This window comes from Nonomuraea sp. NPDC049750, assembly GCF_040659625.1.
In the GTDB taxonomy this organism is placed as follows: Bacteria; Actinomycetota; Actinomycetes; order Streptosporangiales; family Streptosporangiaceae; genus Nonomuraea.
On record NZ_JBFANB010000001.1, the window covers coordinates 226,055 to 279,672 of the forward strand.

Consider the following 53,618-nt stretch of genomic DNA (forward strand, 5'->3'; position numbering starts at 1 on the left):
GAACCGGCACGGATCTCCCTCGAAGAAGATCTCGCCCTCATAGGAACCGTGCGGGTACACGCCCGACAGCACCTTCATGAGCGTGGACTTGCCCGCGCCGTTCTCGCCGCAGATCGCGTGGATCTCGCCCTGTCGTACGGACAGGTTGACGTCTTGCAGCGCCTTTACTCCGGGGAAGGTCTTGGTGATCCCGCGCATCCGCAGGATGTCATCAGTCATGACGTCAGCCCAGCTGCGACTTGGTGTAGTAGCCGGTGGAGACGAGTTCCTTCTCGTAGTTGGTCTTGTCGACGATCAGCGGCTGGAGCAGGTACGACGGCACGACCTTGTTGCCGTTGTCGTAGTCCTTGGTGTTGTTGACCTCGGGCTTGCCGCCCTTGAGCACGGCGTCGGCCATCTTCACGGTCACGTCGGCCAGCTGCCGGGTGTCCTTGTAGATGGTGGAGTACTGCTCACCCGCGATGATCGACTTCACCGACGCGAGCTCGGCGTCCTGACCGGTCACGATCGGGTACGGCTGGCCGGAGGTGCCGTAGCCGTTGCTCTTGAGCGCCGACAGGATGCCGATCGACAGGCCGTCGTAGGGCGACAGGACGCCGTCGACCTTGGTGCCGCCGCTGTAGGTCTTGGTCAGCAGGTCTTCCATGCGCTTCTGCGCGGTGGCCGGGTCCCAGCGCAGGATGGCGACCGTCTTGAAGTCGGTCTGGCCGCTCTTGACGTTGATCGTCTTCTTGTCGATGAACGGCTTGAGCACCGACATGGCGCCGTTGAAGAAGAATGTCGCGTTGTTGTCGTCGGGCGAACCGGCGAACAGCTCGACGTTGAACGGGCCCTTGGCGCTGCCCGCGGAGCCGTCGGCGTTGAGCAGCTTCAGCCCGACCAGCAGTGACGTGGCCTGCTGCACACCGACCTTGAAGTTGTCGAAGGTCGCGTAGTAGTCGACGTTCGGGCTGTTACGGATCAGCCGGTCGTAGGCGACGACCGGGATCTTCTTGTCGGCCGCCTCCTGGAGCTGCGTGGTGATGGCCGTGCCGTCGATCGAGGCGATGATCAGGAGCTTGGCGCCCTTGGTGATCTGGTTCTCGATCTGGTTGACCTGGGTCGGGATGTCATTCTCGGCGTACTGCAGGTCGACCTTGTAGCCGAGCTTCTCCAGGCTGGTCTTGACGTTGTCGCCGTCGTGGATCCAACGCTCGGACGACTTGGTCGGCATCGTCACGCCGACCAGGGCGCCGGCCGAACCGGCCGAGGCGCTGGCGGCGGCTTCCTTGTCGACCGTCTTCTCGGCCGAGCCGCACGCGGTCGCGACCGTGGCTAGCGCCAGGACGGAGACCACGGTCGCGAATCGTGGAAATCTCATGTTTCTCCTTGCGGAAATGGGGAGGTGCCCGTGCGTCACGGGAGACAGCCGATCCCGCGAGTGTTATCGCTAACATTTCCGGTGTCAAGCGCAGCCGATAACGTAGACGTAACACAACCTTCACGGTTGAAGTGGCCCTGGGCCTGCGGCGCGGGCCAATCACGGGCAGATGCCCGGTGGGTTCGGCGGGCTCATGGACCTCGAAGCCACAGGCCAGCAGTGTCAGCCGGAAGGCCGACCACTCCAGCGTGCCCGCGCGGCAGCGCGGCCGACGGGGCCGCTCGTCGATCGGGGTGACAGCGGGACGGTTGATCAAGCATGCCCGCATGTGGGACAGAAACTGACCTATATGCCCTCTAGCGTCGGGCTACCCGCTTCGAAGGAGAGATCATGGCCGTCCCCGAGGGCTACACCACCGTGACGCCGTTCGTCGCCTGCCGCGACAGCGCCCGGTTCATCGACTACGTCAAGGAGGCGTTCGGCGCCGAGGAACTCGGCCGAGTCACCGATGAGAAGGGCCGCATCGGTCACGCGGAGGTCCGGATCGGTGACGCGGTGGTGATGATGTTCGACGCGGTGCCGGACTGGCCGCCGACGCCCGCGTTCCTGCGCCTGTACGTGGACGACGCCGACGCCGTGCACCGGCGGGCCGTCGCGGCCGGTGGCACCTCGGTGACCGAGGTCACCCACCTGTACTGGGGCGACAAGGTGGGGCGGGTGCGCGACCCGCTCGGCAACCTGTGGTGGATCCAGACCCGCGTCGAAGAGGTCGGGCCGGAGGAGCTCGAGGCGCGCCTCAGCGACCCGGTGTTCATCAAGGCGATGGAGTATGTCCAGAGCGCGGATTTCTTCGCACGCTGACGGCTATGGCCGGGATCGAGGTAGTACACACTGTGGGGATGGAGTTCTTCTGCTACCACCGCGATCGGCCCGGCTCGGTGGCGCTGCGCGACGAGCTGCTGGAGGAGCACTGGTCCTACATGGACGGGTATGCGAAGGAGATGATCGCCCGCGGCCCGACCTTCGCCGCCGACGACGAGACGCCCACCGGCAGCGTGCACATCCTCGACCTGCCCGATTCCGCCGCCGCCCGCGCGTTCGCCTTCGACGAGCCCAACTACCAGGCCGGCGTCTACCGTGACGTGCTGGTGCGCCGGTGGCGCAACCTGCTGGGGCGCACCATGTGGGACTTCCCCGGTGGCCGGACCGATGGCAACAAATACCTGGTACTCGGCCTCGGCTCGGGGCAGGCCGCCGATCTCACCGTGCCGCCCGGCCGGGACGAGCTGATCGCGTACGGGCCGCTGCTGGCCGACGACGGCACCACCTGGCTGGGCACGGCGGCGCTGCTCCGGGCGCCGGACCAGGACGCGGCACGCGCCATCCTGACGCCGGACCGGTACGCCGACATCGAGGTCCACGACTACGACTTCGGCGGGCGGCCGGACAGCTGGCCGACGGCTCCTCAACCGTCCGCCCCTCCGACGGCTCCTCGACCGACCGCCCCGCGGTCATGACCGCGCAGTCCCCCGCCACACCACTGCCGACCCTCGGGCCAAGGCTGATCAAGGCCGAGATCCTGGTGGTGTTCTCCGTCTCGCTGGGGGCCAGCGGCCTCCTGGCGCTCGTCCGGCTGATCGGCGCGCTCACGGCGCCCGAGCAGCTGAAGGGCCAGCAGGCCGTGCTCGTCCGGTCGCTGGCTCCGGGGCGGCCCTGGCTGGACCTGACGTTGCAGCTCGTCGACATCGCGATCAGCGTGGCGCCGGTCGCGCTCGTCGCCTACCTGCTGGTCCGCTCCGGCGAGTCGATGCGGACCATCGGTGTCGACCTCCGCGAGCCGCGCCGCGACCTGGTGCGCGGCGCCCTGCTCGCGGCCGCGATCGGCGGATCCGGGCTGGCCTTCTACCTGGTCGTGTACGCCATCGGGATCAACCTCTCGGTGGTGGCCGGGCAGCTGCCCGACGAGTGGTGGCGGATCCCGGTCCTGCTGCTGGCCGCCGCGCAGAACGGCGTGCTCGAAGAGGTGCTCGTCAGCGGCTACCTGCTGCACCGGCTGGAGCAGGCGGGATGGGCGCCCTGGCGCTCCGTCGTGGTGGCGGCGCTGCTGCGCGGCTCGTACCACCTCTATCAGGGGTTCGGGGGTTTCGTCGGGAACGTGGTGATGGGGCTGGTGTTCGGCCGCCTGTACCAGCGCTGGGGCCGGGCCATGCCGCTCGTCGTCGCGCACACGCTCATCGACGCCGTCGCCTTCGCCGGCTACGCCGCCCTGCACGGCAAGGTGAGCTGGCTCCCTTGAGCGGGCAGTCCGCTCCAGCCCGCTCACCCGAGCGAGGGCGAGCCGACTCCCCTGAGCCCGCTCACCTTGCCGTGCGGGCGTCACTCCGGCGCTCCTCTCGTGCGGGCTCGGCGGTACTCCGCCACGACCAGATCCGTGAGCTCCTGGAGCGAGGTCCGCGCCGTGGGCTTGTCGAAGGTGATCGTGCCGTGCTGGAGGAGGTTGACCCGGTCGCAGACCTCCAGGATCTGGGCGTAGTTGTGCGCGATGATCACGATGGACACCTCGCCGCGCGCCTTGAGGTCGCTGACCAGGTCGAGGATCAGCGCGCCCTCCTTGGCGCCCATGGCCGCCAGCGGCTCGTCGAGCAGCAGGATCCGCGACCGCGAGTACACCGAGCGGGCCACGGCGATCGCCTGCCGCTGCCCGCCGGAGAGCTTGGCCACCTCGACGTCGACCGAGGGGATGCGGACCCCCATGGCCTCCAGGTGCTCGGCGGCCAGCCGGCGCATGCGCCGGTTGCTCAGCAGCCGCCCGAAGCCGACGTGCTCCCGCCCCAGGAACATGTTGTGGTAGACGCTGAGCTCGTTGATCAGGGCGAGGTCCTGGTAGACGATGTCGATGCCCAGCGCTCGCGCCTGCCGTACGGACTTCAGCGCGATCTCCTCGCCGTCGAGCAGGATGCGCCCCGAGTCGGGCTGGTGAAACCCGCACAGGAGCTTGACCAGCGTGGACTTGCCCGCGCCATTGTCGCCGATGAGCCCCAGCACCTCCCCCCGCTCCAGGGTCAGGCTGACGTCCTGGAGCGCGGTGACCGCCCCGAACCGCTTGGACAGGGACTCGGTACGGAGGATCGCGGTCATGTCCGTCCCGCCCTTCGCAGCCGGGTCAATGAGACGTTCGCGATCATGGACAGCAGGATCGCGGCGCCCAGGATGAGGAAGTACGGGTTGGCGGAGATGCCGATGAGGTTCATCCCGTTCTGGAGCTCGGCCAGCACCAGCGCCCCGAGCGCGCAGCCGATGATGGTCCCGGACCCGCCCGCGAGCGCCGTGCCGCCGATCACCGCCGCTGAGACCGCGGTGAACATCAGTCCGGTGCCGCCGCCGATGTTCGGGTCGATGGTGTGGATGCGGAACGCCTCGATCAGCCCGGCGAACGCTCCCAACGTCCCGCCAATCATGAAATTTCCTATCTTGATGCGGCCGGTGCGTACGCCCGCCTCCGAGGCGCCCAGCGGGTTGCCGCCGACCGCGATCGTGTGCAGCCCCCACCGGGTCCTGGTCAGCAGGATGTGCAGCACGATCACGATGACCAGGGCCCAGCCGAGGTGCGCCCAGTTCGCCGCGCCGAGCCACTGCCCGATCGTCCCGTCCACGGCGGCGGGGATCTCGGCCGGATAGGCGTGCGAGGTGGTGAGCACCACACCGGTCACCGCGTAGAAGGTGCCCAGCGTGGTCACGAACGACGGCACCCGCAGCACGACGGTGATGAACCCGTTCCCGAACCCGATCGCGGTCCCTGTCGCCAGCGCCAGCAGGATCGCCGGGATCGCCGGCACCCCCCAGAAGTCGATGGCGTAGTGCATCATGAACGGCGCCAGCGCCGCCACCACCCCCACCGACAGGTCGATCTCGCCGCTGACCAGCAGCAGGACCGTGCCGCACGCGACGATCGCCGCGGGAGCGGTGGCCTGGGAGATGTTGACCAGGTTGTCGTAGGAGACGAAGACGTCCGTCACCGACACGAAGTACAGTCCCAGGCCGATCGCGACCACCAGAACACTGGCTTCCCGGTGCCGCAGGAACTCCTCGCGGATCCTGCGCATTCGGCGCTTAAGCATGGGGGATGGCACCGGAGCGTGGCACGAGCTTCTGCGCGGTGTCGGAGCCCTCGAAGCGGGTCTTGCTGGTCTGGTAGGGGCCGACGTTGTCCTTCGTCACGAAGAGCAGGCCGGTGTTGGTCTCGGAGGGGAAGAGCAGTCCGCCGGACAGCTTGTAGAGGTACAGGTAGAGCACGGGCAGGAAGCCCTGGAGGTAGGGCTGCTGGTCGATGGTGTAGTCGAGGTCACCGTTCTTGATCGCCGTCAGGGTCTCGGGTACGAGGTCGAAGCCGCCGGCGACCTTGAGCCCCTTGCTCCGCATGCCGTACTTCTTGACCGTCTGCCCGATCGACTGGGTGGATCCGGCGTCGACGGCGAGCATCCCGGCCAGGTTCGCGTGGCCCTGGGCGTACGCGTCGATGATCGACAGACCCTTGGTGATGTCGGCGTTCGTGCCGACCGGGGTGAACTTGACGGGTTTCCCGGAGTCCTTGATCGCCTGCTGGGCGCCGTCGATCCGCGGCTGGATGTTGAGCGCGCCGGGGGTGGCGATGAATCCGACGATCTCGCCGGAGTCCACCTGCTGGAGGGCCCGCTGGCCGAGGGCGTACCCGGACTCGTAGAGTCCCTGGCCGATGTAGGCCAGCCGCGCGCTGCCCTTGTCGTCGCGAGCGCCGTCGGCGTTGTACGACACCACGGGAATCCCCGCGTCCAGTGCCTTGGCGACCGGCTCGCGGAAGGCGGCCTTGTCCACCACCGCCACCGCCAGCCCGTCGGCCTTGGCCGAGATGGCGGTGTTGCAGGCGTTGACCATCTCGGCCACGATCGAGTCCTTCGAGCCGGTCCACTGGAAGTCGGTGCCGAGCAGCGCGCACGCGTCCTGCGCCCCGTACTGGGTGGGGGTGAAGAACGGGTTCGTGGTGACGTGGCAGACGAGCACGAACTTCCACTTCGGCGTGGCGGGGAAGTCTCCGGGAGCGCCCGAACCACCGGAGGCGGCGGGTTTGCCCTGGCTGGAGGTGCACGCCGCCAGCAGCGCGGACGCCGCCGCCGAGGCGCTGACCAGCCCGGCGCCGGAGAGCAGGCGCCGCCGGGCGACCGGGGTGAGGCTGAGGGTTTCGACTGCCTCTTCGACCTTGGGATGGATCTTTTCCATGTGCTCGACCTCTAGTTCCTGACGGATGGGTCCAGGGGTGGTCGCTTCCCCCCGTCAGCACGCCCAATGAAAAAGGTAAAAGGTTTTAAGGAGCTGTCAATGGGCCATCTTGGAGTGACCTGCCGAGAGTGTTAGCAAATCCCATATTTCCGACCGCTAAACTACCTTTTGCAGGGGTTACGATCTACGTGACACGCGGGGCGAGTGTGTAAGACGAGCCTCGTGGGGACGTACTCATGTCATGCCTTGCCGACGCGCACCGACCTCTGGGAGACCCGATGACATCGCCCGCAGACGCGCTCAGGGGAAGCGGAGATCCGGAGATCGAGCGGCTGCTGGCGCAGTTCAACGCCGACGTCGCGCAGGTTGAGCAGCTCAGGGACCGGATCACCGAGGTGCGCGGCCGAGGCGAGGCGGCGGACGGGCGGGTGGTCGCTGAGACCGGGCCGACCGGAGCACTCGTGAGCCTCACGATCGATCCGCGCGCCATGCGGCTGGGCTCCGACGAGTTGTCCGCCGCGATCGTCGAAGCGGCCGAGGCGGCGGCGCGCAACGCGGAGGAGGAGATGGCCGACCTGGTCGATCCGTTCATCGCGGACACCGTGCTGGGGTCGACCCGTCGCCCCCGGGACAGCCGGTAGCCGGCTGATCTCCCATGGCCATCAGCCCCGCACGCGGTGCGATCTATGGTGTCGGCTCGGTCGGCATCGCCGCCTTCGTGTTCAAGATGCTCGCGGTCGACTACCCGGACGGCGATCCGGCGAAGGCCCGGCAGGCCGCCGCCGTCTGGGCGCGGCTCGCGGACCGGCTGGAGCAGAGCGAGAACCGGACCTACCCATTCGCCGAGGCGGTGTGGAAACGCAACGGTGGCGAAGGGATCGAGGCCTACAAGAAGGCCGTGACCGCCGGGCTCTATCCGAACCCGCCCGCGCTGGGCTATGCCGACAAGCTCGCCCAGCGCTGCCGGCAGAACAGCGAGGCGTGCCTGGAGTACGCGGAGGTCATCGAGAAGGCTCAGCACGCATACTGGTCCCTCGCCCTGGCCAACCTCGCCAGTTTCATGTTCATCACCACCTTCCCCTGGCAGGCCGGGGCCGCCTACAAGATCACCGAAATCCTCATGAACCGCGCCAAGGCGAGCCTGCTGGCGAAACTGGTCGAACACAACATCGCCCGGATCGTGCTGAGCAAGCTCACCGAGTACAGCCTCGGCAGCGCCTTCTTCGCTGTCGGAGACGTGGGCGTGGTGGCCGGGGTCAACGCGCTGCGCGGCGAGGACACGGGCTCGTGGGGCGACAACGGGAAGCAGATGCTGAAGGAGTTCACCGCGTCGGTCGCGTTCTACGGCGCGTTCGACGCCGCCATGCCGTTGGCCAGAGCGATGAGCAAGAACGCCGACGTGCAGTACTTCATCAGCCGGATGGCAGGCGGATCCACCTACGGCGCCACGTACGACGCCCTGAACGGGGAGAGCGGCGGGGACCTCGTCCCCACCTGGAAACAGACGCTCGGCAGGGTGCTGCTCTATTTCACGATGGCCCACAAACCAGCGGGATGACGCATGGCACCTGAACCTGACCCCAAGCCGCCGGAGCGGCCGGATACCATCACCGTCACGCCTCCCGGCGGGGACTACGACTCACTTTGGGAAATCGCCCAGCGGCTCTTCGAGGACCCCACACGCTGGGAGAGCATCTACCAGGCGAACCGCGACGTCCTTGACAACCCCAACGACGTGCGGCCGGGCATGCGGCTCCGCCTGCCGATGGAGATCTACCCGGGTCACATCAGGGCCGCCGCCGGGGGCTTCGACACCGAGAAACACGATCTCGGCGAATTCGTCAACGCCGCGGCGGCGGAGCTGAACGCCATCGGCAACTTCTGGGGCGACGACAAACTGGGGACCACCTTCTTCAAGGGCGAAGGCGGCCGCATGGGCTACGAGGCCGTGTCAGGTCAGATCATCGAGGGCATCGACGTCCTCCAGGACGCCCATCACGAGATCCCGAAGCGCCTGCGGCTCGTGGCCGACCGGACCGAGGTCACCGACTGGGAGAACGTGACCACCGTACTCGCGGCGTTGCCCACGCCTGACCCCGATCGGCCGATCTGGGGTGAGCCGCACCGTTAACGGCGGCCAGGGCGAGCGTTGGCGGCGGTCAGGACGAGTAGCTGTGGTCAGGACGAGCGCGACAGCACCGAGCGGACGGCCTCCGGGGTGCGGCCGACGACGGCCGCCCCGTCCCCGGCGGTGATGATCGGGCGCTGGATGAGCATCGGATGGCTGGCCAGCGCCTTAATCCAGCGGTTGCGGTTGGCCGCGTCGCGGGGCCAGCCGGCGATGCCGAGATCGGTGGCCGTGGCCTCACCGAAGCGGGTGATGTCCCACGGTTCGAGGCGCAGCCTGGTGAGCACCTCGCGCAGTTCGAGCTCGTTGGGCGGGTCGTCGAGGTAGCGGCGGATGGTGTAGTCGGCGTTCTCGGTGTCCAGGAGTTCGAGCGCGGAGGTGCACTTGGAGCAGTCGGGGTTGATCCAGATCTCCATGCTGACTTCCTTTGGGGATGCGAGGAGCGCGGAGCCATCCGGCAAGGCGTCCCATGGAGAAACAGGGGGCGCACTGGACGTGGCCAACCCCCTATTTCACTAGCAAGTGTTAGCCATTCGGATTACCACGTCAATCTGCGACACCGCTTGTACGGCTTCCGCCACCCGGCCAAGCGCCGCGTCGAGCCGCTCCACCCACCACGACCTAGAGCAACACGGTCACAGAGCGTGACATAACGGGCGTCGCTTAAGTAAAATCCCAAACCACCTCTTACGGCCGCAAACCCCCGGCCAAGCAGGGATTCCCGACGCCTCAGAACCCCCTCTGGTTTACCCCCGTCACACCTGGATGTCCGAAATTTCATGACAAAGGGTGCCTGGCACCGACAGAATGCGGAACGCCCACCCGCCGTCCATCCATACGGAGGACACCCATATGCGTAGACCCCTAGGGGTACTCGCGTGTGTTGTGAGCCTGGCCACCCTCGGTGCGCCGGTCGCCACGGCCCACGCCGCGACGGTGCCGCAACCCGCATGCCGCGTGACCGTCGCCAAGCCGCAGGTCACCGCCGCCGGAAAGATCCAGACATCCGCCACCAGGCGCGGCTGCGAAGGCAGCGCCCTCGTCCGCGTCCGCATCAAGCGCGCGGTGGCCGGCCCCGACCGGATCGTCAAGAGCGCGTCGGGCAGGGGCATCAGCCCTCGGGTCACGGTCTCAATGCTGTGCGCCCCCGGTGTCTACTACGCGGTCGCCACCGACTACGCCGGCAACTCCGGCAAGTCGCGGCCGGTCCGGCTGTCGTCCTGCACGCCGACCACGCCGACTCCGACTCCCAACGACACGACCACGCCGACGCCATCACCGTCGCCGACGGCCACCACTCCCACTCCCGTTCCCACCGACACGACCAATCCGCCGACTGACGTGGTGGGAACGGTCGACGAGAACGAGGTCCTGCGGCTGACCAACGCCGAGCGGGCGAAGGGCGGCTGCAAGCCGCTCAAGCATGACGTCCAGCTGCACAAGGCCGCCTTCGGCCACTCCTCCGACATGGCGACCAAGAACTACTTCAGCCACACCTCGCAGGACGGCCGCAGCTTCATGGACCGCATCCGCGGGGCGGGCTTCACCGGCGGAACGGGCTGGGCCGAGAACATCGCCATGGGCCAGCCGACCCCGGCCTCGGTGGTCACCGGCTGGATGAACAGCGCGGGCCACAAGGCCAACATCATGAACTGCAAGTACAACCTCATAGGTGTCGGCGCGGCCAAGAACTCCAAGGGCCAGATCTACTGGACCCAGGACTTCGCCGCCAAGTAGCGGCCGCCCGAGCAGAACGATGCCCCGCGGCCGGCCGCCCGGCCGCGGGGCATCACCCTATTCAGGGCCTGGCGCTCGCCAGGCCACCCAGCCGGGCGCTCGTCCGTTACCGGTCGGCCCGCCCGATGAGGCTCGTCAGGCTTGGCGCCACTCCGCCACGCTGCCGGGATCGTGCAAGTGCAGGTCGGGGGCTCCTTCCAGGGCCTTCTCCTCGCCACCGGGCGTGTACGTGACGATCAGCCGCAACGGCCGCCAGGTCGAGTTGAACGTCGAGTGGTAGGCCCCCGCCGGAATGTGCACGGTGTCACCCTCCTTGATCGCGAACGGCTCACCGTCGTCGACCATCTGCGACGCCTCACCCGAGATGACGTAGATGATCTCCTCGGCCGCCGGGTGGTTGTGCCGGGCGTGTCCCTGCCCGGGATTGATGATGACCTCGCCCAGCGTGCTACTCGCCCCCTCGATGGCCGACGGGGTGACGAACCACTTGATGGACCCCCAGTCGAAGGCCATCGTGGGCACGGAGTCCGGACTTACGTGCATGGCAGCTCCTCAGAAGTTCAGTGACTTGAAGGCTCGTACCTGCTCGGTGATGGCCCGCTCCGTGGGCAGCCGCTCGACGGACGAGGCGCCGAAGAAGCCCACCACGCCCTCGGTGCGCGACAGGACATGGGCCGCGTCGGCGGGCTCGGCGATCGGGCCCCCGTGGCAGAGCACGAGGATGTCGGGCCGCACGGCCGCCGCCGCGTCGCGCATGGCCTGCACCCGGGTCACGGCCTCGTCCAGGGTCAGGGCGGTGCCCGCGCCGATGCTGCCCTTGGTGGTCAGCCCGACGTGCGGGACCAGCACGTCGGCGCCGGCCTCGGCCATGGCGCGGGCCTGGTCCTCGTCGAAGACGTACGGGGCCGTCACCAGGTCGCGTTCGTGGGCCAGCCGGACCATCTCCACCTCCAGCTCGTAGCCCATGCCGGTCTCCTCCAGGTTCTGCCGGAAGACGCCGTCGTACAGGCCCACGGTGGGGAAGTTCTGGACACCCGCGAAGCCCATCGCGGCCAGCTGGTCGAGGAAGCGCGGCATGACCCGGAACGGGTCGGTGCCGCAGACGCCCGCGAGCACCGGGGTGTCGGCGACGACGGGCAGCACCTCGGCGGCCATCTCGACGACGATCTGGTTCGCGTCGCCGTAGGGCAGCAGCCCGGCCAGCGAGCCGCGCCCGGCCATCCGATAGCGGCCGGAGTTGTAGATGATGATCAGATCGACGCCGCCGGCCTCGGCGCACTTGGCCGACAGGCCCGTGCCCGCGCCCGCGCCGATCACCGGCCGCCCCTCCGCGACGGTGCGGCGCAGCCTGGCCAGCACCTCCTGCCTGGTCACGAGGCATCCCCTCCGAGCTGCCTGGATCCCATTCCGAGCTGCCTGGTCATGCGGAATCCTCTCCCGAGATCAGGCGATGCAGCCGCTCGGCCATCGCCCGGCCGAATTCCGGATCGTTGATGTGCAGGTCGAACCGCTTGGTCGCGGGAAAGGCGGCCAGCGCCTCGAAGCAGGCCGCGTCGGCCTTGGGATCGTGGAAGCCCATGCCCGGCGCGTCCAGCGCGGACACGCCGCCCAGCGGGACGAACAGCTCCGTCGGGCCGCTGGCCGCGCCGAGTTTGGCGGCCACCCGGGCGCCCAGCTCGGCCATCTCCTCCGGCGTGGTGCGCATGAGGGTCACGGTCGGGTTGTGCACGTACAGCAGCCGGCCCGCGAACCGCTCGGGCACGGTGTCGCGCGGGCCGAAGTTGACCATGTCCAGCGCTCCGGGGGCGACCACCTGCGGCACGCCGTGCGCGCCCGCCGCCGTCAGCCGCTCGGGCCCGGCCGACAGCACCCCGCCGACCAGGTCGTCCGCCAGTTCGGTGGTGGTCAGATCCAGCACCCCGGCCAGCAGCCCGCTCGCCGCCAGCCCCTCCAGCGCCCGGCCGCCCGACCCGGTCGCGTGGAAGACCAGCACCTCATAGCCGAGCTCGGCCAGCCGCTCGCGCGCCGCGTCCACGGCGGGCGTGGTCACGCCGAACATCGACGCGCCGATCAGCGGCCGCTCGTCGTTCTGCGTCGTACGCACCGCTCTGGCCAGCTGGTGTGCCTTGGCCATGCCCGCCGCCGCGGCGGCCGCGTTGCCGAGAATCGCCCGGGAGACCCGGTTGACGCCGGCGATGTCGACCACGCTGTACATCAGCGTGACGTCCCTTGCTCCGACATAAGGCGACACGTCGCCCGACGCCATCGTGGACACGATCAGCTTGGGCAAGCCGATCGGCAGGTCGCGGACGGCCCGCGCGGCGATCGACGATCCGCCGCTGCCGCCCACGGCCAGCACCGCGTCGACCCGGCCCTCGGCGTACAGCCCGGCCAGGATCGCCGCCGCGCCCTCCCCCATGGCGGTGACGGCGGCCCCGCGGTCGCCCCCCTCCTGGAGCGCCCGCAGGTCACCTCCGGCCGCCTCGGCCACCTGCGCGTTGGAGACGTCGGCGAGCAGCGGCACGCCGGGCTCCTTCACTCCCGCGTCGACCACGAGCACGTCGCTGCCCAGCTCCACCAGCCGGTTGCGCAGCCAGGCGTACTCCTCGCCCTTGGTGTCGAGCGTCCCGATCAGTACGACGGTCGGCATCTCACGCCACACCCCTCTGTTCGAAGACCTTCTTCGCCACATTGATCGCGTTGATCGCCCTTGGGAAGCCCGCGTACTGGACGCAATCAACTACCACCCGCTGAATCCGGTGGTTTGCTCTCACGGTCCCGTCTGGCTGAAGGGAGGCCGGTAGCGTGTGGCTGGTTGATGGCAGCCCAGCCCGCGACGGCGCGTGTGGCGATGTTGCGGGCTGCGATGTGGTCGGCGTGCCCAGCGAGGCCACACCTGGTGCAGACGAACCGGCCCCGCGCCGGCCGATTCGCCCTGGACACACACCCGCACTCCGGACACGCCTGCGAGGTGTAGGCGGGGTCGACCAACACGAAGGCAACCCCCGCCCGCGCGGCCTTGTAGCGGGTGAAGGCGATCTGCTGGGCGAACGCCCAGCCGTGCAGGGTGCGCCGCTGGAACCGATGAGCCCTTACCCAGCCGCGGATACCCTGCAGATCCTCCAGGGCGACGCCACGACCGGTGCGTTCGGCTTCACGCACCACAAACTTCGACATTTGATGGTTGAGGTCGGTCATCATCCGATGCTCACGCCCCGACAGACGACGCAGCACCCGCCGCGCCGCAGACGTGCCCTTCTTCTGCAACCGACGACGTTGGCGATGGCGCCACTCCCGCAGGGTACGGACGTGGCCGTTACCGCCGACCGGCCCCGGCAGGGCCGGGCCGGGCAGCACCGCACCATCGGAGGTGACCGCCAGGTTCGCCACCCCTTGATCAACCCCCACAAAGCCGTGAACCGGCTCACCCACCACCGGCTTCGGCAGGGTGACCGCGACCTGCAGCAACCACACACCGCGCCGGCAGACCAGGTCCGCCTCGCCGAGAGGCAGTGCCTCGATGGCTTTGAGGCCTTCCGGCCGGCCGGTGTAGGGGACGGTGACGCGGCCGGTGGGGGTCCACAGCGACACGGTGCGGGCGTCCCGGTTGAAGCTCATCAACCGGGCGTCGTAGGGGACGGCGCCCTGCGGGCGGAAGATGTGAGCCCGTTTCTTGGAAGCGCGCCGGTTGGCATAGGCGCCGGCGACCCGGGCGATCGCCCGCACAGCCGCTTGCGCGCCCAACCCGGCCACCTGCCCGCGCACCTCGTAGTAGGCCAGCCGATGCAACTCCACCACCGCGAAGACGCGGTGCCGCCAGGCCAGCCGGGAGACCACGGTGGCCGCCTGATTGCACAACAGCACCGCCGCGGCCAGCGCGTCGGCCTGGGCCGGTGCGGGTGTGAGCCGCAGTTGCACGATCGAGGGCAGGCCGTGACGTTTGGAGGCGGAGCGGCGGATCGCCATCGCGCACCTCCTGTCACAGCAGCATCACCCACCGCACATATTACCGAACGTGACCGAGACTTTCCATACTGTTTTCGAAAGGAAGGGTGGCGCTCCCCTCCTGACCCTGAAGGATCGGGTCTCCGCGCCACTATTCAGATGAATGATCACCTGGACGATCCCCCTGGGCGTGCGGCCCACGTTGAGCCCCGCATCGATGTGCCCGGTGAGCTGAGCTTCGACGTCACCGATGCGAACCCTGCAGGACGACGAACCCCCGGCATCCGGCGAAGAGCGGATGACCTCGGCCGTGCGGGGCGACAGATCGGGTAGCCATGCGGTACCTTGATCGACGTCGGTTGAAACGACGGCCGAGGCGCCGGTTGAGCAGGAAGGGAGCGAGGAGCGTATGACCGCCCGTTGGGTGGCCGCTGTTGTGCGCGGCATCTCCTCCTCTGTCCTTCCGGGCTGCCCGGGAGCCGGTCACTGCCGCTGAGCTCGGCCGTTCTCCGCGGGAGCCCTCTCTTCCGATGAAGGGTTCCGTTGAACACCACACCGCTCGACATCACGCCGTTCAACATCACTACGCGGGCGGAAACGCCCGAAGACGCCGCTGCCATCCGCGCGGTGAACCTGTCGGCCTTCCCCACCCCGCTGGAAGCCGACCTCGTCGAGGCGCTGCGCCTCGACCCGGCCTGGATTCCGGGCCTGTCCTGGGTGGGGGTCGCCCCTGACGGGGAGATCGTCGCCTTCGCCCTCCTCACCCGCTGCCACATCGGGCAGGCGCCCGCGCTGGCCCTCGGGCCGGTGGCCGTGTCGCAGGCCGTACAGAAGCAGGGGGCGGGCGCGGCGGTGACCCGCGCGGCGCTCCAGGCGGCCCGCGAACTGGGCGAGAGTGCCGTGGTCGTGCTCGGGCATCCCGAGTACTACCCGCGCTTCGGGTTCACGATCGCCTCCGGGCACGGCATCGGCGTGTCCTTCGACGTGCCCGATGAGGCGTTGATGGCCATGTCGCTGGACGGGAGCCCGCTGCCGGCGGGCACGATCCGGTACGCGCCGCCGTTCGGCGTGTGATCCCGCGCTGAGCCAGCGCTGAAAAGGCCCGCGCCGCCGTACCAGCTGAGCTGGTACGGCGGCGCGGGCGCCCGCGTTGGCGGGACCGGCCACGGGGAGGGCCGGACCCGGAGCGCGGGCGGGTTCCGCGGCGAGGGCCTCCCGATATTCGCCCTCGTGGCGGAGGTCGGCTATTTGCCCTCGTGGCGGTGGTCGTCGCGGTGGTCGCCGCCGCGGACGACGGTGAACTGGGCGGTGGCGGTCCGGTTGCCGACCTTGACCGTCACCGTCTTGGCGCCGAGCTTGGCCTTGGCCGGTACGGTCAGCGTCTTGGTGACCGTCCGCTGGTCGAGCGACACGCGGTAGCTCTTGCCCTCGGGGCTCGTGATCGTGGCCGCCTTACCCGCCGACGCGCCCTTGACCACGATGGTCACCCCGTAGGAGGCGCCCTGCTTGACGCGGGTCGGGTTGACCGAGACCTCGAGAGAGGCCGGGCTCCGGCGCTCCTTCAAGTAGAGGGTGGAGGCCGTGGTCTCCCGCTCGTGGGCGGTGGAGGTCGGCCGCTTGGGCCGTGCGTTGTCGTCCGTCGCGGTGGGGTGACCCGTCTTGACCGGTGCGGTGGGCTTGGTGGTCGGGGTGGTCTTCACGCCCGGGGTGACCGTCGGGGTGGTCTTCACGCCCGGCGTGACCGTGGTGACGGGCTGCGGCTGGCCGCTGTCGGCGAAGGCGCCGCCCGCGAACGGCAGGGCGACGAGGGCGGCACTGGCCAGGGTCACGGTGAGGGGCTTCAGGAAACGCACTGAGATCAACGTCCAATCCTGGATGACCCGGCCGCATCCCGATGAATTCGGCCCCCGAGAGTCATCCGCACGCCCTGAACTCTGCCGACGCCACATGAGAGATGTCTGATATGCCGCTTTGTTTTATCTATGTCGGGTTGACATAAATTTTGCGGTCGCGCCGGCGGCGAGAGTACGTCGACCATGTCGGGTCGTGGTCGATGGCCACGACCGTCCAAGTGCCCCGTGCTCTCGGGGCCGTCTGGCAGGGGTAGGCGGCGCTCCTCGACCTGTCGGGAGCCGGTGTCCAGGCGGCGATTTTCCCTTCCAGCAGGCAGGCCGCAAGATCTCCCATTTTTCGGGAGGGAGTATGAGAGGCCACGTGCTAGCGTGGCAGCTGTTGCAGTTTTGGTACCCACGAACTTTGCGCGCCTGACGGGTTCCGCCCCGAAGGCGTGTTGTTTCACCCGGTCATTTCCGGATGGGTCATTGCGGCGACATGGGATTCGTGACCTGCGAGTCCCGGCTCTGCGCCTATCAAAGGAGATCGACATGGCGACTGGCACCGTGAAGTGGTTCAACTCTGAAAAGGGCTTCGGCTTCATCCAGCAGGACGGCGGCGGCGCCGACGTCTTCGCCCACTACTCGAACATCGCCACCCAGGGCTTCCGCGAGCTGCAGGAAGGCCAGAAGGTGAGCTTCGACATCACGCAGGGCCAGAAGGGCCCGCAGGCCGAGAACATCGTTCCGGTCTGATCAACGACGTAACACCACGACGAGCCGGGGTCCGCGCATGCGGGCCCCGGCTCGCGTGTGTTCAGGCGAAGATCCCGCGGGGTCAGAAGCGCGGCGGCTCAGGCAAAGATCCCGCGCGGTCCAGAAGCGCGGGGGTTCAGAAGCGACGGTAGGTGATCGGGCCGTGTTGGACCGCCACCTCTCCCACCCGGACGTTCGCCCCCGGGTGCGGCGCGTGGATCATCTTGCCGTCGCCGATGTAGATCCCCACGTGGTCGGGCGGGGCGCCGAAGAAGACGATGTCACCGGCCTGCGGCGGCCCTGAGATCGGGTGCCCGCTCGCCTGGTAGCCGGCCGCCGTGGTGTCGCCGATCTTGATGCCTGCCTGGTTCAGCGAGTAGTAGACGAGCCCGCTGCAGTCGAAGGCGTTCGGGCCGTTGGCGCCCCAGACGTACGGCTTGCCGAGGTGCTGCCGGGCCGCGTTGACGATGTCGGCGCCGGTGCCGCCGCCCGGCACGTACGGCACGGCCTGGGCGACCGCACCCCCAGAGCCCCCAGAGCCCCCAGAGCCCCCGGAGCCCGAAGATCCACCGGCCCCGGAAGACACGGCCACCGGGGCGGACGCGGAGGCGGGGCTGTAGGCGTTGCCGTTGCCGTTCGCACTCGCCAGTGTCGTCTTCTGCCAGTCGGGAAGTGGCGTCGGGTCCCAGTGGACCGTGTGGCCCGGCGCCGGTACGAACGTCTGGTCGCCGGGCGCCTTGATGGCGGCGAACGTCGCCTCCCGCCCGTTCCAGTGCTCGCCGATCGTCTTGACGGCCTGGTTCACGACCTTGTTGACCGAGGTGAGGTGCGTTTTCGCGTCCTCGACCGCGTCGGCTACGGGAGAGGCGAGCGCCTTGTCGAACTCCGCCTGCGTGGCGTCCGGATTGTTGGTCTTGTAGGCGCGGGCCTTGTCGAGGACGTCGCCGCAGATCCCGCGTACCTTCGAGGCGGCCGTCTCCAGCGCCTGGGCGACGTCGTCGAGAACCGTCGCGCTGTCCGTCAGTGCGTCGTGGAGCGCGCCGCCGGCCGTGGAGTAGCGGCGCATGTACTTGTCGAAGGCGTCGGCGGAGTCGCCCTGCCAGGCCGTGTTGACGCCCTTGACCGACGTGCCGAGGCGGCCGACGTACTCGCCGGTCTTGCCGCCGGCGCCGCGCCAGCGCTTGGCCACGCCGCGGACCGAGCCGGGATCGCCGCTGACGGACTTGAGGATGTTCGCGAGGCCGTCACCGCCGGGCAGGTCACCGAGCTCCACACTTCACTCCTTGATCACGCGCCCGAGGCCTGGTTCGCCGTGTGGACGTTGTCGCGTACCTTCTCCAGCGCCCGCTCGACGCCCTGGAGCTTGTTCTGGACATGTCCCAGCTCGCCGGAGACCCCGGTCTCGATCTTGTCGAGGAGGGCGGCCAGCGAGGAGGAGCCGGTCAGGTCACCGAAGATCGAGGAGTCGGCGGTCTTGGCCGGATACCCGCCCGCGAGGTCGGCGAACTCCTTGGACAACCGGTTCGCCGCCGACTGGCAGTCTTCGAGCGCCTGGCGGTGCAGGTCGACCTTCGCCATCAGCGATCCTCCAGGGGTACGGGACCGACGGTGACGCGCCCATCAAACTACGCATCACCCCACAAGTAGCTGATCGTATCGGTAAGCCCCTAATTCACCGTTAAATGCCCATCATCTTCCCGGCATCGGGCGCCCAGCAGGCTGGTGGCCACGGCCTCCAGGTACGGGGCCACGGGCATGGAGCAGTGCGCGAACCCGGTCATCGTCAACATCTGCGGCGTCGGCATGGCCGAGGGCCAGATCCACTGGGACGACCTGTCGCCGAAGCAGGGATTCGGCGGCATCACGGCCATGCTCCAGGGCGGCCGCGCGATGAGCCGTTTCGCCGCTCCCCCACGTCTTGATGAGCCGTTTCGCTGCCCCGTACGTCGTAGGAGTATGAGAATCTTGCGGATCGCGCTCATCGTGATCTTGGGTACCGCTCTGAGCGCCACCATGGCACCCGCCGCCTCGGCCACGCCCGTCGCCAAGAAGGTGCTGGTCGAGCTGCGCGAGCAGGGCGGCTTCGCGGGCTTCGACAACCGGGTGATCGTCTACACCAACGGTTGCGTACGCCTGAGCCGTCGTACGGGCCCGACCGTGAACAAGTGCCTCACCCGCGGCGAACAGCGCAAACTCCACCACGACCTGAAGCTCCTGCGCCTCGGCCACTCCCAGGCCAAGCCCCAGGGAGCCGACTTCCTCAAGTACACCCTCACCTACCGAGGCCACCGCGTCAGCCGCTACACCCTGACCGCCACCTGGACCCCGGTGGTACAGCGGATGGAGCGGTTTCTCGTGAAGTACTGGGCGCCGGACTGACAGATCGCCACAGATCACCTGATTCCTCGTAAGATGCGGGCATAGGCGAGGAAGGTGTAGGCGTGACCGAGCACGAGCTGCCCGCGGGGAAGGTCGACCCGACCGTTCCCAGTGTCGCCCGGATGTACGACTACTTCCTGGGTGGGAAGGACAACTTCTCCGCCGATCGCGAGGCGGCCGAGCACATCATCCGGATCAGTCTGGAGACCGGCTCCGACATCCGCGAGATCGCCCGAGCGAATCGCGGGTTCCTCATCCGGGCGGTGGAGGAGGCGGCCAAGGCGGGTGTGCGGCAGTTCCTCGACATCGGCACCGGTCTGCCTACCCAGAACAACGTGCACCAGGTCGCGCAGCGCGTCATCCCGGACGCCAAGGTCGTCTACACCGACAACGACCCGATCGTCCTGGTCCATGCCCGTGCCCTGCTCGCCGACAACCCCGACACGGTGATCGTCGAGGGCGACACGCGCGACCCGAAGGCGATCCTGGACGCCGCCGCCGCGCACCTCGACTTCAGCCAGCCGGTCGCCCTCCTCGTCGTCGCCGTGTTCCACTTCCTGGCCGACGACGAGGAGGTGGCCCGCATCGTCCAGACCCTGCGCGAGCCGCTGGCATCGGGCAGCTACCTGATCATCTCGCACGGGTACATCGAGGAGAACGAGGGCATCCCGGCCAGGCTCGCCGAGGCGCAGGACGTCTACCGGCAGACCAGCTCGGGGGCGATGACCTGGCGCGACCGCGACACCGTACGCGGCTACTTCGACGGGCTCGAACTGCTCGAACCGGGCGTCGTACCCGCGCAGGACTGGCGCAACGACGAGCAGTACATCCCGGCCAGCCTGGCGAAGGGCGGCGTCCTGGGCGGCGTCGCGCGCGTCCCGTAGCCACACATCAGCCCGCGTCCCGTAAGCGCACGTCAGCCCGCTTCCGGTAGCCGTACGTGGTCGGCGCGCGTCCCGTAACCGCACGTCCGTCAGTACGGCGGGGCTACTCCCGAGCCGGGCTCCTCGACCTCGGCCAGCGCTCGGAACAGCAGCGCCACCCCCACCGCCCCGGGATCGGCGACACCCCTGGCCCGCTCGCCCACGTAACTGGCCCGCCCGAGCCGAGCTCGCAGCCCGGCCGTGCTCCGGGCGCCATCGGCGGCGGCCGTGGCGGCGCGGGCGAAGGCTCCGGCACCGTCCGACTCCAGCGCCGCGACCGCGGGCACGAGCGCGTCGACCAGGGTGCGGTCGCCCACGTTGGCCTCGCCCACCCGCTGGATCGCGGCCAGCCCGGCGGAGGCGCCCGCGGCCCAGCTCGGCACATCACCGTCTCGCGCCCGGCCGGTCGGCACGTCACCGTCGAGCGCCCAGCCGGTCCGCTTGTCGCCGTCAAGCGCCCGCCCGGTCGGCTTGTCGCCGTCAAGCGCCCGGCCGATCTCGGTGAACAGCAGCCCGAACAGCGGCCCGCTCGTGCCCCCGACGTCGTCAAGGAACACCCGTCCCGCCACGTCGAACCCATGCCCCGCCGTACCAGCCCGGTCGAGCTCGTCGATGACGCGACGCAACCCGGAGCGCAGGTTGTCGCCGAAGTCGCCGTCCCCGCTGAGCTGGTCGAGCCGCGTCAGCTCGGCGTGGGCCGCCTCCACGTCGGCGGCGTAGCGGCGGAGTACGGGCGACGCGGTCATCGGTTCTCCTCAAGCTGGACGAAGGCGGGTGTCATGGCCGGGGCCCGCCACCAGCGGTCCCAGGCCGGGTCGAGCCGGGTGAGGGTCAGCGAGAAGCCCGCCATGTCGAGGGCGGGCACGTACGTCCCCACCAGCGAGCCGCGCACGTCCAGCCCGCGTGCCGACAGCTCGCCCGCCACCTGGTCGAAGACGCCGTACAGCTCCAGCTGGGTGGTCCCGCCGAGCCCGTTGACCAGCACCACGAGGTCGTCGGGACCCGGTGGCAGACCGGCCAGCAGCTCGTCGAGCATCCGGGTGACCAGCTCGCCGACGGGTGGCCTGGTGATCGTCTTGGCCGCCCGCTCGCCGTGGATGCCCACGCCGTACTCCAGCTCGTCGGGCCCCAGCTCGAACGAGGGGGCGCCGGTCTGCGGCGAGGTCTGGGCCCGCGCCGCCACCGCGAGGCTGCGCGAGGCGCCGGCGAACCGCGTGCCGAGTTCGGTCAGCTCGTCGAGGCCGAGCCCCTCGTCGGCGGCGGCGCCGAGGAGCTTCTCCACGATGACGGTCGCGCCGGTGCCCCGCCGTCCCGTCGCCGTCTCCGTGCTCTCGGTCGCCAGATCGTCGTCGACCAGCACCCGGCGGACCTCGATGCCGTCGTGTCGCAGGCGTTCGGCGGCGATGCCGAAGTTGATCCGGTCGCCGGTGTAGTTCTTCACGATGTGGATGACCCCGCCGGGGCCGGCGGCGGCGCGGCTGGCCGCCAGCACCTGCCGGTTGTGCGGCGAGGCGAACACCTGCCCCGGCGCCACCGCGTCGAGCATCCCCCGGCCGAGGAACCCGCCGTGCAGCGGCTCGTGCCCCGAGCCGCCGCCGGACACCAGCCCGACGGTCCGGCGCGGATCGCGGTCGCGGGCCCGCAGGAAGACCGGGTCCTCGCTCAGTTCGACGAGGTCGGCGTGCACCCGCGCGAACCCGCGCAGAGCGGGCGTCACGGGATCGCCTTCGGCGAGGAACAGGCTCATTGGATCGCCTCCTTGGCGGCGGGCACTCCACCGAGCGCCTCACGGTCGAGCTCGCCCGAGCCCAGCCGGCTGGCCGCCAGGCTGGACAGAGCCGCGATCGCGATCATATAGACCACGAGCCAAGTCCAGTGGCCACCACCGGCCGCGAGCAGCGCGGTGCCGGCCAGCGGGGCGAGCCCGCCGCCGAGCGTGGCCCCTACCTGCTGGGTGACGGACAGGCCCGTGTAGCGCACCTGAACCGGGTAGAGATTGGCGAACAGCGCCGCCTGCGCGCCGTACATGGAGCCGTGGCCGACGGCCAGGCCGAGCAGCATGGCCAGGGTCATCAGCGGCAGGCTGCCGGTCTGTACGAGCAGGAAGAACGGCACGGCGAGCAGCAGCTGGAACACCGCGCCGCCCACGTACACCTTGCGCCGGCCGATCCGGTCGGACAGCGCCCCGAACAGCGGCAGCGTGAGGCACTCGGCCAGGCACGCGATCAGCACGGCCATCAGCACCGGGCCGCGCGGCAGACCCAGCTCCGTGGTGACGTAGGCGATGGCGACCACGTAGTAGACGTTGAACAGCCCGCTCTCGGCCACCTTGGCGACGATCGACAGCAGCACCTTGCCCGTGTAGTCGGCGAACAGCTCCTTGGCCGGCAGCTTCCGCACCTCGCGCTCGGCCCGCATCTTGACGAACTCGGGGCTCTCGCTGACGCGCAGCCGGATGTAGAAGCCGACGGCGACCAGCGCGATGCTGGCCAGGAACGGCAGGCGCCAGGCCCACGACTCGTACGCGCCCGCCGGCAGGAACGCGTCCAGCGCCGTGACCAGGGCGACCGGCAGCAGTACACCGGCCGGGGTGCCGATGTGCACCAGGGAAGTGAAGAAGCCCTGGCGTCGCTTCGGGCTGTACTCCAGGGCCATCAGCACGCCGCCGCCGTACTCGCCGCCCATCCCCAGCCCCTGGATCAGCCGGATGAGCACCAGCAGCAGGGGCGCGACGATGCCGATCGACTCGTACGAGGGGATCAGGCCGATGGCGAAGGTGCCGGTGCCCATCATCAGCATCGTGGTGATGAGGATGTTCTTGCGGCCCAGCCGGTCACCGAAGTGGCCGAAGATCAGGCCGCCGAGCGGGCGCGCCAGATAGCCGACGAAGAACGTGGCGAACGCGGCCAGCGTGCCGACCAGGGGGATCTCGGCCGGGAAGAAGACCTTGTTGAAGACCAGCGCGGCCGTGGTGGCGTAGAGCGTGAAGTCGTAGTACTCCACGGTCGTGCCGAGGGCGCTGGCCCAGACGACACGTTTGACTGGCGTCCCGCTCTGCATTGGACATCCTTTCATGTCCGAGTGATAATCTAATGTATCAGACACTAGATTTAACACGGCCGCAATAGCCTGGCCACGAGGAGGATGTCGATGAGCGACCTGGACCTGCACGGGATGATCTCCACGGTGGTGACCCCGTTCGACGAGAACGACGAGGTGGACCTCGATCTCCTGCGCCAGGAGGTCAAGTACCTGCTGGAAGCCGGAGTCACCGCGATCTGCGCGTGCGGCAGCACCGGGGAGGGCCAGACACTCTCCCTGGAGGAGAGCCGGGACATCTGCCGGGTCGTGGTCGAGGAGGTCGCCGGGCGAGTGCCGGTGATCGCCGGAGTGATCCAGAATTCGACGGCCCAGGTGATCCGCTATTCGCTGGCGCTGAAGGAGGTGGGCGTCGACGCGTTGCAGATCACTCCGGTGCACTATGTCTTCGCGCCGTCGGCCGAGGAGACCGTGGCGTACTACCGCGAGATCGGGGCCGCGGTGGACCTGCCGATCGTGCTCTACAACGTGGTGCCGTGGGCCCTCGTACCCGTGGACGTGATCGAGCGGCTCGCGGCCGTTCCGCAGCTGGTGGCCATCAAGCAGAGCGGCGGCGACATGCACCTGCTGGTCGACCTGCTGGCCCGGGTACGCGACCGGTTCACCATCCTGGCGGCGCTCGACGACCTGCACTACCCGGCGTTCGTGCTCGGCGCGCACGGCGCGCTCGCGGCCATCCCGACCGTCACGCCGCGGCTCAGCGTCGAGCTGTGGAACGCCATCCAGGACGGCGACCACGGGCTCGCGCTGAAGCTGCACGAGCGTATTCTCACGGTGTGGCGGGCAATCGACGGACCCAACCTGCCGGCCACGCTCAAGGCGGCACTGGAGCTGCAGGGCCGCAACGGAGGGCGTCCCCGGAAGCCCTTCGCGCCGGCGAGCCCCGCCGAACGCGAGCGGATCGCGGTGGCCCTCCGCGCGGCTAATCTGATCGACTAGACATCACACATCTGCAGGGAGAGATCGTGCCGGGTCAGTCCGTCAAGCTCTCGAAGGGTTCGTCCCTGGTCGTGGATTCCATCGCGGACCAGCTCTACGGGATCCTGCGCGACCGCATCACCAGCGGGGTGTACGCCCCCGGCTCCCGGTTCGATCCGAACTCGGTGGCCACGGAGTTCGGCGTCTCGCGCACGCCGGTCCGCGAGGCGCTGGCCCGCCTGGAGCACGACCAGCTCATCGAGACGCGGCCTCGGTCGGGGACGTTCGTGGCCCGGCCGGACGTCACCGACGTCCACGAGGTCTGCCAGCTGCGCAAGGGCATCGAGTGGCTGGCGACCGGCATCGCCGCCGCCGTCATGCCGCTCCCCCGGATCGCGGAGCTCCGCGCCGAGGTCGTCGAAGCGCTGGCGTACGCGGAGAAGGGCGACTACGAGCCGTTCTTCGTCAGTGACACGCGCCTGCACACCGAGATCGTGGCGGCCACCGGCAACGAGCGGCTCATCCGGGTCCGCTCCTCGACGGAGCCGTTCGTGCAGTGGCTACGCGTGCTGGGCGCCACCGGCCCGCACCGGATCGCCGGCTCCACCCGCCGCCACCTGGAGATCCTCGACGCCATGGCGGGCCGCGACGTCGCGGCGGCGCAGACGGCGGCCGCGATCCACCTGGACGAGGTCGAGGAGTGGACGGTGGCCGACATGGAGTCGCACGCCATCACCACCTGACAGGTGACGGATGACGGTCACACGCCATCACCACCTGACGTACTTGGGTAGGGCCTGCACTACCTCGATACGCCAGTGAGCGGGAGCGATCTGGAGGGGTGGCGACTCGTAACGTTCTTGGCATGACAACGCTCCGGCACCGCATCGCCACCGACACCCGTTACGTCCTGCTGGGTTTCCCCACCGCCGTGATGTCCTTCGTCCTGGTCGTGATCGGTGTCGCGACCGGAGCGGGCAGCGCCGTCGCCTTCATCGGCCTGCCGATCCTGGCCGCGGCCGCCGCCATGGCGCGCAACTTCGCCGACGTCGAGCGGGTGCTGCTGCCCGACGTACTCGGCCGCCGCGTCGCCCGTCCCCGCTACCGCCAGGCCCCCTCGGACGCCGGCTGGTTCCGCCGCGCGATGAACCCGCTGACCAGCGGGCAGGCGGCGCTGGACATGCTGCACGCCGTCGTCGCCTTCCCCCTCGCCATCGCCACCTTCGTCGTCACCCTCGTCTGGTGGGCGGGCGCGATCGCCGGGCTGACCTTCCCGCTCTACGGGTGGATCATCGCCGGCCTGCCCGAATTCCACGGCGGGCTGCCCGAACTGCTCGGCCTCGGCAGTGACACCACCACCTTCGTGGTCTTCAACACCGTGATCGGGGTCCTGTTCGCGCTGACGCTGGTGCCGGTCGTGCGCGGCGCCGCCCTGATCAAGGCCAACCTCGCCCAGGCGCTGCTGACCCGCCCGGCGTACGACGAGCGCCCCGCGACCGTCCGGGCGCACCGGCTCGCGGCGGCCGAGTTCTGAGCCGCGTCGTACGGTCCCTGTGGATCGAGCACGGTCCGCACCGTCCCGATCCCGGTAGATTGAACACGGTCCGTATGGAGTCCCAGCTCCGGTGGATTGAACCTGGGCCAGATTCGGCCCGTACATCATGAGGACAGCTCAGGACGCTCCCACGGGCATGTCGCGGAGGTATCCGTGCCGGTGAATCGCCAGCTGTTCGTGAGTGGCCTGGCCTTGGCCATGGTCACCGCGTGCAGTGCCTCCGGGACGTCACCCCAGGCCGGTGCCTGGTCGGTGAGCGCCGGGCCCCGGGCGAGCGCCGCACCGGCGCAGCCCACACTGACGGAGGACGGGGCCGAGTTCGTCCTCAACGGCTACCGTGAGCGACTGCAGCAGGCCAGGAAGCGGAACGGATCCGGACTGCAGGAAACGAGCGCCGGCCTGGCGTTGGAGCTCGACCGGGCCGTCTTTCGGCTCGCCAGGCTACGCGGGGACCGGCTCGGCACGCTGCCCCGCCTCACCAGCACACGTTTCGTGATCCCGAAGAACCCCGGCGGCGCCCGCTGGTTCCTGGCCGAGATCACCGAGCAGGGCAGGGACTACCGGACCCAGCTCATCCTCCAGGAGACCGCCGACGGCTGGCGTCTGGTCGCCGGATCGACCACCCCACTCCAGGCATCTGCCCTACCCATCGCCGTGGACGACGAGGGACTGGCGACCGCGGTGGCCGCCGACGACACCGAGAACCTCGCCGTCGCCCCCCGCGCCGTGGCCGCCGCGCACGCGCGCTCCCTGGCCACCAACGGCAAGGACACGGAGGCCAAGCGCCTCCTGGCCGCGGGCCCCTACACGACCCAGTCCGCCACCGCCCGGCTCGCCGACATGCGCCTCCTGCGCGGCCAGTGGGACGTACGCGACCGCACCCAGGTGGTCCCGACGATCTACGCGCTGCGCGCCTCGGGAGGAGGAGCCGTCGTCTGGTACGGCGTACGGGAGCAGCAGAGCTTCACCGCCCGGCCCGACGCCGCGACACTCTCCTTCACCCGGCCGGAGCCCGCCGTGCTGAGCGGCAAGAAGGAGTTCCGCAGCCGGGTCATCCTCGTCCAGGCCACCTGGTTCGCCGCCATCGTCCCCGCCGCACCGTCGAAGAGAACACGCGTCGTCGCCGACTGGACCGCCCAGATCAGCGTCACGGGCGACTGAATGTGCTGCACCAGAGAGCCGAACTGAACAGGTAGCGGGCTGCCGAATTCGCCTCAAGCAACCTTCACGGAGTGGTCGCCGAAGTCGGCCACCACATCCGAGGTCGTTTGCGCGTCTCAGCGAGTTGGGCGCCTCGCAGCTCCGCCCGCAACTCCTCGCGGCTGGCCTCCCGAGCAGTGACCCGCTCGGTAGAGTCCCAGTCGGGGTCGATCTCGCGGATCTTGGCCTTGGCATCGGACCACTTCACGAACTCGCGTCGTTCCTCCTTGTCCTCCTCAGCGCGGAGCGCCACTCCTGTCGAAAACAGTATGGAAAGTCTCGGTCACGTTCGGTAATATGTGCGGTGGGTGATGCTGCTGTGACAGGAGGTGCGCGATGGCGATCCGCCGCTCCGCCTCCAAACGTCACGGCCTGCCCTCGATCGTGCAACTGCGGCTCACGCCCGCTTCGGCCCAGGCTGAGGCGCTGGCTGCGGCGGTGCTGTTGTGCAATGAGGCGGCCACTGTCGTCTCCCGCCTGGCCTGGCGGCACCGCGTCTTCGCGGTGGTGGAGTTGCATCGGCTGGCCTATTACGAGGTGCGTGGGCAGGTGGCCGGGTTGGGTGCGCAAGCGGCTGTGCGGGCGATCGCCCGGGTCGCCGGCGCCTATGCCGACCGGCGCGCTTCCAACTGATCGACGCTGGTGGCCCGCTCGTACTCCAACGGCGCTGGAACCTGCATCCGGACACCCCCTCGCTCGTCGTGGGCCCTCAGACGACTCCTGCGCAGCGAGCTTGTCAACGCTCACCTAAGGAAAGCCTTAACTGCCCGCGTGGGTGAGGGTCTCCCAGGCGACGAAGAGCTGGTTGGTGCCGGCGGGACGCTGCTGCTCGGTGAGCTGCTGGGTGTTCGTCATCGGGATGCCCTGGCGGTTGTGGAGCTGGTTGAAGCCGACCTCGGTGATCGGGCCGAGGCCCAGGTTCAGCTTGCCGCCGCACAACCAGGAGGGCACGGCCGCGCCGAGCTGGTACTTCGACTGGAAGCCGAGCGCCTGCCTGAGCCGCTCACCGACCTCCGGGTAGAGGTCCTGGCCCTGGATCCTGGTGGTCTCGGCGACGTGGGAGATGGCCGAGATCCCGTAGCCGGTGTGGGTGAAGTCGCGGCAGGTCTCCTGGGTGAGGCCGGTGACGAAGGTCGTCTGCCCCTGCCAGTACTTGACGAGCTCGTCACGGGTGTCGTTGCCGCTGCCGGGCGCGCCCTTGGGCAGGTCGCCGTCGGTGCTGAGGTAGACGTAGGCCGGCACCCGGCCGCGGTACTTGGTGATCGCCTTGTCGTAGCTCGTCCGGTCCTCCAGGAAGACGGAGATGCCGACGGCCGCCTCCATCATGCTCAGCTCCCAGTTGCCGTTGCTGTTGGAGCCGTTGATGACCTTCGGCAGGTAGACGGTGCGCAGCATGGTAGCGAAGCGGTCGACGTTCGGCCAGCTGGTGTAGGTGTAGCGGATGATCTCGGCCGCCCGTGGCCAGACCGAGCCGGCCCAGCCGGTCTGCAGGGGCGCGTTGCTGTTGGTGTGGTCCTTGATGACCGCGGACCAGGCGTCCATGATCTCGATGGCCTTCTTGGCGTACTTGGCGTCCCTGGTGACGTACCAGGCGAGAGACATCGTGTACGCGGCGAGCGCGTCCTGGCGCTCGTCGGTGCAGCCGTTGTTGGGGTTGGAGTAGGGGCCGCACTCGACGACGGCGCGAGGCTTGGCCGCCCGGGTGAGTGAGGCGAGCGAGTGGGCCATCATCTGGTCGTAGGCCGACTTCCACGGCTGCGCGCCCGAGTTGACCTTGGTACGCATGAAGTCGAGCTGTTCCCGGCCGAGCAGCACGCCGGGGTGGGTGAAGGTCGCGGGGGCGGCGGCCGCGGGCAGTGGCAGGGCCAGAGCGGCGACCAGGGCGGCGGTGGCGATGATACGGGGGGTCATGACAGCTCATCCAACGAGCGTTACGTGGCCCGGTCAACCTTCTTAGGAAAGTTTCCTAACTTTTCCGGGGAGTAGAGTACCCGCCATGATCGACGTTCCCCTCTGGCCGGATACTCCCCCCGGCCCGGCCACCGGCGAGTCACCGAGCTTGACGCTGTACGCGGCGGACGGCCCGGCCACGGGCGCGGTGGTGGTGTGCCCCGGTGGCGGTTACTCCCGGCTGGCCGGGCACGAGGGCGCGGACGTGGCCCGCTGGCTGGTCACGCTCGGAATCGACGCCTACGTGCTGGCCTACCGGGTGGCCGGCGACGAGCCGGGGCGCGAGCCGCTGCATCCGGCTCCGCTGTACGACCTGCGCCAGGCGGTGCGCGTCGTCCGGGAGCGCGGGGCCGGGCGGGTCGCCGTCATGGGGTTCTCGGCGGGCGGCCACCTCGCCGCCACCTTCGCCACCACCAAGGACGAGGACCGCCCGGACGCCCTGATACTCGGCTATCCGGTCATCGACCTCATCGGGTGGAGCGCGCACTCGGGGTCGCGCCGTCAGTTGCTCGGCCCTGACGCCACCGAGGAGCAGGCGACGGCCTTGTCCGCGCACCTCAACGTGACCGCCGAGACGCCACCGGCGTTCCTCTGGCACACGGCGGCGGACCGAGGGGTACCGGCGGCCAACAGCCTGCTGTTCGCCGACGCGCTCGGGCGCGCCGGCACGCCGTACGAGCTGCATGTCTTTCCCGAGGGCAAGCACGGACTCGGGCTCGCCCAGGGCGACGACCTGGCCGCGTCCGCCTGGCCGAGCCTCTGCGCCACCTGGCTCGCCGCCCAGGGCTTCGGCCCGCGCCCCTAAGAACGGCCCGCACTTCTGAGACGAGCGGCGCGGCCGGCCGTGGCGGCTCTGCCGGTCCCGACTGCGCGGCCAGGTCGTCCCTTGCCGCGCAGCAGCCGGTCATAGCGGTTTGGGTGACTCACTCCCTGGGGTCAGTGCCGGGACGAGTCGTACCGGCCGTGCGAAAGGGAACGGCCGCGTCCCTCCCGGACCGTCTGCCGCAGCGCGGCGCGGAACCGCCCCGGCCCCCAGGCACGGCCGTGGACCATCCGGGCGAGCGTGTCGCGGTCGGCGGGACCGTGCTCGTCCAGCGCGTGGGTCACGGCGGCGACTTCCCGGTCGAGCTGCTCGTCGGCGCTGGCGGTGACGCGGCCGCTCGCCGCGCCGGTGCCGACCATCCCGGGAGAGGGGAATGTGCTCCCCGGTCCCGGCAGGAACCGCCGCGCTCCCGTGGTGTCCTGCTCGTGGCGGTGGTGGATGCGCTCACGGCGCTCGTCCGCGTAGGGTCCGGCCTCCTCGGCCGTCAGCGGGCGGGCGATGTCCTCCAGCGACTGCTGTTCCGCCCGGACGCCGAACATCAGCTCGGCGACACCGCCGAGCGCCATGGCCGCCGCGCCGATGAAGAACCCGGCGGCCACCAGCGTCAGGTTGCCGCTGTGGATGAACTGCCCGAACAGCGCCGGCCCCGTGATGCCGCCGACCGCCGTCCCGACCGCGAAGAACAGGGCGATGGCCAGCGCCCGCGTCTCCATCGGGAAGATCTCGCTGACGGTGAGGTAGGCCGAGCTAGCCCCAGCGGAGGCGACGAAGAAGGTCAGCGCGATGAGCACCATGAACGAGGTCGTGGTCAGTGCCCGGTTCAGCATCAGGACGGCGATTACCGCGGTCAAGGCGGCCGACACCAGGTACGTGCCGGCGATCATGGGAACCCGCCCAACAGTGTCGAACCAGCGTCCCAGCAGGAGCGGCCCCAGGAAGTTGCCGAGCGCGAAAACGACCATGAAGTACGGGATGGACCCGGACGCCACCCCGAAGAAGCCGTGCAGCAGCGTCCCCAGGTCGAACGTCACCGCGTTGTACAGGAACGCCTGCCCGATGAAGAGAGCGAGGCCCAGGAGCACCCGGCGCGGATAGCGTTCCATGGCCACCCTGGCGATCTCCCGGAACGGGATGGCGGCGCGCTGCCTGACAGTGATCTCGCCCCTGGGCGGGGGCAGGTCGCCGCCGATCTCGGCCTCGATCTGGTCCACGATACGTTCGGCCTCCTCCTCGCGTCCGTGGATGAACAGCCAGCGGGGACTCTCCGGAAGGCTTCGGCGGGTGAACATGATGGCGAACCCGAGCACGCCGCCGATGACGAACGCCAGCCGCCAGCCGATGTCCATCGGAAAGAGGGCGGTGCTGAGGAAGGCCAGCGCGGCGACGCTGCCGATGGCTGCCCCGACCCAGTAGCTGCCGTTGATGGCCAGGTCCGCCCGGCCCCGGTTGCGCGCCGGGATGAGCTCGTCGATGGCCGAGTTGATCGCCGCGTACTCGCCTCCGATGCCCATCCCGGTCAGGAAGCGCATGAGGAACAGGTACCAGGGCTCGAACGCGAAGGTGGTGGCCACGGTGGCGACCATGTAGAGGCCGAGCGTGAACATGAACATCTTCTTGCGGCCGAGCCGGTCCGTGAGCTGCCCGAACAGCAGCGCTCCTACGCACGCGCCGGCGACGTAGATGGCCGCCGCGGTGCCGATGTCGGCGCTGTTGACGGCGATGCCGCTGCCGCGCTCCGTCATGCGGGAGGCGACCGCGCCGACGATCGTCACCTCCAGCCCGTCGAGGATCCACACCGTTCCCAGACCCAGCACCACCCTCCAGTGGAACCGGGACCAGGGCAGCCGATCCAGCCGGGCCGGGATGTTGGTCCGGATGATGCCAAGGTCTTCTGCGGTCATGGTCAAAGCTCCTTCACGGAACGTCCTTCAGCGGTGCTCCGGAGGGATGCCGGCAGTACAGTCGTTTTAATGCTGCTTTGTCGGGTTTTCGGGCATCGTTTCCGCTTCGAGAACGAGGGGGAGACGATGCGCTGGCATTGTCAGCGCGGCTGCGGAGCAGAAGGCGCAAAGTGCTACGCGAGCGTCCGGGACAGCCGCCGCTACGCCCGCGCCTTCGACAAGGAGGACCGCGACGATCTTGGCAGGCGAGCTCCCCTGGTGGGGCTCCTGCCACTGCGGCTCGTCCGCGCCCTCCGTAAAAGGAGTCGGAGGAGCTGAATGCCGCTATGGGAGCAAGGAGGCGAGGTCCTTCGGCATGCCCGCCTTCACGTCCTCCCACTCGCCTTCGGTGATGTGGCTCTTGAGCACTTCAAGAACCTTTCTGACCATCTCCTCCGTGCTCCCGTCATGGTCGAAGGTCACTTCGGCGCGTACGCGGTCGAGGAACTCCTCGCGGTTCACCTTCACCGGGACGCTGCTCGGCCGCCAGCCGTCGAAGTAGACGCCCCGCAACAGCAGCGGAAGTTGGGCGGCGAGGTGAGCGCTCGCCTCCACCGTCAGCCGATCGCGCAGCGCGTGCAGCACGGCGCGCAGCGCGCCGTAGGAGTGGTTGCGCCGCTCCGAGGGCCAGCCGCAGGCCTCCTCGATCTCGTGCAGGATGCGGTTGGTCCTGTCCACTGTCCGGTTGAACGGCGCGTAGCCAGTGTCAACCATGTCCCCACCTCCTTTCCCGGGGTCCCAACTCCTTTCCCGGGCATCACCTCGAGACTCGTCCCGGCTGCTCCCCGGCCACATCCCCGAAACGTGCAGTGGCGTGAAAGATCTTTAGGAGCATGGGCTTCACCGTTCCTCGTCTGGGAGGCGGTCTGACATGCGGGGGCGCGAACAGGAATGGCATGACGTGGACAGCCTGCTCGACGCCGTTCAGGCGGGCAAGGGCGCGACCCTGCTGGTGGACGGGGAGCCGGGGGTCGGCAAGACCCGGCTGCTCGACGAGGCGGCCGCCACCGCCGGCGAGCGCGGCATCGCCGTGCTCCGGGGCGAGCTGGAGGAGCTGGGCGAGCTGGTGCCGTGCGGCAGCCTGTTCGAGGCCTTGGACCTACGGCTCGACCCAGACTCGCGGACACTGGAAGCGTTGCGAACGCGCTTCGAGGAATGGCCCACGGCTCCGGTCCTGGCCGTGCTCGACGACCTGCAGTGGGCCGATCCGGCGACGCTGGTCGCCCTGCGCACTCTCCACGGCCTGCTCGAATTCCGGCCGATCGGCTGGCTGCTGAGCCGCTCGACCGGTGTGGGACAGGACCAGTCCGCCTCCCTGTTCGACCTGCTGGAGCGCCACGGAGCCGACCGGGTGCGGCTCTCGCCGCTGTCCCCGGCCGCGGCCGTCGCCCTGGCCACCGACACGCTCGGGGCCGCGCCGGGACCGGCGACGCTGGCTCTGGTGGACATCGTGGGCGGCAACCCGCTGCTGATCACCGAGCTGCTCGCCGGCCTTCGCGACGAAGGCCAGGTCCTCGACGGCGACGCCGCCCTGCGCATCCCCGACCGGTTCACCAGGGTGGTGCGGCACTGGATCGGCGGCCTGAGCGCGGTCGCCAGGAACCTGGTGGAGACGGCCGCCGTGCTCGGCCGGTCGTTCGCCCCCGAGCAGGCCGCGTCGCTGCTCGGCACGACAACGGCCGCGCTGCTGCCCGCGGTGGAGGAGTCCATGGCGGCGGGCATCCTGGCCGCCACCGCGCATGACCTCGCCTTCCGCCACGAGCTGGTCAGGCTTGTCATCGCGGAGCGGGTCCCGCCGCCCGTACGGCAGGCGCTGCTGGGCCAGCTCGACCTCGTCGCGACCATCGACACCGCGATGGCGGAGGGGCGGCTGCGGGCGGCCGAGCAGCTGGTCCGCGGCGGCCTCGCCGAACACTCCTCCGCGCACGCTTCGACGCACAGTGTGGCCGAGCTGCACTGCGTGCTCGCGGACGTCATGTACCTGACCGGCAGCCTCGAGGAGGCCATGCGGGAGGCCGAGACGGTGCTGGCCCTGCCCGACCTTCCCGGCCACGTGCGCGACCGGGCGCTGCTCGTGCGCCTCTACGCCATGACGCGCCTGCGCAGCGACGAGGCGCCCGTCCGCACGTACGCGCACGAGGTCATCGAGGCGGGCGCCCGGCACAGCGCGGCGGCCACCGCGGCGGCCCTGATCGCGCTGGCGCAGGCGGAGCGGGACGAGGGCCGCCTGTCCAACGCGCTGGCGCTGGCCGCCGACGCCAGGCGGCTGTCCGGCGCGGACGGGTCGGCCGTGCATCCGTACGAATCCCGGCTGATCTCCGCCGCGATACTCACCGACGTCCACCGGCTGGACGAGGCGCGGCTGCTCGTCGAGGACGCGCGCGAGAACATGTTCGACTCCGGCCACCAGGCATGGGAGGCCGACCTGTCCGCCCTCGCGGCCCGGTCCGAGCTGCTCGAAGGGCGGCTGGACAGCGCCGCCGACGAAGCCCAGCGGGCGCTGAGCCTCGCCGCGGACCGGGCCACGCCCCTGTCCGCCGCAGCGGCCACCAACGTCCTGGCCACCGTCGCGCTGCGGCACGGCGACGTACGGGCGGCCGTCCGGCACGCCGCTGACCTGCCCGGCGACTCACTCGAACACGCCCTAATCGTGGCCCAGGTCACCGAGGCGTGCGACGGACCGCTGAAGGCGATGACCTTGCTGGCCGACCTGCTCGACCGGCAACGTTCGATGCTCGCCGGTGACCCCACCGCGAGCGCCTGGCTGGTCCGCGTCGCCCTCGCCGTGGACGCCCGCGCGGTGGCCAAGGCCGCCGTCGCCACCGCGGAGGAACTGGCGGCCGTCAACCCGGGTTTCCGGGCCCTGACCGCGTCCGCCGCGCACGCGCGCGGCCTGCTCGACGGCGATCGCGAGGCCTTGTCCCGGGCCGCCGAGCGCGCTGACGACGTGTGGGGGCGCGCCTCCGCCACGGAGGACCTCGGCGTGCTGCAGGCCGCCGGCGGGCGGCACGCCGACGCGGCGGTGAGCCTCGACCGCGCGCTCGCGATCTACTACGAGATCGGATCCGTCAGGGATTCGGCCCGCGTACGCAAGCGGCTGCGCGCCATAGGTGTGCGCCACCGGCACTGGAGCTACGCCGACCGGCCAGCCTCCGGCTGGGACAGCCTCACCGAGACGGAATGGAACGTCTCGCTCCTGGTCGCCGACGGGTGGTCCAACCGGAAGGTGGCGGAGCAGATGTTCATCAGCGCGCACACGGTCGCCTTCCACCTGCGGCACATCTACTCCAAGCTGCAGATCAAGTCCCGCGTCGAGCTGACCCGCCTCGTGATCGTCCGGGGGCGGGACGACACCGACGACTGAGGGATTTGCCGCAGAACTACACGCATGGGGGATGTGACCCCGGAGCGCCAGGGAAAGCCTGGAAAAGCGTGTGAGCCACCTGGAAATCGGGCTGCTCGTCGGCCTCTTCGTCTTCGCGCTCACCGCCATCGCCATGATTCTCTGTGGCCTGCTCTGGGGAGCGGTCGCGGAAGAACTGCTCGCGAGCATCAATCGCTAGGGGGAGCCGCAATGCGCGCTCAGCGGCGAGCTCCAGCAGGCCGACGACGACGTGATCGACGCGGACTTCACCGAGGTCAAATGAACGCCTACGAACAGCACCTAGAGGAGGCCCCGGAGGCGGCCGCGAAAATCGCGGAGCCGGAGGACCGCCGCCTCCGCGCGGTCGCCGAGCTGGACAATCTCCGCGAGCGCATCGCCCGCGACGCCGAGCGGGTGCGGGAGTGATGGCCGACCGCCGGGACTTCTACGAGGTGCTCGGCGTGGACAGGAACGCCGACGCCGACGAGATCCAGCGGGCCTACCGCAAGCTCGTACGCAAGTACCATCCCGACGTCAACAAGAACCCCGGGGCGGAGGACCGGTTCAAGGAGATCTCGGAGGCGTACTCCGTGCTCTCCGACCCCCAGACGCGCCGCAGGTATGACGCCTTCGGGCATGATTTCCGCCAGGTGCCGCCCGATGTGGACCCCGAGGAGTGGTCCCGCGGCAGGGCACGCGCCGGAGCCGGGGCACGGGCCGGCGGCGGTCAGCGGCGCTCCGCGCGTGCCGAGGACTTCGGGTTCGGCGCCGACGTCGACCTCGAGGCCATGCTCGGAGGCATGTTCGGCGGCCGCGGCAGGCGCGGCTGGGGACCCGTGCCCGGCGCCGACCAGGAGGCGGAACTGTCTCTGACGGTCGAGGAGGCGTACCAGGGCGGGCGGCGCACGATCACGCTGCCCGGCGGCAGGAGGCTCGACGTCACGATCCCCAAGGGGGTCACCAACGGCCAGCGCATCAGGCTCGCCGGTCAGGGCGGCCAGGGGAGCGGAGACGCGCCACCGGGCGATATATACCTGATCGTGCGGATCGCCGAGCATCCCCGCTACCGCGTGGAGGGCCGCGATCTGCACACCACGCTGCCGCTCGCTCCCTGGGAGGCCGCGCTGGGCGCCACGGTGGCCATCGACACGCCGGGCGGCGAGGCGAAGCTGAAGGTGCCGCCGGGCACCTCGTCGGGCCGCCGCCTTCGGCTGCGCGGGCGCGGCATGCCCGCCCAGCGTGGTCCGGCCGGAGACCTGTTCGCCGAGGTCCGGATCCTGGTGCCGCCCCGGCTCAGCGAGGAGGAGCGCCGGCTGTTCGAACAGCTCGCCGCCGTCTCGACCTTCGATCCGAGGCGACACTAAGACGACACTAAGGGGACTGCAGTGGACCCGAACCGGATGACGCAGAAATCGCAGGAGGCCCTGCACGACGCCCAGACCAAGGCGCTGCGCCATGGGCACACCGAAATCGACGGTGAGCACCTCCTGCTGGCCCTGCTCGACCAGCCGGACGGGCTCGCGCCCCGGCTGCTGATCCAGGCGGGAGCCGACCCTGACGGCCTGCGCGCGGACCTGGAGAACGAGCTGTCGCGCCGCCCCAAGGTCAGCGGCCAGGGTGCCGCGCCCGGCCAGGTCTTCGTCACTCAACGCCTGTCGCGCCTGCTCGACACCGCGGAGCGCGAGGCCAAACGGCTCAAGGACGAGTACGTCTCGGTCGAGCACCTGCTGCTGGCCCTGATCGAGGAGGGCTCCTCGACGGCCGCCGGACGCCTGCTGCACGACCGGGGCCTGACCAGGGACGGGTTCCTGCAGTCGCTCACCGCCATCCGCGGCAACCAGCGGGTCACCTCCGCCATGCCCGAGGTGACCTACGAGGCACTGGAGAAGTACGGGCGCGACCTGGTCTCCGAGGCCCGCGCGGACAAGCTCGACCCGGTCATCGGCCGCGACACGGAGATCCGCCGGGTGATCCAGATCCTCTCCCGCAAGACCAAGAACAACCCCGTCCTGATCGGCGACCCCGGCGTCGGCAAGACCGCCATCGTCGAAGGGCTCGCCCAGCGCATCACCAGCGGCGACGTCCCCGAGGGGCTGCGCGACAAAACCGTCTTCAGCCTGGACATGGGCTCACTCGTGGCCGGCGCCAAGTACCGCGGCGAGTTCGAGGAGCGGCTCAAGGCCGTGCTGAACGAGGTCAAGGCGGCGGAGGGCCGGATCCTGCTGTTCGTGGACGAACTGCACACCGTGGTCGGAGCCGGGGCGACCGAGGGCGCGATGGACGCCGGCAACATGCTCAAGCCGATGCTCGCCCGCGGCGAACTGCACATGATCGGCGCGACCACGGTCCAGGAGTACCGGCAGCACATCGAGAAGGACGCGGCCCTGGAGCGCAGGTTCCAGCCCGTCCTGGTGGACGAGCCGTCCGAAGAGGACGCGATATCGATCCTGCGCGGACTGCGCGAGCGGCTGGAGATCTTCCACGGCGTGAAGATCCAGGACAGCGCCATCGTCGCCGCGGTGACGTTGAGCCACCGCTACATCGCCGACCGGTTCCTGCCGGACAAGGCGATCGACCTGGTCGACGAGGCGTGCGCGATGATCCGTACCGAGATCGACTCCATGCCGGCCGAGCTCGACGAGCTCACCCGGCGGGTGATGCGGCTGGAGATCGAGGAGGCCGCGCTGGCCATGGAGGACGACCCCGCCAGCCAGGCCCGCCTCGCCGACCTGCGCAAGGAGCTGGCCGACCTGCGCGCCGAAGCCGACGCGATGCGGGCGCAGTGGGAGGCCGAGCGCGCGGCCCTGCGCAAGGTCCAGGCCCTGCGCCAGGAGCTGGAGGCCGTACGCCGGGAGACCGAGCAGGCCGAACGCGACTACGACCTCAACCGCGCCGCCGAGCTGCGCCACGGCAAACTCCCCGAGCTGGAACGCCGCCTGCAGGCGGAGGAGGAGCAGCTGGCCCTGCGCCAGAGCGGCCGAAGACTGCTGCGCGAGGTCGTGACCGAGGACGAGATCGCCGACATCGTCTCCCGCTGGACCGGCATCCCGGTCACCCGCCTGAAGGAGGGCGAGCGCGAGAAGCTGCTGCGCCTGGACGAGATTCTGCACGAGCGGGTCATCGGCCAGGAGGAGGCCGTACGGCTGGTGGCCGACGCGGTCATCCGCGCCCGCTCCGGCATCAAGGATCCGCGGCGGCCCGTCGGGTCGTTCCTGTTCCTCGGACCGACCGGCGTAGGCAAGACCGAGCTGGCCAGGACACTCGCCGCCACGCTGTTCGACACCGAGGACAACATGGTCCGCATCGACATGAGCGAGTACCAGGAGCGGCACACGGTCAGTCGCCTGGTCGGCGCCCCTCCCGGCTACATCGGGTACGAGGAGGGCGGCCAGCTCACGGAGGCGGTGCGGCGCAAGCCGTACTCGGTGGTCCTCTTTGACGAGGTGGAGAAGGCGCACGCGGACGTGTTCAACACGTTCCTGCAGGTCCTGGACGACGGGCGGCTGACGGATGCGCAGGGCCGTACGGTCGACTTCCGCAACACCGTGGTCATCATGACCTCCAACATCGGCTCGCAGTACCTGCTCGACGGGGTCACCTCCGACGGCGAGATCAAGCCGGAGGCCCGCGACCGGGTCATGAACGAGCTGCGCACGCATTTCCGGCCCGAGTTCCTCAACAGGGTCGACGACATCGTGCTGTTCAAGCCGCTGACCGAGGCCCAGATCGAGCGGATCGTGGACCTGATGTTCAACGACGTCAGGCAGCGGCTGGCCGACCGGCGGCTCACGCTGCGGGTCACCGACCAGGCGCTCAAGCTCATCGCCAACCAGGGCTACGACCCCGTGTACGGGGCCCGGCCGCTGCGCCGGTTCATCGCCCGCGAGGTCGAGACCAGGATCGGGCGGGCACTGCTGGCCGGAGACGTCCCCGACGGCTCGACCGTGACGGTGGACGTCGACCACGGCGAGCTGAGCGTCACCTTCGCCGGATCGGAGAGCTGACATGATCTCGACCACCGTCGCCTGCTCGAACTGCGGCAAACGGAACAGGGTCCCGGCCGCGGCCGACGGCGTGCCCCAATGCGGGAACTGCCACCGGCCGCTGCCGTGGATCGCCGAGGCGGGCGACGACACGTTCGCCGAGGTCGCCGAGCGTGCCGGCCCGCCGGTCATCGTCGACTTCTGGGCGGACTGGTGCGGGCCGTGCCGGATGGTCACGCCCGCACTCGAACAGATCTCCCAGGACCTGGCCGGCCGCGTCAAACTCGTCAAAGTCGACGTGGACCGGTCGCCCCGCCTGTCCGAGCGCTTCACGATCAAGCACATTCCGACGCTCATGGTGATGGTCCGCGGCGAGGTCGTCGCCCAGCGGGCGGGCGCCTCGCCCGCCCACGAGCTGCGCCGATGGGTCGAGGACGCGGTCAGGGCGCGCACATGACGCCGGTTCCCGAGACGCCGGATCTATACGGCGCCTTCCCCCGGCTGAGCGAGGCGCAGCTCGCCGAGCTCTCGCCCCACGGCGAGCGCCGGGCCGTCTCGCTCGGCGACGTCCTGTTCAGGGAGGGGGAGCCCACCACGGAGTTCATCGTCGTGCTGAGCGGCAAGGTGGCCATGGTCGAGGGGCACGGCAGCGGCCCGGACGAGAAGACGATCGCCGTCCAAGGCCCGGGCCGCTTCCTCGGCGAGCTCAGCCTGCTCACCGGCCAAGCGGCATTCCTGACCGCCGTCGTCCAGGAGCCAGGCGAGGTGCTGGCCGTCCCGGCCGACGAAGTGCGCACGCTCGTGGCGCAGGACCAGGCGCTCGGCGACCTCATCCTGCGGGCCTACCTGGCCCGGCGGTCCCTGCTGATCGGGCTGGGCACCGGCTTCCGCATCATCGGCTCCCGCTATTCGGCGGACTGCAAGCGGCTGCGCGAGTTCGCCGCCCGCAACAGGGTGCCGCACCGGTGGATCGACCTGGAGCAAGACGAGGAGGCGAACGCGCTGCTGCGCGAGCTACGCATCCCGCCCGCGGACACCCCAGTGGTGATCTGGCGCGGCGACAAGGTCCTGCGCAACCCGACCGTCGCCGAGCTGGCGAAGGCGATCGGCCTGCCCGCCCCGGTGCCCGGCGACGGCGTCTGCGACCTGGTCGTCGTGGGCGCCGGCCCGGCCGGCCTGGCCGCCGCCGTGTACGGGGCCTCGGAAGGGCTGACGACCGTCGTACTCGACGCCGTGGCCGCAGGCGGCCAGGCCGGCACCTCCTCCCGCATCGAGAACTACCTCGGCTTCCCCTCCGGCATCTCGGGCGCCGAGCTCGCCGAGCGCGCCGTCATCCAGGCGCGGAAGTTCGGCGCGGCGCTGACCGTCCCGGCCGAGGCGACCGGCCTGCAGCCGGACGACGGCTTCTACGGCGTCCTCGTCGAGGACGGCAACACCATCAAGGGCCACGCCGTGATCATCGCCACCGGCGCCCGCTACCGGAAGCTCGACGTCCCCGAGCTGGAGAAGTACGAGGGATCCGGCGTCTACTACGCGGCGACGCCCTTCGAGCTGCGCATGTGCAGCGACTCGCCGGTGGTCATCGTCGGCGGCGGCAACTCCGCCGGTCAGGCGGCACTCTACCTGGCCAGGAACGCCTCGTCGGTGCGCGTGCTCGTACGCGGCGACGACGTGCGCGCCAGCATGTCCCACTACCTCGCCGACGAGCTCGACCGCGCGCCCGGCATCGAGATCATGCTCAACACCGAGGTACGCCGGCTCATCGGCGACGGCACGCTGACCGGCGTCCGCGTCCACAACCGGCGCACAGGGGAGTCCCTGGAGATCGCCACCAGGGCGATGTTCGTCTTCATCGGCGCCGACCCACACACCAAGTGGCTGGAGGGTGCCGTGCCGCTCGACGACCGCGGCTTCGTCATCACGGGACGGCGCACCACCTGGAACGCACTGCTTCCCCTGGAGACCGACCACCTGGGCGTCTTCGCCGTGGGCGACGTCCGCAGCGGATCGGTCAAGCGGGTCGCCTCCGCGGTAGGGGAGGGCGCCATGGCCGTACGCCTGATGTACGAACGGTTCACCACCACAGAAAATCGACAGAGAAGACGGTGATCCACATGCCGGTCATGGCACACTCCAGGTTCGAGCGCTTCTTCCGCGCCGCCGCGGGACTCAACGTGGACAAGAACGACCTCAAGCGCTTCAACGACTTCGTCAACCGCAAGCTGTACGACATGCTCGTCGTCGCCGAAGCCGCGGCCAAGGAGAACAGGCGCGACATCATCCAGCCATGGGACCTGCCCATCACCAAGGGCCTGCAGGAGAACATGCACGGCTTCCGCGACCTCGACGAGGAGCTGGAGCTGACGCCGATTTTGGAGCAGCTCACCGCGCTGCCACCGCTCGACCTGTCGCTCAGCGTGGACGCCGAGGCCCGGCTGCCGGCCGTGGCCGGCGGGCTGTCCATGGCGCTCGCCCAAGCGTTCAAGATCGTCGAACCCGATCTCAAGAACCCCTCCAGCGAGCACTGGGAGCGCATGACCCGGCTGTTCGGCCTGCTCCTGTGAGCGTGACGCGGCGGGGCGAGCGACGGATACTCTCCTGAGAGAGTGCCCTGCTCCGGCAACGGCCCGCGAGCAAGGTCAGTGCGAGAGCCGGCAGGAGTGATCTTCGCATAGCGTCCCGTCGTCGAAGGGCTTCTGACCGACGACTGTGATCGATTCGCCATAACCAGGGCGTAACCACCTGGCTTCTATCGGCAAATCCGTACTCTGACCTGCGCGTTAGAGGCTAGAGCGCCGCACAGGACACGACCGTTGCAAGCTGGCGATCAACCGTAGAGGTCGTCAAGGGTGATCAGGCGCACGTCGCTCCCTGGTTCGGCGCCGAGTCCCCGGGTGAAGCCGGCGCCCGAATAGCACGTGAGCACCGTATCGCGGGTGTCGTACCCCTTTGCAGTGAGCAGATCGCGCGCGCGCCGGAGCCGGGCCACATGCTCGGCTCCCATGACTCTGTCCCACTTGACCTCGCCCAGTGAGAGAACCCGTCGCGGGCGTCCGTGATCCGCGGGCGCCAGAACAGCGACATCGACCTCGATCTGCGTGCGGTTGGCGGGATCGGGCACGACTCCACTCCCCACCTCACCAGCCGCGGTATCGGCATGCAAGGCGTACTCGCGGCAGAGCACCGCGACATGGGGGCCGACGACCTGCGACAGGAAGCGTGCCCTGCTGCCCCGCCACACCGTCGCCGCGTCCCCGCGCTCCAACCGCGCCCATTCCCTGACCATGATCGCCTGGTAGAACGTGATGAGCGGTTCGGCCACCCGGTAGTAGCCGCGGTTCGGCCGGAAGAGATCGCGCTCTTTGACCAGGAGATGGCTGTCTTCCAGGACACGGAGCGGGTGCGCGATCTCGTTGGACTTCCGCCCCACGTAGCCGGCGATTCCCCCTGACGTCGTGTTGCCGTCGGCGACGGCGGCAAGGACGGAGTGGTAGAGCGACGGGTCGCGGATCTCCGTCTCTTCCGCCAACAGGTAGCGGGCCTCCCTGAACAACGGGACCTCGGCGTTCAACACGGATCTGATCACCCAGCCGTCGAAATCCGCCGGCCCGGCCGGGACATCGCCACGGACAAACTCGTTCCGGTAGGCCGGTGTCCCACCCACCACCGCGTGGATTTGGGCCGCCAGACGCGGGTCGCTGATCCCCCAAAAGCGGGCGGCCTGGCGGTAGTCGAAGGGCCTGATGACCATTTCCAGTCCCGCGCGTCCGCGTAGCGGAGCCGTACCGGACAACAAACCGCCCATCACTGACATCGCCGAACCGCAGAGCAGCACCCTGGCCGTGCTGGCGGCTCCGGAGCCGCCAGGACCCAACTCCCGCTGGATGATCGAGGGAAGCTCCGGGGATGCCTTGACAAGATACGGAAACTCATCAAAAACGACAGGCACCGCCCGATCGCGTACGACACCGAAGAGATAGGGGACGGCGTCGATCCAATCGCGGAAGGCCGGAACAGGCGCGCCGGTGAATCTGATCAGTTCGTCCGCGAAGAGGCGCAACGCCACCGCCTCCGTCACCTCGAGCGCGGGGAAGTAGATGCCGCCCATGCTGCTCGCCAAGGCCTGCAGGAGATAACTCTTCCCTTGGCGGCGGCGGCCGCTCACCACGCCGAGCCGAGCTCCCGGGCTCACGTCTGAAGCGAACGAGACCAGGCCCGCCCACTCTCGCTCACGGTCGAACACATGCTCGGGCTTCCGCATATGTCGAAGTATACTTGACCGAACTATAGTTGACTCAAATGTACTTCACTGGACACGGCAGTTCCGAGCTGGCTGAGCTCAATCGACGTGGGAATGTCTCTGCTCTAGGTAGTCGTTGAGCTGCCGCCACTGAGTCGGATGAATGTCCAGCGTGTGCAACTCGCCCGGCTCGACCCACCGCACGTCGCTCGCCTCATCGTTGGCCTCGGGCCGACCGCCGACCGGACGAGCGATCAGCATGACCTCGTACTCCTGGCGAACCTCCCCGTCCGCGTAGGCCACGATGTGGCCGGGGTCGGAGTAGATCCCGAGAATGCCGACCGGCTCGACACGAACACCGGTCTCCTCCTCGGTCTCCCGCACGGCGCACTGCGAGGGCGTCTCGCCGATCTCCATCTTGCCCATCGGCAACGCCCATTGGCCGGTGTCCCGTCGGCACTGCATGAGGATGCGACCCGCGTCGTCCACAGTGACCGTCCCGCAGGCCGGCACCAGGCTGTTCGCCTTCGGGGCGTTCGGGTCATTCCAGTACTCGACTCGTCCCATGTGGGATGCCTCTCAGATCTCCGTGCCGGACCGCGGAACGGCTCCGGCCCAGACTCGCTCTCAGGTGACTTGATCTCCGTTGAGGACGTGCATCATCCACTCCAGCGATCCCGTGCTGAGCACCTCGTCCGCGAGGCGCTTAGCGGACGCCGTCCGCAGCGCGGCGAGCGAGCTGTCGATCCACGGTTGGACGTTCTGGTGGCCCTGCTCGCGGTATTCGACGGCCTGGATCAGGCATTCGAGCTTGTCGGCGTCGCGGGCGCAGACGGCTTCGAGGCTGCTCTTCTCCTCGTACTCACCGACCGCGCCGCCCACCATCTCCGCGACCGGCTCCGGAACGCCGCGTACCTGGTCGGCGGTGACCTCCTCGTTCGGCGCCGCTTTCAGATAACGCTTGCCGATGTAGGGGATGTCGGTGACGCGGGTCTCCTGGGTGTCGTGGAACAGGCTCAGGAACGCCGCACGCTCAGGATTGCCACCTTCCAGGGCCGTGATCACACTCGCGATGATCGCCGTTCGGAAGGAGTGATCGGCGATGCTCTCGGGATCCCGTACTCCCGCGACCAGCCAGCCCGTGCGCTTGTAACGCTTGAGCAGTCCGATCTCGTACAGCAGGCCCGTCAGCCTCGACAGTTCCTCCGCCATGGGAGTCCCCTCTCACCCTCGGTGGATCATGCGCAGAGCGTAGATGGCCGCCTCCAGTTCGCGCTGGGACTGCGGTGACGCGATGGCCTCGTCCAGCGTACGGATTGGCGAGGTGATCACTTCAGGGCGGTCACATCCACGGACGTGACCGAAGGCGGGAGCACTGGCCCACATCTCGCATGCCTGGGAAGATATGTTGGTCGGTATGACCGCTCAGCCTGTGGAGCCCGTTGCGCCTCGTGATCCAGGTGAGGATCCGGCCGCGATTTTCGAGGTGCTTCCGCCGTCGCACCGTACCCGGTTCCGGGCGGAGTACCACGAGGCTTTGGAGGCCGCGCACGACTTGGCCCGCTTCAAGCAGGTGCAGACGCTGTTGCGTCAGTGGCGCCTGCGTGCAATCGCTTACGCCCGTCCGGGCTACGAGGAGGCCGTCCGGGACGCTCTCCAGAACCGTACGGAGATGTTCACTCGCTACACCCCGCCGGAGTGGGCCTGTACCGGCCCGAAGTCACCATTTGTGGGCTTGCGAGCCTCGGCGTAGTGCGCGGGATCGGCCTTGATTCTGGCAGTGGCCCGCCAGCCCGCGATGACCTCCCGGGTGGTGGCATCGACATCCAGCTCGGCCGCGTCGGAAAGCGCTTCAACCAGTTCCAGAGTGAAGGCACGCAGTTCGTCCGAGGACAGGTGGCGAACCCACGGGAAGACCTCCGGCATGGCTATGACCAGCGCACGCGCGGTGGGATCATGCTTGATCAAGGCAAGGAACAGCCGGGACGCGGTAGCCAGCGTCCGCTCACGCTCCTCCTCACGGTCCGCCGCAGTCAGGTAGAAGTCCGGAGCATCCCGATGCGTGACACGCACACGTCCCAGGCGTGCCGCACGCTCGGCAACCGCTCGGGGATTTCTCGACAAGTCAGAAAATGTCACTGCGTCGGCATGGCTGGTGCTCACGCCATGAGCGTATGTCAGAACACGTTCTGATGCGAGCGATCCGACCGACCCCTACGCCAGAACGCCCGGTCGAGCGGCCGTCCCACGTACCGGACAGACCGCCTTCGCTATCCGACGGAGCGATCAGCTCGACATTGCGCAGGCTAGCCCGCTTGGCCCCATCGCTTCGGCGCAGACCGCCGACGACCCTGGAGCGGCAAAGTCGACAGCCACGACATCGTCCCCGACTCCGAGCCCGTCCACGCAGGCAGATAAGGATGCTGCCCGAATCCGAGCGGCCAACGCCTCCATTCGCGAGGACACCAGCGCCGGAAGGAATTCCTCCTCACCGGCCAAGGTCACCTCGTCCCGCCCCTGCGAGGAGGTGAAGAAGCAGCTGAGCAGTCTGCGGGCCAAGGGCGTGGACAAGGTCATGTGCACCCGCCCGCCCAAGCTGAAGCTCGCCGTAGAGGAGCCTCCGGGCGCCGTGCCCCCGGGCGTGCCCAGCTGGTGCAAGGACGAGACCGCTGGATGGTACGGCCAGACCCGTTTCAACCAGTGCTTCTGGCAGATCGACAGTGTTGTATGGATCGTCGTCAACACCGGTGAGGTCGTCGGCGGCATGGACTTCACCCACTACGTCGACGTTGTCAGCGTGTGGAACGAGGGCGCGCTCATCTACGGCGAGCACATCTATCCACACAACGAGTGGGGCGAATGGGTGCCCACTACGCAGATCAGTTTCGGCGGACACTGCAACCCCGACTGTACGCAAGTGGCCGCCAGCGGCCCCAAGCCGCTGCAGCTTCGCACGTGGCTGCAGTTCAACGCGACTCTCAAGGTCAACGTTCCCACCCTTACGAAGGAGAACATCAGCCTCGACTCACAGCTCACCTGGGCCACCCCCAACAGCGGCGACTTCGACAAGGCCGAGTACGTCACTGACGGCCCCATCGATCTGCGCTGCGACAACGGCCTGCTCAAGGGCAAGGACACCATGGGCTGTGTCTTCTCCGACACCTGGCCTACTCTTACCTACAAGCGCAGCGAGGTCGAGGATATCGCCGGCCACATCAGCCGCGCCCAGGCAAGGGGCAACCCTGGCGCGGTGGGCGACGTTCCACTCACCCGCATGTACAACGACGACGATGCGGAGCAGAATCGCACCGATGCGTGCAGCTTCCTCACCGGTTCGCCCCCGGCCGGGGCAAACTGTGACGAGTATCCGATGGCACACACCTATCAGGGCGCGTACACCGGCGGCGGCGACTACCCCGACGACTTCTCTGTCGAATGGGTGGACGCCACCCAGAACAGCAAGGCTGGCGGCCTCTATAGTGACTTCGCTGCTCAGCAACGGCTGCTGAATAGGGACGCATTCTTTGTCTTTCCCGACATGAATCACTAACCCAGAAAGAGCCTCCTCCCCATGACCGGCGCACCTTCGCCCCATCGGGCAGAAGTCAGGCTGTCTTACCACCAGATCCAGCTTCTGGACTCGACCGAGCTGGGCCCAGAGTTTCCGGCAAGGTTCGACAACGGCCTGATCGCGGTGGACGATGAGCCGGACGGTGCGACGATCCTTACTGGCATCGCACAGGGTGTCGTAGAGGTCGAGGTGCAGCTGACCGAGGGGCCTCCACCTCTCGACCTTGACAGCTGGGAGGAGATCGTCGAGGTCTCCATCGAATCCACTAGCGGATCACTGGTCGTTTGCGGCTCGATGGGGATCTCCCCCACCTACCGAACCTTGCCTGGCAGGGGGCGGGCTTCTACCGGCTACGGGTGCACGCGCGAGGGCGAGACACCAAGCCGGACGGCGTGGCCAGCACCCCGGTCGAGCAGTACCTGATCACCTCATGGCGGGCGGAACCCCAGCCGGACATGCCCTTCAAGTACGCTGACATGTTCGGCGTGGAGGTCCGCCAACGCAGATAGGCACCTAGTTAGTCGGCGTAGGCCCGTAGCGCCGCCAGGACGACCTGTGCGGTACTGGCGTTGCCGTCGCGGGCTCGGATGTGCCCGAGCAGGGCGTTCACCTGGTCGTGCTCAGCGGCGGTCAACGTGATGAGCAGGTCGGCCGTCATGCGACCTTCGGGCGGGGCGGCGGGGAGTCGTCGTCCTCGCCCAGGTCGTCCTCATCTTCCTCGTCGTCAAGGTCGGTGCGCGGCCGCGACCGCGACCGCTCCTCCCGGCCGTCGTCGTCCGCCTGGGCGGCACGTGGGCTGGCTGGCGCATCGCCGACGATTGCGATACCGCTATCGAGGTCGGCGAGCAAGTCGTTCAGGTCCTCGTCGGACCAGCCGGTGCCGTCGAGGCCGCGCAGCAGCTCGGAAAGGACCCGGTCGTCATACCCTCCGAACTCAGCGGTGCGATTGTCCGCGAGCATGATCCGGGTTGCCGCGTCGTCGTCAACGTCGATGACCAGGGCAGGCACCTGCTCCAGGCCGTTGGCCTTCGCTCCGTGCCAGCGGTGCTCACCGACGATGATCCGCATCCGCGGCTGCTGGACCAGGACCGTGCCGTAGAAGCCTTCTTCGCGATCGACTCGGCGATCACATCCACGTCGCCCTGGTGGGGGTTGTCAGGGTGCGGCTCAAGGTCGCCGACCGGCACCATGCGGTAGGTCTGGGAAACGATGGCGGGCAAGACACCTCCGGAACGAGGAAAGGATGGGTTGAACAAGTGGTGCCGGACGCAGCTCGGCGGTCTCGCTGGGCTGAGCGGCCGCCGCGTCGCGACGTTTCGCGACCTGGAGTTCTGCACGATGCTACTGAGCTGAGCGTCACGGAAGCGGCCCAGCGAGGGGTTGCCCGCCTGGTGGCTGATGCGGAGCAGGGGACCGACCTGGTGGTCACCCGTCGACATCAGCCGGTGGCGGCCGTGGTGAGCATCCGACGGCTCAACGAGTTGGAGGAGGCGGCGGCCGATCTGCGTGATTTGGCGCTTGTACTTGCCCGGTCGGTCGCGGATACGGGAGACGGTTCCAGATTGGCTTGCGGGCCGGTTGATCTACACGGTGGAGATGGCCCGTGAGGACGTTGCCGCTCTTGGTCTCCAAGAGGCCGTCGACCTGTGGGCTGACTACCGGTCGAAGCCAAGTTAGCTCGCACATCTATTGCCTGAGGCGGAGCACTGCCTGCTGCTCTGGGCGGTGCCCAGTGAGCGGGCGCGGGTCTAGTGATGGGCTGGGCTCTGGGGTGGCAGGGTGGCCGTCACGATCAGGCCGCCGCCCTCCCGGGGGCGGGCCGAGACCTCGCCGCCGTGCGCGAGGGCGATCGAGCGCACGATGGACAGCCCCAGCCCCGCGCTCTTCGCCGTCACCACGCGTTCGGGGCCGAGCCGGCGGAAGGGCTTGAACAGCGTCGGGATCTCGTACGGCGGCACGGCGGGCCCGGTGTTGCTGACCTCCACCTCGACGCGGCCGTCATACGCGATGCGGCTGACGGCCCGCACCCAGCCGGTGCCGTCGTCGATGTTGTGCCGGATCCCGTTCTCGACCAGATTGTGCACCAGCCGTTCGAGCAGCAGCGCGTCCCCGCTGGTCGGCGCGGGACCGGCCGCCTCGTGCAGGGTGATCTTCGACTCCGTGGCCTCGGCGGTGGCCTGCGCGACCACGTGGCTCACCACGTCGGCCAGATCCACGGGTGACCGATCACCGATCTCGTGCTCGGCGCGGGCCAGGAGCAGCAGCCCGGAGATGAGCCGCTCGTGCCGAGCGTTGATCTCCAGCAGGCTCTCGCCGAGCTGCTTGACGTCGGCCGAGGCCGTACGGCGGTGCATGGCCAGCTCGACCAGCGCGCGGTTCAGCGTCAGCGGGGTGCGCAGCTCGTGCGAGGCGTTGGCGACGAACCTGCGCTGCCCGTCGAAGGAGTGGTCCAGCCGTTCGACCATGGTGTCGAAGGTGTCGGCCAGCTCCTTCACCTCGTCGGCCGGGCCGTTCAGCGCGATCCGCTCGTGCAGGCCGCGCTCGGCGACCGGGGCGGCCGCGATCCGCCGCGCGGTCTCGGTCACCTGGCGGAGCGGGGTGAGCACCCGTCCGGCGACCAGCCACCCCACACCCGACGCCGCGCCGCCGACCACGACCAGCGCGATCGCGCCCTGGGTGAGCAGCGAGGTGGTCGCGGCTCCGCGCAGCAGGCTCTGCTGCTGCTTCATCCAGTTCATGGCCCTGTCGCCGTCCAGCGAGCCCGTGTTGGTGTCCAGCGAGCCGGGGCCTCCGCCTCTGACGATGATGGATACCGTCTTTTGCTCGAGCTGCTGGTTGAACAGCAAGTACGTGACGCCGAGCAGCGTCAGTCCCGCGACGAAGAACAGCGTGCCGTACACAAGGGTGAGCCTGCTGCGGAGCGTGGGAGTGGTCATGAAATCTGGTACCCCACTCCCGGCACGGTCTCCACGACCGGCGGCTCGCCGAGCTTGCGGCGCAGCTTGAGGATGGTCAGGCGGACCGCGCTGGTGAACGGGTCGGCGTGCTCGTCCCACGCCTTCTCCAGCAGGTGCTCGGCGGGCACCACACCCCCGTCGGCGAGCAGCAGCTCGGCCAGCACGGCGAACTCCTTCTTCGACAGCGGCACGTACCTGCCGTTCCTGAACACCTCCCGCCGCGCGGGATCGAGGGTGATCCCCGCGCGCCGCAGCACCGGCGGCGCGGCCGGACGCGAGCGCCGACCGAGCGCCAGGACGCGGGCCGCGAGCTCGGGGAACGCGAACGGCTTGGCCAGGTAGTCGTCGGCGCCGAGGGAGAGCCCGGTCACCCGGTCGCCGATCTCGGCGGCGGCGGTGAGCATCAGCACCCGCGCGGTCGACTCGGACTCGACCAGCTCCCGGCAGACATCGTCACCATGGACGAGCGGCAGGTCACGGTCCAGGACGACCACGTCGTAGTCGTTGACCGCGATGCGCTCCAACGCCGCCTCCCCGTCGTGCGCGGTGTCGACCGCGTGCGTCTCCTCGCGCAGCCACTCGGCTATCGCGTCGGCGAGCATGCGCTCGTCCTCGACCACCAGCACCCGCATCGCGCCCTCGTCCCCTTCGGTCATGTACTGGGGCGATCGTGCCGGGTGCGCTGTTTGTTCGGCGTTAGCACCCGTGACTCCTCCGCCCCGTGAACGGGGTGGCTTCTCGCTACGCCGCGCGGGCGTCGCGGAGGACCAGCCCGGCCCTCTTGATGTTGCTCGCCCCGACCACGTCCGCGTTGGCGGCGTGCCCGCAGGTGACGCAGATGAAGCCAGCCTGGATGGTGCGATTCTCCTCTGACACGTGCCCGCATTCGGGGCAGGTGCGGGAGGTGTTGCGGGGATTCACCGCGATCACGTCCCGACCGGCGCTTTCAGCCTTGTTGGTCAAGATCGAGAGGAACACCCCCCAACCCGTGTCCAGGATGCTGTTGTTCAGTCCAGCCTTCGCCGCTGACCCGTTGGGCAGGAATCCGCGCGCCTGCTCCAGGTCAGGTTTCACCGCGGGGCTCTTGGTCATGTTCGCGATGTGCAGGTCCTCGACCGCGATCACGTCGGCCGCGCGGACCAGGCCAAGCGCGGTCTTGTGCGCGTGGTCGGTGCGCCTGCGGGCCACCTTGCGGTGGATCTGCCCGATCTTCTTGGCAGCCCTCTTCCTGCGGGTGCTGCCGCATCTGGTGCCGGCGTAGGCCCGTTGCGCGGCGGCCAGTTCCTTCTCCACGGTCTTGAGGTAGCGGGGGTTGGCGATATGCCCGCACTCGTCGGTAACGCCGTCGAGCGGCTCGCTCACGGTCGCGAAGTGCGCGACGCCCATGTCCACCCCAACCTCGCGGCCGGTCGCAGGCAACGGCACGGCAGGCACGCCGTCGCAGGAGCAGATCACATACCAGTGGGAGCCTTCCCGTTTGATCTCGATCTGCTTAACCCGCCCGGCGATCGGCCGGTGCTGGTGCACCCGCAGGTGCCCGACGCCCTGCACGCGCAGGTAGGTCGCGGACGGGTGGTGAGGCTGGGAGTCCCATCTCGCGCCGTCGCCCTCGACCAGCGTGACGGTGTCGAACCAGCCCCTGCCCTTGAACCGGGGATAGCCAGGTGTCTGGCCGGTCTTGACCCGGCGGAAGAACGCCTCGAACGCCTTGTTCAGCCGCCGGAGGGTCTGTTGCTGGCTGGTGAACGACCAACGGCCCTGACCCTCGGGGTCAGCATCACGGATCTCCTTCAACTGGGCGGACTGATCGCTGTACCGGATCGAGACCCTTGACCGCCGCCACGCTTCCCGGCGTTCCTCCAGCGCGGCGTTGTACAACGCCCGGTGATCGTCCAGCATCGCCGTCAGAGCGATCTCCTGGTGCCGGGTCGGCCGCAGCAGGAACTTGAACGACCTACGCACCCTCGCCCCCGCTCTTGGCCTTGGGGACGCGCTCGTACTGGGTCTCGATGTACCGCTGGACCGTGGCTGCGCTGACCGCTCCCACACTCGCCACAAAGTAGGAACGCGACCACAAGGTCGGCAACTGGGAGCGCAGATGCGGGAACTCGGCCCGCAGATGATGGGAGGTGTAGCCCTTGAACTGGTTGGCCACGTACGACGGGGAGTTCTTCGGATGCGCCTTGACGAACAGCTGCACGTGGTCGGGCATCACCTCCAAGGCGATGATCTCCCAGCCGTGCTCAGCGGCCTTGGCACGCAGCAGTTCCTCCAGACGGGCCTTGACCCGGCCGCCCAGGACAGGCCGCCGATACTTGGGACACCACACCACCTGGTAGCCCAAGTCATAGGCCGCACCGGGGGAAGTACGCACCTGACGAGACACACGATCAGTATAACCAACGCGCTCTTATAACATCAGCGTTCACCAGAACCGGCACCAGCCTGCGACACAAGGCACGTTCAGGCGCCAGAACGCCTTCCCGCTCGGCATTCCCCCGCTCTCTGAAGCGAGCGGTCCCCTGCCTTCGACCTGATGGAAACGCCGGGGAAACAGCGTGCGCTGTTGGCTCTCGTCTCGTACAGCCGATCAGAGAAAGAGGAGACCATGAGACGACGAGGCATTCTGGCCGCGATCCCGCTCGCGCTGACGCTGGCCCTGGCGGGCTGCGGCGCGAACGACCCGGCGGGCTCCGACGTGGCATCGGTGAGCAGCGGCAAACCCGCCGCCGCCCCCAGCGCCTCGGCCAGTGTGGACCGGGCGGGGATGGGGCTCAAGTTCGCCCAGTGCATGCGCGAGAACGGCGTCCCCATGGACGACCCCGAGCCCGGCAAGGGGGTCATGCTCAAGATGGACAAGAGCATCTCCCCGGAAACGGCGCAGAAGGCGCAGGAGGCCTGCAAGCAGTACGCGCCGAACGGCGGTGGACCGGGCGGGAAGGTGGACCCCAAGATGGCCGAGCAGATGCGCAAGTTCTCCCAGTGCATGCGGGACAACGGCGTCGAGGCCTTCCCCGACCCTGACGGCGGCGCGCTGCGCATGACCGGTGAGGCCGGCGACGACCCGGACTTCAAGGCCGCGCAGGAGAAGTGCTCGAAGGAGTTCCTGCCCCAGATGGGCCAGGGCGGCTCCTGATGTCCACGGCCACCCTCGACGACAAGGCGGCAGCGGGCGGGGATCGCCCGCGCCGCCGCCGCGGTCGCGGCAGGCGGGTCGCGGGTCTGCTTCTCGCGCTCGCCGTCATCGGTACGGCCGGCGCGGCCGTGAACGGTATGGGCCTCCTGGGCGGCGACCGGGCGGCGGGCAAGACGGCCAGCGCCCTGCCGCCCGCCACCACCACGGTGACCAGGCAGACACTGCTCGACACGCGGGAGGCCGACGGGGACCTTGGCTACGGACCGACCACCACGGTGGTGAGCAGGAAGCCGGGCACGGTCACCTGGCTGCCGGACAGCGGTGACACGGTCGGCAGGGGCAAGTCCCTGTACCGGCTCGACGCCAAGCCGGTGGTGCTGATGTACGGCACCACGCCCGCCTACCGCGACCTGCGGATCGGCACTGAAGGCAAGGACGTCGAGCAGCTCGAACGCAACCTCAAGGCCCTCGGCTACGACGGCTTCACCGTGGACGACGAGTACACCGACTCCACGGCCGACGCGGTCAGAGAGTGGCAGGAGGACCGCAACCTCGACGAGACCGGCGTC

General features: G+C 69.0%; 61 protein-coding genes (2 of these 61 running past the window's edge). 31 read left to right on the top strand and 30 right to left on the bottom strand.

The window, feature by feature from the left end:
- Together mmsA and chvE are read right to left on the bottom strand one after the other, a co-directional pair.
- A protein-coding gene (gene mmsA / locus AB0J16_RS01050; protein ID WP_358533059.1) for a multiple monosaccharide ABC transporter ATP-binding protein crosses the window boundary here: on the bottom strand, positions 1 to 219 show its 5' portion. The gene continues 1,320 nt to the left of window position 1, outside the view; the window shows 219 of its 1,539 coding nt (coding positions 1–219); the start codon lies at positions 217 to 219; its stop codon lies beyond the left edge, outside the window.
- 4 nt (positions 220 to 223) lie between these two features.
- A complete protein-coding gene (gene chvE / locus AB0J16_RS01055; RefSeq protein ID WP_358533062.1) occupies positions 224 to 1,360 on the bottom strand; it encodes a multiple monosaccharide ABC transporter substrate-binding protein in 1,137 nt (378 codons plus the stop codon).
- Positions 1,361 to 1,750: 390 nt separating this feature from the next.
- Here chvE and AB0J16_RS01060 point away from each other — a divergent pair, with 390 nt between their 5' ends.
- From AB0J16_RS01060 to AB0J16_RS01070, 3 genes are read left to right on the top strand one after another with little or no spacing between them, the layout of a single operon-like run.
- Complete coding sequence (locus AB0J16_RS01060) at positions 1,751 to 2,221, top strand: VOC family protein (RefSeq protein WP_358533065.1); 471 nt, start codon at positions 1,751 to 1,753, stop codon at positions 2,219 to 2,221.
- A 38-nt stretch (positions 2,222 to 2,259) separates the two neighbouring features.
- Positions 2,260 to 2,877 carry a YciI family protein gene (locus AB0J16_RS01065; protein WP_358533068.1) on the top strand — a complete coding sequence of 206 codons (618 nt, stop codon included), beginning with the start codon at positions 2,260 to 2,262 and terminating at the stop codon, positions 2,875 to 2,877.
- Complete coding sequence (locus tag AB0J16_RS01070) at positions 2,874 to 3,656, top strand: CPBP family intramembrane glutamic endopeptidase (RefSeq protein WP_358533071.1); 783 nt, start codon at positions 2,874 to 2,876, stop codon at positions 3,654 to 3,656. The genes AB0J16_RS01065 and AB0J16_RS01070 overlap by 4 nt, the downstream gene beginning before the upstream one ends.
- A gap of 80 nt (positions 3,657 to 3,736) precedes the next feature.
- On the opposite strand, the gene AB0J16_RS01075 is transcribed toward AB0J16_RS01070, so the two are convergent.
- From AB0J16_RS01075 to AB0J16_RS01085, 3 genes are read right to left on the bottom strand one after another with little or no spacing between them, the layout of a single operon-like run.
- A complete protein-coding gene (locus AB0J16_RS01075) occupies positions 3,737 to 4,498 on the bottom strand; it encodes an ATP-binding cassette domain-containing protein (protein ID WP_358533074.1) in 762 nt (253 codons plus the stop codon).
- On the bottom strand, positions 4,495 to 5,463 hold the full coding sequence (locus AB0J16_RS01080; RefSeq protein ID WP_358533077.1) for an ABC transporter permease: 969 nt from the start codon (positions 5,461 to 5,463) through the stop codon (positions 4,495 to 4,497). Before AB0J16_RS01080 ends, AB0J16_RS01075 begins: the two co-directional genes overlap by 4 nt.
- A gap of 7 nt (positions 5,464 to 5,470) precedes the next feature.
- On the bottom strand, positions 5,471 to 6,613 hold the full coding sequence (locus AB0J16_RS01085; RefSeq protein ID WP_358533080.1) for a sugar ABC transporter substrate-binding protein: 1,143 nt from the start codon (positions 6,611 to 6,613) through the stop codon (positions 5,471 to 5,473).
- A 278-nt stretch (positions 6,614 to 6,891) separates the two neighbouring features.
- Here AB0J16_RS01085 and AB0J16_RS01090 point away from each other — a divergent pair, with 278 nt between their 5' ends.
- Genes AB0J16_RS01090 through AB0J16_RS01100 form a run of 3 tightly spaced genes read left to right on the top strand, consistent with a single transcriptional unit; the run spans position 6,892 to position 8,744 of the window.
- Positions 6,892 to 7,254, top strand: coding sequence for a YbaB/EbfC family nucleoid-associated protein (locus AB0J16_RS01090; RefSeq protein ID WP_358533083.1), 363 nt, complete (start codon positions 6,892 to 6,894; stop codon positions 7,252 to 7,254).
- Positions 7,255 to 7,268: 14 nt separating this feature from the next.
- Positions 7,269 to 8,171, top strand: coding sequence for a hypothetical protein (locus AB0J16_RS01095; protein ID WP_358533085.1), 903 nt, complete (start codon positions 7,269 to 7,271; stop codon positions 8,169 to 8,171).
- 3 nt (positions 8,172 to 8,174) lie between these two features.
- Positions 8,175 to 8,744 (top strand): LysM peptidoglycan-binding domain-containing protein, encoded by a 570-nt coding sequence (locus tag AB0J16_RS01100; RefSeq protein WP_358533088.1) that lies wholly within the window; start codon positions 8,175 to 8,177, stop codon positions 8,742 to 8,744.
- Between the two features lie 47 nt (positions 8,745 to 8,791).
- Here AB0J16_RS01100 and AB0J16_RS01105 read toward each other — a convergent pair whose 3' ends face one another.
- Positions 8,792 to 9,157, bottom strand: a complete 366-nt coding sequence (locus AB0J16_RS01105; protein ID WP_357939188.1) for an ArsC/Spx/MgsR family protein — start codon at positions 9,155 to 9,157, stop codon at positions 8,792 to 8,794.
- Between the two features lie 436 nt (positions 9,158 to 9,593).
- On the opposite strand from AB0J16_RS01105, the gene AB0J16_RS01110 reads away from it, so the two are divergent.
- Positions 9,594 to 10,478, top strand: coding sequence for a CAP domain-containing protein (locus tag AB0J16_RS01110; protein WP_358533091.1), 885 nt, complete (start codon positions 9,594 to 9,596; stop codon positions 10,476 to 10,478).
- Between the two features lie 135 nt (positions 10,479 to 10,613).
- Here the strand turns inward: AB0J16_RS01110 and AB0J16_RS01115 are convergent, their stop codons facing one another.
- The 4 genes from AB0J16_RS01115 to AB0J16_RS01130 all read right to left on the bottom strand — a co-directional run bounded on the left by AB0J16_RS01115 (position 10,614) and on the right by AB0J16_RS01130 (position 14,444).
- Positions 10,614 to 11,021: a cupin domain-containing protein gene (locus AB0J16_RS01115; RefSeq protein WP_358533094.1), complete on the bottom strand. Its 408-nt coding sequence runs from the start codon at positions 11,019 to 11,021 to the stop codon at positions 10,614 to 10,616.
- A 9-nt stretch (positions 11,022 to 11,030) separates the two neighbouring features.
- Positions 11,031 to 11,852 carry a phosphoenolpyruvate hydrolase family protein gene (locus AB0J16_RS01120; RefSeq protein WP_358533097.1) on the bottom strand — a complete coding sequence of 274 codons (822 nt, stop codon included), beginning with the start codon at positions 11,850 to 11,852 and terminating at the stop codon, positions 11,031 to 11,033.
- Between the two features lie 46 nt (positions 11,853 to 11,898).
- Positions 11,899 to 13,128: a Tm-1-like ATP-binding domain-containing protein gene (locus AB0J16_RS01125; RefSeq protein ID WP_358533100.1), complete on the bottom strand. Its 1,230-nt coding sequence runs from the start codon at positions 13,126 to 13,128 to the stop codon at positions 11,899 to 11,901.
- 86 nt (positions 13,129 to 13,214) lie between these two features.
- Positions 13,215 to 14,444 (bottom strand): transposase, encoded by a 1,230-nt coding sequence (locus tag AB0J16_RS01130; RefSeq protein WP_358533103.1) that lies wholly within the window; start codon positions 14,442 to 14,444, stop codon positions 13,215 to 13,217.
- A 522-nt stretch (positions 14,445 to 14,966) separates the two neighbouring features.
- Here AB0J16_RS01130 and AB0J16_RS01135 point away from each other — a divergent pair.
- Positions 14,967 to 15,497, top strand: coding sequence for an N-acetyltransferase (locus AB0J16_RS01135; protein WP_358533105.1), 531 nt, complete (start codon positions 14,967 to 14,969; stop codon positions 15,495 to 15,497).
- A gap of 170 nt (positions 15,498 to 15,667) precedes the next feature.
- On the opposite strand, the gene AB0J16_RS01140 is transcribed toward AB0J16_RS01135, so the two are convergent.
- Positions 15,668 to 16,285: a hypothetical protein gene (locus tag AB0J16_RS01140; protein WP_358533108.1), complete on the bottom strand. Its 618-nt coding sequence runs from the start codon at positions 16,283 to 16,285 to the stop codon at positions 15,668 to 15,670.
- A gap of 522 nt (positions 16,286 to 16,807) precedes the next feature.
- On the opposite strand from AB0J16_RS01140, the gene AB0J16_RS01145 reads away from it, so the two are divergent.
- Positions 16,808 to 17,011 carry a cold-shock protein gene (locus AB0J16_RS01145; protein WP_219533118.1) on the top strand — a complete coding sequence of 68 codons (204 nt, stop codon included), beginning with the start codon at positions 16,808 to 16,810 and terminating at the stop codon, positions 17,009 to 17,011.
- Between the two features lie 136 nt (positions 17,012 to 17,147).
- Here the strand turns inward: AB0J16_RS01145 and AB0J16_RS01150 are convergent, their stop codons facing one another.
- Together AB0J16_RS01150 and AB0J16_RS01155 are read right to left on the bottom strand one after the other, a co-directional pair.
- On the bottom strand, positions 17,148 to 18,284 hold the full coding sequence (locus tag AB0J16_RS01150) for an NlpC/P60 family protein (protein WP_358533111.1): 1,137 nt from the start codon (positions 18,282 to 18,284) through the stop codon (positions 17,148 to 17,150).
- 14 nt (positions 18,285 to 18,298) lie between these two features.
- Positions 18,299 to 18,589, bottom strand: coding sequence for a hypothetical protein (locus AB0J16_RS01155; protein WP_358533113.1), 291 nt, complete (start codon positions 18,587 to 18,589; stop codon positions 18,299 to 18,301).
- A gap of 144 nt (positions 18,590 to 18,733) precedes the next feature.
- Between AB0J16_RS01155 and AB0J16_RS01160 the strand changes: the two genes are divergently transcribed.
- A complete protein-coding gene (locus AB0J16_RS01160) occupies positions 18,734 to 19,390 on the top strand; it encodes a hypothetical protein (protein ID WP_358533115.1) in 657 nt (218 codons plus the stop codon).
- A 62-nt stretch (positions 19,391 to 19,452) separates the two neighbouring features.
- Complete coding sequence (locus AB0J16_RS01165) at positions 19,453 to 20,274, top strand: SAM-dependent methyltransferase (RefSeq protein WP_358533118.1); 822 nt, start codon at positions 19,453 to 19,455, stop codon at positions 20,272 to 20,274.
- A gap of 89 nt (positions 20,275 to 20,363) precedes the next feature.
- Here the strand turns inward: AB0J16_RS01165 and AB0J16_RS01170 are convergent, their stop codons facing one another.
- The 3 genes from AB0J16_RS01170 to AB0J16_RS01180 are packed head-to-tail and all read right to left on the bottom strand — an operon-like array spanning position 20,364 to position 23,373.
- Positions 20,364 to 21,059, bottom strand: coding sequence for a DAK2 domain-containing protein (locus AB0J16_RS01170; RefSeq protein WP_358533121.1), 696 nt, complete (start codon positions 21,057 to 21,059; stop codon positions 20,364 to 20,366).
- Complete coding sequence (locus AB0J16_RS01175; RefSeq protein ID WP_358533123.1) at positions 21,056 to 22,060, bottom strand: dihydroxyacetone kinase subunit DhaK; 1,005 nt, start codon at positions 22,058 to 22,060, stop codon at positions 21,056 to 21,058. Before AB0J16_RS01175 ends, AB0J16_RS01170 begins: the two co-directional genes overlap by 4 nt.
- Entirely contained in the window at positions 22,057 to 23,373 is a 1,317-nt protein-coding gene (locus AB0J16_RS01180; protein WP_358533125.1) for an MFS transporter, read from the bottom strand. Before AB0J16_RS01180 ends, AB0J16_RS01175 begins: the two co-directional genes overlap by 4 nt.
- Before the next feature lie 90 nt (positions 23,374 to 23,463).
- Here AB0J16_RS01180 and AB0J16_RS01185 point away from each other — a divergent pair, with 90 nt between their 5' ends.
- The 4 genes from AB0J16_RS01185 to AB0J16_RS01200 all read left to right on the top strand — a co-directional run bounded on the left by AB0J16_RS01185 (position 23,464) and on the right by AB0J16_RS01200 (position 27,046).
- The gene (locus AB0J16_RS01185) at positions 23,464 to 24,351 is read left to right on the top strand and encodes a dihydrodipicolinate synthase family protein (protein ID WP_358533128.1); all 888 of its coding nucleotides are present in this window, start codon (positions 23,464 to 23,466) and stop codon (positions 24,349 to 24,351) included.
- A gap of 26 nt (positions 24,352 to 24,377) precedes the next feature.
- On the top strand, positions 24,378 to 25,073 hold the full coding sequence (locus tag AB0J16_RS01190) for a GntR family transcriptional regulator (RefSeq protein ID WP_358533131.1): 696 nt from the start codon (positions 24,378 to 24,380) through the stop codon (positions 25,071 to 25,073).
- A gap of 122 nt (positions 25,074 to 25,195) precedes the next feature.
- On the top strand, positions 25,196 to 25,864 hold the full coding sequence (locus tag AB0J16_RS01195) for a sensor domain-containing protein (RefSeq protein WP_358533134.1): 669 nt from the start codon (positions 25,196 to 25,198) through the stop codon (positions 25,862 to 25,864).
- A gap of 174 nt (positions 25,865 to 26,038) precedes the next feature.
- Entirely contained in the window at positions 26,039 to 27,046 is a 1,008-nt protein-coding gene (locus AB0J16_RS01200; RefSeq protein ID WP_358533136.1) for a hypothetical protein, read from the top strand.
- Positions 27,047 to 27,110: 64 nt separating this feature from the next.
- Here the strand turns inward: AB0J16_RS01200 and AB0J16_RS01205 are convergent, their stop codons facing one another.
- Positions 27,111 to 27,338, bottom strand: coding sequence for a hypothetical protein (locus AB0J16_RS01205; protein WP_358533139.1), 228 nt, complete (start codon positions 27,336 to 27,338; stop codon positions 27,111 to 27,113).
- Between the two features lie 83 nt (positions 27,339 to 27,421).
- Between AB0J16_RS01205 and AB0J16_RS01210 the strand changes: the two genes are divergently transcribed.
- Positions 27,422 to 27,718 carry a hypothetical protein gene (locus AB0J16_RS01210; protein ID WP_358533142.1) on the top strand — a complete coding sequence of 99 codons (297 nt, stop codon included), beginning with the start codon at positions 27,422 to 27,424 and terminating at the stop codon, positions 27,716 to 27,718.
- A 126-nt stretch (positions 27,719 to 27,844) separates the two neighbouring features.
- On the opposite strand, the gene AB0J16_RS01215 is transcribed toward AB0J16_RS01210, so the two are convergent.
- Positions 27,845 to 28,996 (bottom strand): alginate lyase family protein, encoded by a 1,152-nt coding sequence (locus tag AB0J16_RS01215; protein ID WP_358533145.1) that lies wholly within the window; start codon positions 28,994 to 28,996, stop codon positions 27,845 to 27,847.
- An 85-nt stretch (positions 28,997 to 29,081) separates the two neighbouring features.
- Here AB0J16_RS01215 and AB0J16_RS01220 point away from each other — a divergent pair, with 85 nt between their 5' ends.
- A complete protein-coding gene (locus AB0J16_RS01220) occupies positions 29,082 to 29,840 on the top strand; it encodes an alpha/beta hydrolase (protein ID WP_358533147.1) in 759 nt (252 codons plus the stop codon).
- A gap of 131 nt (positions 29,841 to 29,971) precedes the next feature.
- Here AB0J16_RS01220 and AB0J16_RS01225 read toward each other — a convergent pair whose 3' ends face one another.
- A complete protein-coding gene (locus tag AB0J16_RS01225; protein ID WP_358533150.1) occupies positions 29,972 to 31,759 on the bottom strand; it encodes an MFS transporter in 1,788 nt (595 codons plus the stop codon).
- A gap of 324 nt (positions 31,760 to 32,083) precedes the next feature.
- Complete coding sequence (locus tag AB0J16_RS01230) at positions 32,084 to 32,512, bottom strand: DUF2267 domain-containing protein (protein ID WP_358533153.1); 429 nt, start codon at positions 32,510 to 32,512, stop codon at positions 32,084 to 32,086.
- A 157-nt stretch (positions 32,513 to 32,669) separates the two neighbouring features.
- On the opposite strand from AB0J16_RS01230, the gene AB0J16_RS01235 reads away from it, so the two are divergent.
- From AB0J16_RS01235 to AB0J16_RS01270, 8 genes are all read left to right on the top strand, one after another.
- Positions 32,670 to 35,162 carry an AAA family ATPase gene (locus AB0J16_RS01235; protein WP_358533156.1) on the top strand — a complete coding sequence of 831 codons (2,493 nt, stop codon included), beginning with the start codon at positions 32,670 to 32,672 and terminating at the stop codon, positions 35,160 to 35,162.
- 70 nt (positions 35,163 to 35,232) lie between these two features.
- On the top strand, positions 35,233 to 35,361 hold the full coding sequence (locus tag AB0J16_RS01240) for a hypothetical protein (RefSeq protein WP_357939092.1): 129 nt from the start codon (positions 35,233 to 35,235) through the stop codon (positions 35,359 to 35,361).
- Positions 35,362 to 35,441: 80 nt separating this feature from the next.
- The gene (locus tag AB0J16_RS01245; RefSeq protein ID WP_358533159.1) at positions 35,442 to 35,588 is read left to right on the top strand and encodes a hypothetical protein; all 147 of its coding nucleotides are present in this window, start codon (positions 35,442 to 35,444) and stop codon (positions 35,586 to 35,588) included.
- Entirely contained in the window at positions 35,588 to 36,526 is a 939-nt protein-coding gene (locus tag AB0J16_RS01250) for a DnaJ C-terminal domain-containing protein (RefSeq protein WP_358533162.1), read from the top strand. The genes AB0J16_RS01245 and AB0J16_RS01250 overlap by 1 nt, the downstream gene beginning before the upstream one ends.
- 21 nt (positions 36,527 to 36,547) lie before the next feature.
- Positions 36,548 to 39,166 carry an ATP-dependent chaperone ClpB gene (gene clpB, locus AB0J16_RS01255; protein WP_358533165.1) on the top strand — a complete coding sequence of 873 codons (2,619 nt, stop codon included), beginning with the start codon at positions 36,548 to 36,550 and terminating at the stop codon, positions 39,164 to 39,166.
- Position 39,167: 1 nt separating this feature from the next.
- Entirely contained in the window at positions 39,168 to 39,602 is a 435-nt protein-coding gene (trxA, locus tag AB0J16_RS01260; protein ID WP_358533168.1) for a thioredoxin, read from the top strand.
- Complete coding sequence (locus AB0J16_RS01265) at positions 39,599 to 41,254, top strand: FAD-dependent oxidoreductase (RefSeq protein WP_358533171.1); 1,656 nt, start codon at positions 39,599 to 39,601, stop codon at positions 41,252 to 41,254. The genes trxA and AB0J16_RS01265 overlap by 4 nt, the downstream gene beginning before the upstream one ends.
- A gap of 5 nt (positions 41,255 to 41,259) precedes the next feature.
- Positions 41,260 to 41,709, top strand: a complete 450-nt coding sequence (locus AB0J16_RS01270) for a DUF1931 family protein (protein ID WP_358533174.1) — start codon at positions 41,260 to 41,262, stop codon at positions 41,707 to 41,709.
- A gap of 263 nt (positions 41,710 to 41,972) precedes the next feature.
- Here AB0J16_RS01270 and AB0J16_RS01275 read toward each other — a convergent pair whose 3' ends face one another.
- The 3 genes from AB0J16_RS01275 to AB0J16_RS01285 form a co-directional block, all read right to left on the bottom strand.
- The gene (locus tag AB0J16_RS01275) at positions 41,973 to 43,253 is read right to left on the bottom strand and encodes an ATP-binding protein (protein WP_358533177.1); all 1,281 of its coding nucleotides are present in this window, start codon (positions 43,251 to 43,253) and stop codon (positions 41,973 to 41,975) included.
- 231 nt (positions 43,254 to 43,484) lie between these two features.
- Positions 43,485 to 43,952 carry an NUDIX domain-containing protein gene (locus tag AB0J16_RS01280; RefSeq protein WP_358533180.1) on the bottom strand — a complete coding sequence of 156 codons (468 nt, stop codon included), beginning with the start codon at positions 43,950 to 43,952 and terminating at the stop codon, positions 43,485 to 43,487.
- 60 nt (positions 43,953 to 44,012) lie between these two features.
- Complete coding sequence (locus AB0J16_RS01285; RefSeq protein WP_358533183.1) at positions 44,013 to 44,597, bottom strand: HD domain-containing protein; 585 nt, start codon at positions 44,595 to 44,597, stop codon at positions 44,013 to 44,015.
- A gap of 205 nt (positions 44,598 to 44,802) precedes the next feature.
- On the opposite strand from AB0J16_RS01285, the gene AB0J16_RS01290 reads away from it, so the two are divergent.
- Positions 44,803 to 45,138 carry a DUF6247 family protein gene (locus AB0J16_RS01290; RefSeq protein WP_358533186.1) on the top strand — a complete coding sequence of 112 codons (336 nt, stop codon included), beginning with the start codon at positions 44,803 to 44,805 and terminating at the stop codon, positions 45,136 to 45,138.
- On the opposite strand, the gene AB0J16_RS01295 is transcribed toward AB0J16_RS01290, so the two are convergent.
- On the bottom strand, positions 45,069 to 45,548 hold the full coding sequence (locus AB0J16_RS01295) for a hypothetical protein (RefSeq protein ID WP_358533189.1): 480 nt from the start codon (positions 45,546 to 45,548) through the stop codon (positions 45,069 to 45,071). The genes AB0J16_RS01290 and AB0J16_RS01295 overlap by 70 nt on opposite strands.
- 364 nt (positions 45,549 to 45,912) lie before the next feature.
- Here AB0J16_RS01295 and AB0J16_RS01300 point away from each other — a divergent pair, with 364 nt between their 5' ends.
- Both AB0J16_RS01300 and AB0J16_RS01305 read left to right on the top strand, forming a co-directional pair.
- Entirely contained in the window at positions 45,913 to 46,935 is a 1,023-nt protein-coding gene (locus AB0J16_RS01300; protein ID WP_358533191.1) for a hypothetical protein, read from the top strand.
- A 305-nt stretch (positions 46,936 to 47,240) separates the two neighbouring features.
- Positions 47,241 to 47,465: a hypothetical protein gene (locus tag AB0J16_RS01305; protein ID WP_358533193.1), complete on the top strand. Its 225-nt coding sequence runs from the start codon at positions 47,241 to 47,243 to the stop codon at positions 47,463 to 47,465.
- Positions 47,466 to 47,473: 8 nt separating this feature from the next.
- Here AB0J16_RS01305 and AB0J16_RS01310 read toward each other — a convergent pair whose 3' ends face one another.
- Together AB0J16_RS01310 and AB0J16_RS01315 are read right to left on the bottom strand one after the other, a co-directional pair.
- On the bottom strand, positions 47,474 to 47,614 hold the full coding sequence (locus AB0J16_RS01310; RefSeq protein ID WP_358533196.1) for a hypothetical protein: 141 nt from the start codon (positions 47,612 to 47,614) through the stop codon (positions 47,474 to 47,476).
- Positions 47,611 to 48,042: a ParB N-terminal domain-containing protein gene (locus AB0J16_RS01315; protein ID WP_358534801.1), complete on the bottom strand. Its 432-nt coding sequence runs from the start codon at positions 48,040 to 48,042 to the stop codon at positions 47,611 to 47,613. Before AB0J16_RS01315 ends, AB0J16_RS01310 begins: the two co-directional genes overlap by 4 nt.
- A 173-nt stretch (positions 48,043 to 48,215) precedes the next feature.
- On the opposite strand from AB0J16_RS01315, the gene AB0J16_RS01320 reads away from it, so the two are divergent.
- The gene (locus tag AB0J16_RS01320; RefSeq protein WP_358534802.1) at positions 48,216 to 48,563 is read left to right on the top strand and encodes a type II toxin-antitoxin system prevent-host-death family antitoxin; all 348 of its coding nucleotides are present in this window, start codon (positions 48,216 to 48,218) and stop codon (positions 48,561 to 48,563) included.
- 141 nt (positions 48,564 to 48,704) lie between these two features.
- On the opposite strand, the gene AB0J16_RS01325 is transcribed toward AB0J16_RS01320, so the two are convergent.
- The 4 genes from AB0J16_RS01325 to tnpA all read right to left on the bottom strand — a co-directional run bounded on the left by AB0J16_RS01325 (position 48,705) and on the right by tnpA (position 52,299).
- A complete protein-coding gene (locus AB0J16_RS01325) occupies positions 48,705 to 49,892 on the bottom strand; it encodes a HAMP domain-containing sensor histidine kinase (protein ID WP_358533199.1) in 1,188 nt (395 codons plus the stop codon).
- Positions 49,889 to 50,545, bottom strand: coding sequence for a response regulator transcription factor (locus tag AB0J16_RS01330; protein ID WP_358534804.1), 657 nt, complete (start codon positions 50,543 to 50,545; stop codon positions 49,889 to 49,891). Before AB0J16_RS01330 ends, AB0J16_RS01325 begins: the two co-directional genes overlap by 4 nt.
- A gap of 109 nt (positions 50,546 to 50,654) precedes the next feature.
- Positions 50,655 to 51,875, bottom strand: a complete 1,221-nt coding sequence (locus AB0J16_RS01335; RefSeq protein WP_358533202.1) for a transposase — start codon at positions 51,873 to 51,875, stop codon at positions 50,655 to 50,657.
- Positions 51,868 to 52,299: an IS200/IS605 family transposase gene (tnpA, locus tag AB0J16_RS01340; protein ID WP_358533205.1), complete on the bottom strand. Its 432-nt coding sequence runs from the start codon at positions 52,297 to 52,299 to the stop codon at positions 51,868 to 51,870. Before tnpA ends, AB0J16_RS01335 begins: the two co-directional genes overlap by 8 nt.
- 222 nt (positions 52,300 to 52,521) lie before the next feature.
- On the opposite strand from tnpA, the gene AB0J16_RS01345 reads away from it, so the two are divergent.
- On the top strand, positions 52,522 to 53,049 hold the full coding sequence (locus tag AB0J16_RS01345) for a hypothetical protein (protein WP_358450827.1): 528 nt from the start codon (positions 52,522 to 52,524) through the stop codon (positions 53,047 to 53,049).
- A protein-coding gene (locus AB0J16_RS01350) for a peptidoglycan-binding protein (protein WP_358533208.1) crosses the window boundary here: on the top strand, positions 53,049 to 53,618 show its 5' portion. 558 nt of this gene lie beyond the right edge of the window; only the first 570 of its 1,128 coding nucleotides appear in the window; it begins with the start codon at positions 53,049 to 53,051; its stop codon lies off the right edge, out of view. The genes AB0J16_RS01345 and AB0J16_RS01350 overlap by 1 nt, the downstream gene beginning before the upstream one ends.

What these genes read in the sequence shown, in the direction of transcription:
- AB0J16_RS01170 (WP_358533121.1), bottom strand. Translation starts at nt 21,059, where the DNA reads ATGACCGCGTCGCCCGTACTCCGCCGCTACGCCGCCGACGTGGAGGCG.
- AB0J16_RS01215 (WP_358533145.1), bottom strand. Translation starts at nt 28,996, where the DNA reads ATGACCCCCCGTATCATCGCCACCGCCGCCCTGGTCGCCGCTCTGGCC.
- AB0J16_RS01060 (WP_358533065.1), top strand. Translation starts at nt 1,751, where the DNA reads ATGGCCGTCCCCGAGGGCTACACCACCGTGACGCCGTTCGTCGCCTGC.
- AB0J16_RS01110 (WP_358533091.1), top strand. Translation starts at nt 9,594, where the DNA reads ATGCGTAGACCCCTAGGGGTACTCGCGTGTGTTGTGAGCCTGGCCACC.
- AB0J16_RS01250 (WP_358533162.1), top strand. Translation starts at nt 35,588, where the DNA reads ATGGCCGACCGCCGGGACTTCTACGAGGTGCTCGGCGTGGACAGGAAC.
- AB0J16_RS01115 (WP_358533094.1), bottom strand. Translation starts at nt 11,021, where the DNA reads ATGCACGTAAGTCCGGACTCCGTGCCCACGATGGCCTTCGACTGGGGG.
- AB0J16_RS01285 (WP_358533183.1), bottom strand. Translation starts at nt 44,597, where the DNA reads ATGGCGGAGGAACTGTCGAGGCTGACGGGCCTGCTGTACGAGATCGGA.
- AB0J16_RS01265 (WP_358533171.1), top strand. Translation starts at nt 39,599, where the DNA reads ATGACGCCGGTTCCCGAGACGCCGGATCTATACGGCGCCTTCCCCCGG.
- AB0J16_RS01235 (WP_358533156.1), top strand. Translation starts at nt 32,670, where the DNA reads ATGCGGGGGCGCGAACAGGAATGGCATGACGTGGACAGCCTGCTCGAC.
- AB0J16_RS01195 (WP_358533134.1), top strand. Translation starts at nt 25,196, where the DNA reads ATGACAACGCTCCGGCACCGCATCGCCACCGACACCCGTTACGTCCTG.
- AB0J16_RS01245 (WP_358533159.1), top strand. Translation starts at nt 35,442, where the DNA reads ATGAACGCCTACGAACAGCACCTAGAGGAGGCCCCGGAGGCGGCCGCG.
- AB0J16_RS01275 (WP_358533177.1), bottom strand. Translation starts at nt 43,253, where the DNA reads ATGGGCGGCATCTACTTCCCCGCGCTCGAGGTGACGGAGGCGGTGGCG.
- AB0J16_RS01095 (WP_358533085.1), top strand. Translation starts at nt 7,269, where the DNA reads ATGGCCATCAGCCCCGCACGCGGTGCGATCTATGGTGTCGGCTCGGTC.
- AB0J16_RS01210 (WP_358533142.1), top strand. Translation starts at nt 27,422, where the DNA reads ATGGCGATCCGCCGCTCCGCCTCCAAACGTCACGGCCTGCCCTCGATC.
- AB0J16_RS01070 (WP_358533071.1), top strand. Translation starts at nt 2,874, where the DNA reads ATGACCGCGCAGTCCCCCGCCACACCACTGCCGACCCTCGGGCCAAGG.
- AB0J16_RS01085 (WP_358533080.1), bottom strand. Translation starts at nt 6,613, where the DNA reads ATGGAAAAGATCCATCCCAAGGTCGAAGAGGCAGTCGAAACCCTCAGC.
- AB0J16_RS01280 (WP_358533180.1), bottom strand. Translation starts at nt 43,952, where the DNA reads ATGGGACGAGTCGAGTACTGGAATGACCCGAACGCCCCGAAGGCGAAC.
- AB0J16_RS01090 (WP_358533083.1), top strand. Translation starts at nt 6,892, where the DNA reads ATGACATCGCCCGCAGACGCGCTCAGGGGAAGCGGAGATCCGGAGATC.
- AB0J16_RS01230 (WP_358533153.1), bottom strand. Translation starts at nt 32,512, where the DNA reads ATGGTTGACACTGGCTACGCGCCGTTCAACCGGACAGTGGACAGGACC.
- chvE (WP_358533062.1), bottom strand. Translation starts at nt 1,360, where the DNA reads ATGAGATTTCCACGATTCGCGACCGTGGTCTCCGTCCTGGCGCTAGCC.
- AB0J16_RS01290 (WP_358533186.1), top strand. Translation starts at nt 44,803, where the DNA reads ATGACCGCTCAGCCTGTGGAGCCCGTTGCGCCTCGTGATCCAGGTGAG.
- trxA (WP_358533168.1), top strand. Translation starts at nt 39,168, where the DNA reads ATGATCTCGACCACCGTCGCCTGCTCGAACTGCGGCAAACGGAACAGG.
- AB0J16_RS01125 (WP_358533100.1), bottom strand. Translation starts at nt 13,128, where the DNA reads ATGCCGACCGTCGTACTGATCGGGACGCTCGACACCAAGGGCGAGGAG.
- AB0J16_RS01145 (WP_219533118.1), top strand. Translation starts at nt 16,808, where the DNA reads ATGGCGACTGGCACCGTGAAGTGGTTCAACTCTGAAAAGGGCTTCGGC.
- AB0J16_RS01105 (WP_357939188.1), bottom strand. Translation starts at nt 9,157, where the DNA reads ATGGAGATCTGGATCAACCCCGACTGCTCCAAGTGCACCTCCGCGCTC.
- AB0J16_RS01080 (WP_358533077.1), bottom strand. Translation starts at nt 5,463, where the DNA reads ATGCGCAGGATCCGCGAGGAGTTCCTGCGGCACCGGGAAGCCAGTGTT.
- AB0J16_RS01330 (WP_358534804.1), bottom strand. Translation starts at nt 50,545, where the DNA reads ATGCGGGTGCTGGTGGTCGAGGACGAGCGCATGCTCGCCGACGCGATA.
- AB0J16_RS01225 (WP_358533150.1), bottom strand. Translation starts at nt 31,759, where the DNA reads ATGACCGCAGAAGACCTTGGCATCATCCGGACCAACATCCCGGCCCGG.
- AB0J16_RS01100 (WP_358533088.1), top strand. Translation starts at nt 8,175, where the DNA reads ATGGCACCTGAACCTGACCCCAAGCCGCCGGAGCGGCCGGATACCATC.
- AB0J16_RS01310 (WP_358533196.1), bottom strand. Translation starts at nt 47,614, where the DNA reads ATGACGGCCGACCTGCTCATCACGTTGACCGCCGCTGAGCACGACCAG.
- AB0J16_RS01220 (WP_358533147.1), top strand. Translation starts at nt 29,082, where the DNA reads ATGATCGACGTTCCCCTCTGGCCGGATACTCCCCCCGGCCCGGCCACC.
- AB0J16_RS01075 (WP_358533074.1), bottom strand. Translation starts at nt 4,498, where the DNA reads ATGACCGCGATCCTCCGTACCGAGTCCCTGTCCAAGCGGTTCGGGGCG.
- AB0J16_RS01345 (WP_358450827.1), top strand. Translation starts at nt 52,522, where the DNA reads ATGAGACGACGAGGCATTCTGGCCGCGATCCCGCTCGCGCTGACGCTG.
- AB0J16_RS01065 (WP_358533068.1), top strand. Translation starts at nt 2,260, where the DNA reads ATGGAGTTCTTCTGCTACCACCGCGATCGGCCCGGCTCGGTGGCGCTG.
- AB0J16_RS01155 (WP_358533113.1), bottom strand. Translation starts at nt 18,589, where the DNA reads ATGGCGAAGGTCGACCTGCACCGCCAGGCGCTCGAAGACTGCCAGTCG.
- AB0J16_RS01325 (WP_358533199.1), bottom strand. Translation starts at nt 49,892, where the DNA reads ATGACCACTCCCACGCTCCGCAGCAGGCTCACCCTTGTGTACGGCACG.
- AB0J16_RS01185 (WP_358533128.1), top strand. Translation starts at nt 23,464, where the DNA reads ATGAGCGACCTGGACCTGCACGGGATGATCTCCACGGTGGTGACCCCG.
- AB0J16_RS01180 (WP_358533125.1), bottom strand. Translation starts at nt 23,373, where the DNA reads ATGCAGAGCGGGACGCCAGTCAAACGTGTCGTCTGGGCCAGCGCCCTC.
- AB0J16_RS01175 (WP_358533123.1), bottom strand. Translation starts at nt 22,060, where the DNA reads ATGAGCCTGTTCCTCGCCGAAGGCGATCCCGTGACGCCCGCTCTGCGC.
- AB0J16_RS01130 (WP_358533103.1), bottom strand. Translation starts at nt 14,444, where the DNA reads ATGGCGATCCGCCGCTCCGCCTCCAAACGTCACGGCCTGCCCTCGATC.
- AB0J16_RS01270 (WP_358533174.1), top strand. Translation starts at nt 41,260, where the DNA reads ATGCCGGTCATGGCACACTCCAGGTTCGAGCGCTTCTTCCGCGCCGCC.